Here is a 42290-nt window from a genome sequence, read left to right as displayed (position 1 = left end):
GCAGGGAAGCCATTTGAACCCGCTCAATCGGGGCACCCTGTGTGGTCGGGGCAGCGCTGGTTTTTGTTGCGGGAGGCACAAGCCTTGTCGAGGCCGTATCCGCTTTCCGTACAGGCTTACTTGCGGGCTTACTGCTCGAGACAGCTTCGGGAGAGGCTGCTTCGCTATTGATGACAGGCGCCAAAGGGCGGGCATTTGGGGCGGCGGCTACAGGCTGAGCTGCAAATCCGACTGCCAAGAAAAGCGCACCAGCCCATAAAGGTCCTACGACGCTTAGATCAATAATTTTGTTGTTAAAACAATGCGTAACTACTCGTTTATTCAGTGCCGAATCCCGGACCATTTTGTGTCCCACCATATTGGTCTGCAGTAGTTTCTGCAAACATTCTTATCGCGCCGGTTGATCCGACTGCGGGTTGCACTCTACAAGAGAGGTTTGAAATCAACGCTTGGAAATTAGATCGAATTTTATCGATCTTGCATTTTCTTTCAGGCGTTGCGTCAAAGCGCGGACAGGTGGCCGAGTGGTTTAAGGCAGCGGTCTTGAAAACCGCCGTAGGTGGAAGCCTACCGTGGGTTCGAATCCCACCCTGTCCGCCAGTTTGATTTGCAGAATCTGATTCAATAAGTATTGGGCTTCACGCCATGGCCTGCGTTGCATCCGTGGAATGCACCTTCGGAAAGCAGTGCTGAAGATCGACGATGCGTGGAAATAGCTAGGGCATTTGGAACGGTTAAAGGCAGCACTTAGCTTGCGTTGAAGTCATCCCACAATTCCTCCAGAACGGACTCGGCCTAAGCCATTGTCTAGGCAGAGCCTGTGACAAAGGCTGTCCCAAGCGGAAAGAAACAAACCAAAGACCTGCGCAAACAAAACTGGTGCATGTTGTTTAGATTGCACCTCATGATTTCCAAGTTGGCCTCGAAAAATCCGCTTTGAAGCAATCCCGAAGCCGCCCTAATCGGCAAACCTTGGCGCAAAGCAGCCAGACATCGCCTGCAAACAATGTCCTTTTTCCACACACTTCGCTAGCGATATGACAGTCTAAAGCCAGTCGAGTTTCGGGCGCAGTTTTTTTGGCAAGGGCTGATACTCATCTGGGCCTTATGCAGGCTTGGATTAAGCATTCTGAGGTCGAGGAAAGTCGAGGTTTGGGGAAGTTAGCATTCAAGCGTTATGAACGCAGAATGGGACCCTGTAATCGTGTTTAGTTTTGATACCTTGCACGTCCCAACTAATCCAAAGCTCAGGAGATGAAGCCCACAAGAAATGAAGGTGCAGGGAAACCATTCTTTGGTCAGATGGCGATCGGTTTCAAGCAAACCATATACTGGCCCAGAACCTCGTTCTATGCACCGCCCATTCTGGCATATATTTCTACATAGTTATATTTTGTCACAGCAATGAAGTATTTCAGCTCATTCGCCGTGAGCCAAACCCTCGCCTCAAATCGCCTTGGTGGCTCAGTGACAACTACATTAAAGACCGTAGCTGCATCAATCGCTACCAACCGATTAATTGCCTCCATCGCCTCATTTTTAAACTCCGGGAAGTTGAACTCCATACTGATAAGTGGGATCTTGCGCGACAGACCTTTGACAACTTCTGCCTCAAATCCTTCAACATCTATTTTGATGAATTCAGGGAGGCCGTACGCAAGGATAAGTGCATCGAGCGTCGTTGTTGGCACTAAAACTCTCTCATAAATTTCCTTTTTGGTGCGTGCCCCAACGTCTGTGAGGCTGTTTGCCCATTTCTCAGACAAGGTGTTGTATGGGTTGGCGTCTCCGAAGCTGATCAATTCAGCATGCCCTACCGAGTTACTCACCGCATTTTGGACAAGTGTGACCTTTGGGGTAAACTTAAATCGTTCAAAAAGATGCGCTGCAGCGCTGGGATTAGGCTCTATGCAAACAACCTTAGTCGCATGTGGCAGAAATAGGTGAGCTTTATCACCTAAATTGGCTCCGATGTCGAAGACAATACCCTTTGGACTTGTCCCGAGAAGCTCAGCATAGAATTTCTTTTGTACTTCCTTGCGCTCTGCAGATTCTGGCAAAAATATCTTTGTATAAATAGAATATAGTTTCGAATCGTTTAGACGTGATCTATTGAAAAATCGATTCAATAAAGGCCGCAAAATGCTCTTCGCAGATTTCAACATAGATTTCTTGCCTTTATTATGTTCTTTTTGCAGGTAGGAGCCATTACCGCTTCTGAAATGCTGAAAGTTAACCAAAGCGATACCTAAACAGACCAAGCATAACTAACTAAGAATCGCAAGTAACCATTTGTTTTAACGCTAACTATTGCAGATCTTTGCCAGTGCTGACTCGGACAGCCGAGGCAAATGGGGTCCACGCCCAAGCACGAGTTGACTTAGGTTTATAAAGTAACTTTGCTCCTGTGTCATAGCCTCGTTGACCGTAATTTGTTTTTGGTAATGGAAACATTCTCAGGTCTACTCCGCCGCTTCGCCTCCCCCCCTTGACCCCCTCCCCACAACACCGGATACATTCGGGCAACAAAAGCGGGCATTCAAAAGGCTCGGGTCGAGATAATTCAGGGGGGTGAGATGCACTATAAGGAACTCAAACAGGCTTGGGCAGAACTAACCTCTCCGGGCCAGCCCTTCGAGATTGAAGAGATTGAGGTTCGTGGCAGCCTGATCCGGAGCTATAAGTACGCCCCGCCCAATATCCGCGCCGTCTGGCTCTCCACCATCGCCTTTAGTGACCGGGAATATCTTATCTATCAGGATGAGCGCATCACCTATGGCCAAGCCCATGAGCGGGTGAATGCGATTGCGGCGTGGTTGTGGGCTCAAGGCGTGCGGCGCGGTGATCGTGTGGCTGTCGCGATGCGCAATTATCCTGAATGGATGCTGCTCTATTGGGCGTGTGTTTCGATTGGGGTGGCTTGCGTCGGTATGAATGCCTGGTGGATCACCGATGAGTTGGAATATGGCTTGAAGGATTCTGGGCCCAAGGTGTTGTTTTGCGATTCAGAGCGTCTCGCCCGGGTTATGGAACGCCCGCAAATGGCCGAGGGTATTGCTTTGGTGGGGGTGCGCTGTGCCACTCTGCCGCAAGGGGTGATCGCCTATGAGGCGGTGCAGGAAGGTGGCGGGGCGATGCCAGATGTGGCGATTGATCCAGATGATGATGCCTGCATCTTTTATACTTCGGGCACCACGGGCTTTCCAAAGGGCGCGCAGCTGACCCATCGGGGATGCGTTGCCAATCTGATGAATATGAGTTTTTCGGGCCAAGTCCAAGGCCTTGCTACCCTGCGCGCCAATGGCATAGACCCCGCCAGCGTGCCGCCACCAAACCCGCCCGTGGGCCTGATCACCACGCCCCTCTTCCACGTGACGGCCAATAATTGTGCGGCCTATGTTGCCACAGCCAGCGGCGGGAAAATGGTGCTGATGTATAAATGGGATGCCGGCGAAGCACTGCGGCTGATTGAAACCGAAAAAGTCACGGCCATGAGTGGTGTGCCCACTATGGCGCGCGAGGTAATCACCCACCCTGATTTTGCCAAGACAGATACGTCGAGCCTGTTGACCTTGGGCGGCGGCGGCGCGCAGGTACAGCCTGACCTTGTTGCCAAGATTGACGCCTCTGTCCCGACCGCCAGACCCAATACGGGCTATGGCATGACCGAGACGTGCGGCATCATCACAGCAGTCAGCGCTGACTTCTTTGTCGACAAACCCGCAAGTTGCGGCCCTGCCATGCCGACCTTTGAGGCCCGCTGTGTCGACGATAGCGGCAATTTCTTGCCTATTGGCGAGATGGGCGAATTGTGGGTGAAAGGTGCCCCGGTTATCAAAGGCTATCTCAACCGCCCTGATTCCACCCAAGAAAGCATCACCGATGGCTGGCTGCACACGGGTGATGTGGCGCGCATCGATGAAGATGGCTTTATTTTCCTCGTCGACCGCAAGAAGGACATGGTGTTGCGCGGTGGTGAAAACGTCTATTGCGTCGAGGTTGAAGCCGTGGCCTATCGCCATCCGGCCGTGGCCGAATGCTGTGTGTTTGGTGTGCCCGATGAGCGCTTGGGCGAAGAAGTGGGCGCGGCTATTCTGGTGCGCCCCGACATGGCTCTAACGGCACAAGAGTTCCGCGACCATTGTGTGGCGCTGATGGCCAAGCACAAAGTGCCCCGCTATGTCTGGTTCCTCAGCGAAGCCATCCCGCGCAATGCCTCGGGCAAATTCCTCAAGCGTGCGCTGAAGGAAAGCTTGAAGGTGGAGGATGCGCATTAGGGGGTGAGGGCAATATTGCCCCAAGGCCCTGCCCGGCCTAGGTTGGGACTATGATTTCCTTTGGCACGCTCAGCATCAGCCTTCTGCTCTTGGCGGGCCAAAGTGTGGTATTGGCGGGATTATTGTGGGCCGCACCAAATAATCGTGCAGCTAATCGTTTTCTGGGCTTGCTGATCTTTGCGATCGCTCTCATGGTTACGCCCTATATTATTGGGTTTGCAGGCTTTTATGACACCTATCCCTGGCTAAGCTTTGCGCCATTTTCAACAAGCCTCTCGTTTGGCCCGTTATTATATCTGCATGCTTACGCGCTGATCTATGGTCGCCCGCCAGATAAGTGGGGCCTGCATCTGGTGCCCTATGGCATTCAGTTTTTAAGCCAAGCTTTGGTGTTTCCGTTGCCATTGGCGATGAAAAACGCTTGGGATAGTTTTGCCCATGCCTCGCTCATCGATCCAATTTTGACGCTTGTGAGCCTGATCTCCATCAGCCTTTATGGTGTGGCGATTTGGCGGCTCTATCGGTCCTATCGGCACCGCCTTGCCCAGACCCGTGCCGATGATGCCCAATTTGATCCCACGTGGATACGCAATGCCTTGCTTGGTGTCTTGGGCTTAGCTCTGGTTTGGTTCGGCTTCTTCACGGCCGATCAAGTCGATCCGACCCGCAATTATTTTGATGATTATTGGATGTATATGGGCGTGGCGGCGTTGGGCGTTTATCTGGGGATTGCCGGTTGGCGTAATGCTGGCGTGCGCTATCCCATCCTTGATACGGCAACAGACCCCGCGGTCGATCAAGACAGTGGACCTTCCGCCAGCCCCGAGCGGGATTGGCAGGCGATGGGGCGGCAATTTGCCGAAGTGGTGGAGGCAGAAGCCTTCTGGCGCGACCCGGATCTGACCTTGACCTCGCTTGCCCGCAGGCTTGGCACCAATACGACCTATGTGTCGCGGGCTTTGAATGAGGGATTGGGCAAAAGTTTCAGCGCCTTTATCAATGCGCGGCGCGTCACCGCCGCTCAAGCCTTGATGGTGGAGGACGTGCAACAGTCCGATCTCATGGCCATTGCCTTCGAAGCAGGCTTTAACTCCAAGGCCAGTTTCAATCGTGCATTTTCCGAATTTGCCGGCATGAGTCCCTCGGCTTGGCGGCGCAGCCAAGGTCTCAAATCATAGATTCCAACAGGGGATTTAGCTTTTGAGGCGCGCAAGCGGGGCTGGTTCGGCACACAGAATGCCTCCTCCACCTAGCCTCACCCACTTCAGGAATTTGTTCATGCGCGCTCTCACCCCCATCGCCCTTATTGGCCTCCTCGCCCTTTCACCCTTTAGCGTCATGGCCGCCGCGGGGGCTCTAGAGGCAGGCCCTGAGATATCCATCGCGCCCAAGGCTGCGTGGCCTGTGCGCATCTTAAGCGCTGCTGAGGCACAAGCCGATGTGGCGCTGATGCGCCGGTCGCTGGAGACCATCCATCCTGGCCTTTATCGCCGCACCAGCAAAGCGCAGATGGATCGCGCTTTTGCGGCTCTAAACCAACGTGTGCAGCGCCCGATTGAGACGACAGAACTCTATCGCCTGATCTCCTTGGTTCTGGCAGACATTCGATGCAATCACACCAAGGCCGAACAACCCGCCGAATTAGAAGCATGGCGGCACGCTAACCCAAGCCATCTGCCGTTTCGATTTCAAATCGTGGCAGGAAAAATGATTGTGGTCGGAATCGATCCTGCCCAACAGGGCCTGTCGGTCAGGGCAGAGGTCACCCATATCAATGGCCGTAAGGTTTCGGAGCTGATAGCAACCCTTGGTGCCTATGTGCCGATAGATGGGCAAGCAAGCTGGAGCCGGGCCACCGGCCTTGCCGATGATTCAGACCTCATGGGCTCGGACTTTGATCACTTCTACCCTTTTGTCTTTGGATTGCCGACCCAATTTGTTCTTCGCTTTAAATCCGATGGCCAAGCGACAACCCAAACCACCATTCAAAAGCCGCTCTCATTCAAAGCCTGGCAAAGCCTGAAGTGGCCGGGCCCGGCTTTCAGGTCCAATTTCAGTGAAACGACCACGTGGCGCATGCTGGACCCAGAAACGGCTCTTTTGAAGGCTGCAACCTTTGTGAATTATCGTAAGCCTGTTGATGCGACGGCCTTTTACGATCAGATCTTTGCCGAAATCAAAGAAAGTGGGGCCAAGCATCTGATTATCGACCTGCGGGAGAATGGCGGCGGGTCGAGTGATGCGACCTATGGGCTGGCCGATTTTTTGGCCCAGAAACCCTATGTTTGGAACAAGGCGATCTCCTATAAAGCCCTGCGCTATGGCGATTTGCCGAACTTTATCGACACGTGGGGCGACCGCGAGGCAATCTTTAATGCGCCCCTCGATCAGTTTGCCAAGACTGCCCATGGCTATGAAGAAATCCCGGCCAATGCGCCTGAGGAATTATTGCCCCGCACCCCTGCCGCCAATGCCTTTGGCGGAAGGGTGACGCTTCTTACCAGCCCAGAGAATGGCTCAGGCTCAACCATGCTGATCGCGAAATTGCGCGATTTGGGTCGTGTCAGTCTTGTGGGGGGCAAATCAGGCGGCAGTGGGGATGGGCCAACTGCGGGGCGGATCTTCACGGTCAAACTGCCCAATAGTGGCATTAAAATACGCGTTCCCAACGCCTTCAATCAAATGCAGGTTCAAAGCTTTGAGCCGAAAGGCGGGGTCACGCCGGACCTTTTGGTGGAACCCCGGATTGAAGATGTTCGCTTAGGTCGAGACCGCGTGCTAGACGCCGCACGCGCCGCGCCCGAACCAGAGCCAAAGACAGAGGCCACCCAAGCCCTACCTGCCCTCCTCTCTCGCCTCACAGGCACGTGGCGCGGAACTCTGGAATATCGCGATTATCAAACCGAAGGTCGGGTAACTTTGCCGACTTTGATGCAAGCCACACGCGCGCCCGATGGCGCTAGCCTCAACGTGCGCTTCACCTATGACGATGGACCCGGCAAGACTGTCTATGGCGGCTTTAAACTTGCCTTGGATACCAAGGAGGCAATTGCCAGCAAGACCGAAGACGATGGCCACCCAGACTACTTTCGTGTCATCGGCGATCTGACGGCAACAGGGCCTGAGCCAAGGATTTTGGTCTTATGGGGTCGGGGCACTGAAAATGGGCAGGCTGTAGATGTGCGTGAAACCCTGAAAGTTTCAGCCAACACCTATGACTTGCTGCGCGAAACCCGCCCAAAGGGCCAAGGCGTGTTTCAGTTCCGCCATGCCTATCATTTCACCCGCGAGGAGAAGCGCTAAGTTTTAACGCTTCTTTTTGGCCTTAGGAGCCGATTTTGGGGCAGGCTTGGGCTTGGGAGGTGGCGGTGGATCTGTGCGGATCGCCGTCACCACAATGGGCACCACGGGGGCCTTGCCCGGAAATGGGCCACCCGTGGGCGCACGCTCAACCTTTGCCATCGCCTCTACAACCTCCCAACCCGCCGTAACCCGTCCAAAGACGGCATAGCCAGTTGTATTGGGCGGCGCGTTGGGGTCAGCATTGAGAGAGGGATTATCTGCCAAGTCAAAATAAAAACTCGAATGGCCCGAATTGGTTGCATCACCGCGCGCGAGCGCCACAGCACCTTTGAAATGCTTATTGGTGGCGGTTTCCAGCTCGATCGGACTAAGCGGGGGATAGCGGCCCTTAAACTGTGCGTCCAAATCGCCAATTTGAATGATAAAGCCCGGCTCAATCCGGAAGAAGGACGCGCCAATATAATGATTGGTTTGAAACATTTTCAGCATATGGGCGCTGGTCTTGGGGGCACCGACCGGGTCCAAAGTGATCTCAATCTCACCCATTGTGGTGGTTAGGAAGACTTTCGGTGCGGGTATTGGTACGGGTGCCGGGACAGGTGCAGGGGGTGTGGGCGCGGCCGTTTGGGCAAGGGCAGAGCCTGCAAACAAGAGCACAACAAAGCTTGCGAACAAGGTACGGCGTAACATCAATGACCTCCCTCTCTGAAGACCACAAACACCCTAGCTAGAAGTCTCGCCAAAAAGCTCCCGCCCGATCAGCCAGCGGCGAATTTCGCTGGTTCCCGCCCCGATTTCATAAAGCTTGGCATCGCGTAGGAGACGACCTGTCGGATAATCATTGATATAGCCATTGCCGCCCAAGCATTGGATCGCCTCCAAAGCCATCCAAGTCGCTTTCTCGGCCGCATAGAGGATCGCGCCTGCTGCATCCTTGCGCGTGGTAAGGCCACGGTCACAGGCTTTTGCGACGGCATAGACATAGGCACGCGTGGTCGAGAGCGTGACATACATGTCGGCGATCTTGCCCTGCATCAGTTGGAACTCACCTATGGCTTGGCCAAACTGCTTGCGCTCATGAATATAAGGCAAAACCACATCCAGGCAGGCTTGCATGATGCCAATCGGACCAGAGGCCAGAACGGCGCGCTCATAATCAAGGCCCGACATCAGAACCTGCGCGCCCTTGTTCAGCGGGCCCATCAGATTTTCCTCGGGCACTTCGCAATCCTCAAACACCAATTCGCCTGTGGGCGAGCCGCGCATGCCCAGCTTGTCGAGGCTTTGGGCAACTGAGAAACCTTTGAAATCTTTTTCGATCAGAAAGGCTGAGATGCCCCGCGAGGCGGCTTCTGGTTCGGTCTTGGCATATACAATCAAGGTGTCTGCATGTTTGGCGTTGGTGATCCAGAATTTGCCGCCATTGAGCACATAGCGATCGCCCTTTTTATCCGCCCGCAGCCGCATAGAGACAACATCCGAGCCTGAGCCACTTTCCGACATGGCAAGGGAACCCACATGCTCACCCGAGATCAATTTCGGCAGATAGCGCGCTTTTTGCTCTGCTGTGCCCCAACGGCGCAATTGGTTGACGCAGAGATTGGAATGCGCGCCATAGGACAGGCCGACAGATGCAGAGGCACGGCTGATTTCTTCCATCGCCACCACATGCTCAAGATAGCCAAGGCCAGAGCCGCCATCTTCTTCATCAACCGTGATGCCCAACAGGCCAAGGTCACCGAGTTTGGGCCAAAGATCGCGCGGGAATTCATCGGTGCGATCAATCTCGGCCGCACGCGGGGCAATCTCTGCTGCTGCAAAGCGTTCGACGGTTTCACGGATGGCATCGGCGGTTTCGCCGAGGTCGAAATCGAGGCTGGGATAGGAATTTCTAAGCATGGCCTACCATGCGCGAGCCCGCCTGCGAGTGCAAGCAAAAGGGTAAGCGATCAGGGCAGTAACGCGGTCTCGTCGCCACTCTCTTGGCCGCGTGCCAAAGAAACGGCCGAGGTCACCACCGCAACAAAGCCAAAGCAGGCAGTCAGAATCGCAATGAGTGCTTGAAGCGTGATGGTCTTGGCCTCTGGGTCCGGTGTCAGAGCCCCCAAAAGATGCGCAAACCAAAGACCTCCTGCCATCAAGACAGCGCCAACGCCCAAGATCACCCAGGTTAGAGCGCGCGTCGGCTTTGCTGGTTCAAGACTCTGAGGTGCCGGAATCGTCACCCCACCTGGAACAGAAGCTTCTGATGCCAACTCTAATTCTGGGGCAAACGGGGCCAAATTTAGCCCGCCGTCATTGGCGGGCACAGGCTGGCTTTGATCCGATTGATTGGCTGCGAGCGCTTCTTCCTTCGGAAACGGTACCAAAAGCGGATCATTCACCACGGCCGCTAATTCTTCATTTGGCGCGTCCTGTTTTGCTTCGTGAGGCGGTTCACTTGGAGTAGCGGTTTCTGGCTCAACCAAAGTCAGACGTGGCTCAGTCTTTGCTTCAGGGCCGAAGTCCAAAACGGGGGAGGCCTTCACCGTCTCTGCCGCACGTTCTGCAACGGATTGTACGGGAAAAGGCTCGCCCTTAGGCGGGGCGGTAAGGATACTTTCAGATGGCTCGGTCGCAATCGTCGCGCCATCGGCCTCAACGCCCAAGGCAATCGCTCGTGGGTCAGAGGCATGGGACAAAAGCGCAGCGGTATAATCAATTTCAGGGCTTAAGACCGAACTTGGCGCGGCTGGCCGCGGACCTAAGGGCTCAAGAAAAAGGGCTGCTTCAGCAGCTCTCCGGCGTACCAGAGCATCAATGACCAGAACACGCCCATTCACCCGCGCGCGCCGCCACGCATGCATCGCAAGGGCTGCCGCAATCGGCTGGCCTTGGTTCAAATAGCGCAGCACATCGCTGGTGGCGAAATTGGAAACACCAATATTGAAAGCAAACGACACCAACGCGTCAAACTGGTTCTGATTGAGTGGCGTCAAGGCCGATTGGCGAACCATGTCTTCGACGGGGCGAAGATCCCAGCGCAACAGGTCTTCTGCCTCCGCACGAGAAACCGAAAGACCCTCACGCGCAGTGGCGACATGGCCAAAACCCAGCGTCCACCGCCCATCGGGGGTTTTAGCCGCACGTGCACGGAAGCCTTCAAAACTGGCTATCAGGTCCAATGCAGCGCGAGACGCAGTGAGTCTGGACATTTTTCGTTCCAAAAAGAGACGGATTCCGCCCGATGAGGCTGTTCGTGCAGGATTGATGCCGCTTTTGTCCACAAAGGCTGCTCGACAAGTCTGAGGCAATCCTGCACGTTCGACCCAGCCAGACGACATCAAACAAGCAAGGATCAGACCATGATTGCCAAGAAAATCAGCCTTTTTCAGCGCTTCTTTGGAATTTCAGCTCTGGCCTTGACCGCTTGCTCTGGATCCGCGCTGGCTCAAACTGCCGCGGTTGCTCCGCCGAAACCGTGGAGCGCAATGACGAGTTCTGAACTGATCGCCGCCGCACCCCAAGATGCATGGGAGCGCTTAGATCAAAGCCGTTTGCTGTACCTCTATTTTGAACCTAGCCAAGGCGGTGCTCAGCCCCCTGCCCGCGTGATTATCCTTTTGGCACCTGACTTTGCACCCAATCACGTCCAGGCCCTCGACGACTTATTGGCCAAGGGGTTTTTTAACGGGCGCGAGATCGTGCGCAGCCAAGACAATTACGTCGTGCAATGGGGCGATGGTGCGGCTGCAACCACGCTTGGCTTTGCGGGCGGGCGCATGGCGGCTGAGTTTGACCGTGCCTATGGGCCTGAATTTACGCCTTATGAATTGAAGGATGGCGATGTTTATGCGCCAACGGTTGGCTTTTGGCGCAATTGGCCTGTGGCGTGGGACCCAATGGCTAAGCGTTATTGGCTGCCCCATTGTTATGGCATGGTAGGGGCAGGTCGGGATGAGGGCGCTGATTCGGGTGGTCCAGCCGAGCTTTATGCCGTCAACGGCCACAGCCCCCGCGCACTTGACCGCAACGTCACGCTTTTGGGACGCGTGGTTGAAGGCATGGAGCAGTTCGCGACCTTGCCGCGTGGCACAGAGGCGATGGGCTTTTACGCTTCGGGCCAAACCAAGCCCAAAATCATCAAGGCCGAACTTGGAGCACGATTGCCCGCAGCCGAACAAGTCACTCTTGAGGCCTTACGTAGCGATCACGCGATTTACGCCGAAGTCCTTGAGAGCCGCCGAAACCGCCGCGATAGTTGGACGAAGTTTAAGGCCGGCAAGCTTGAGCTCTGCAATGCGCCATTGCCCGTGCGCCTCAGCCCTAAAGAATAATCAAGGTTGCAAGGCCCAAAAAGGCAACAAAGCCTACCATATCGGTCACAAAGGTCACCAAGACGCCTGAGGAAACGGCAGGGTCTTGCCCCATGCGCTTCAAGGTCAGCGGGATCAAAATGCCCGCGAGGCCCGCGACCGACAAATTGAGAAGGATTGCCAAGGCAATGGTGATGGCGAGCAACACGCTCTTGAACCAGATAAGTGCCACGGTCGAAAGAAGAACCGCAAAGAACGCACCATTGACCAAGCCGGTAATCACCTCGCGCAAAATGATCCGGCCTGAATTGCCTGGCGTCAGCTCGCGCGCGGCCAAAGCACGCACTGCAACCGCAACGGTTTGCGTCCCGGCATTACCCCCCATAGAAGCCACCATTGGCATCAGGATGGCTAGGGCCACAATTTTTTCAATCGAGGCTTCAAACCGGCCAATCAACATGGAAGCAAACAGGGCCGTTGCCAAATTAATCACCAACCAAGGTAAGCGCGACTTAACCGAAGACCACACCGAGTCCGCGGTGGAGGCATCGCGCACACCGGCCAGCGCCAACAAATCCTCTTCGTTTTCGTCCTGAATAACCCGCACAATATCGTCGACCGTGATCATGCCGGTCAGGCGTCCACTACGATCAACCACGGGCGCAGAAATCAGATGGTACTTCTGGAAAGCGTGCGCCACAACTTCTTGATCGGTCTCAGGATCAACAATGATCTCAGGCGTTTCCATCAGGTCTTGCAGCAACATGGTGCGCTTAGCCCGCATCAGCTTCGAAACGGGAATCGCGCCAATTGGCTGCATGGCAGGGCTAACGACATAGATATCAAAGAAGAGATCGGGCAGCTCCTCGCCCGTCTTGCGCATGAAGTCGATGGTTTGGCCAACGTCCCAATGTTGGGGTGCGGCCACAAACTCCCGCTGCATCAAGCGGCCAGCGGTTTCTTCTTCAAATGAGAGAGCGCCTTCCACAGCCACGCGGACATCATCAGAGGCGGCGGCCAGAACTTCGGCCCGATCCTCATCATCCAGCTCTGCGACAATGGCGGCAGCATCATCGGTGTCGAGATCATCAAGCTTTTGGGCAAGCTTGCTGGCTGGGATGAATTCCAGCGCGAATTCGCGCAATTCATCTTCCAATTCCGCGTAGACCTCTGCGTCGAGGTCTTCGCCAATCAGGGTGAAAATCGTACGCGCCGTTTCTTTTGGCGCGTTTTGCAGAAGTTCTGCGACGTCTGCCGGGTGCATTGGCAACAATAGACGGCGCAGCAACGGCCCGTCGTGGTCACCGGCAGCGCCGATCACTTTGATGGTAATCAGGCGGTCTAGCCCATGCTCTGCTTTAGTAGGGTCGACCCCCAGGGCTTGTAGATCGTCCATGACTGTCGCCTTCCGTCATGTCGTAAGCCCCTAAGTCTGTTTGCCTGTATCTTCGTGCTGGTAGCAGATACAGGCGCAAAAGCCATCTTTCCGTTGGTGTGCCCAAGAGGACTCGAACCTCCACGGGTCTCCCCACTAGCACCTCAAGCTAGCGCGTCTACCAGTTCCGCCATGAGCACGTTCCGGAAAGAGCGGCGCTTTTAGTAGAACACGCCGCCAATGTGAAGCCCTTCTGCCTGCATCTTGCCAGTTCCAAACAGTGAAGTCCTGTTATGGGCCTGCCATATAGTCATAAACATCGGCTTCGCCGGTGATTTCAACCGAAATCTTATCGTCATCCAACTGGATGTCGCCGCGGGCCACAGGGTGGTTATTGACCAAGACCCACACGGGATCATTGGGCGAGGCCGTGAGCGGAATAACCGCGCCACGACCCATCCGCAGAAGCTGATGCATGGGCAAGGAAGATCGTCCGACCAAGACCGAAATTTCGACCATGACCTTTTCAATCTGCGAGGGTGGGTGTTCACTATCGTCTGTCACGTGACTAGATAGAGCCTATGAGTGTTGGAACTTGGTTAACGCGCTTAAAGATACTGCAAATTCTGGAGAAAATCGCGTGATTGAATGGGCTGTATCGGAAAAACCCGTCGATTATGAGGCTGCAGTGGCCTTTATGGAGGCGCGCGCGGCTGAAATTGCCGCAGGAACAGCGAATCAATTGGTTTGGTTGTTAGAACACCCTCCCCTTTATAGCGCTGGTACCAGTGCTAAACCGTCTGACCTTTTGCCCGGTGCAAGCTTTCCTGTGTTCAAGAGTGGGCGTGGCGGGCAATATACCTATCACGGCCCCGGCCAACGCATTGCCTATCTCATGCTCGATTTGCGCCACCATAAGCGCGATGTGCGTGCCTTTGTGCAATCGGTGGAAAATTGGGTGATTGATGCGCTGGCCCAATTTGCCATTAAGGGGGAATTGCGCTGTGGACGCGTTGGCGTTTGGGTCGATCGCACCCATCCAGGCTTTGCCCGGCAGGAGGACAAGATCGCCGCTGTCGGCTTACGCGTCAAGAAATGGGTGAGCTTTCATGGCATCAGCCTGAATGTAGAGCCTGACCTTTCCCACTTTAGCGGCATTATCCCTTGCGGAATCCAAGAAGAAGGGCTGGGGGTAACCTCCTTGGTCGATCTGGGTTATCCGGTGACCTATGGGGAGGTCGATGAAGCCTTGCGCCAAACCTTCATTGCCCGTTTTGGCCCTGTTGCCACTGTAAACGCCCCGCTCTAAGGCGATCCTGAAAATCGCCTAAGTAAAGGCCATTGACGCACAGCCCATGGCTGATAAGGCCGTGTCCATGAACTTTTCTGCTACAAGACCGCTCCTCGTTTCTCTTGCTTTACTGAGCTTTTTCACCGTTCCAGCAAATGCGCAGAGCCCCACCAAGGACTATCGCGATTGGAGTGTCACCTGCAGCAATCTGAAAACGTGCACTGCCGTCTCCATCTCGGGCCTAAACGAAATGGATTTGTCTAAGCCACCGCGCGGGGTTTCTGACAAAACTGAAACCGGCTGGCTGTGGGTAGAAATCGAGGCGGGACCAAACGCCAAGCCAAAGATTCTCTATTCTGGGGAATATTTGGCCGACCAGCCAACTGCAAAGGACGGGACTTTGCGCATCCTTGGCCAAAACGGACGGGCTTTGGCCAATGGAACCTTTGTCTTGACCTCCCATGAGTCTGGGGCAAGCCAAGTGCAGAGCGCCGATATAGCCCGGTTCATCAGTGTGGCGAGGGCAGCTCAATCGGTCGTCTATTTCCCCGGCACCAGCCGCGCGGTTCAATCCTTTGCCAGCCTATCTGGCTTTGTCGCCGCCCTTCGCGCGATTGAAGCCCAGCAGGGTCGCACCGGCACCACCGGGGCTTGGATCGATGGGGGCAAACAGGCGCGTGACCGTATCCCCCCTGCCCCAACCACACCCCGCGTCAGTGCGATGGCTTTTGCCAAGATAACAAGCCGCACCACGGCCCCAAAACTGGTGATGGACCGACGTAAAGCCGAATGTGACGATAGCGATCGGCTTGATTATGGTGGGCAAGGTATTGAGAGTTTCAACCTTGGCAAAGGTCGCATCCTGTGGGCCGTGCCCTGTGGTGCGGGGGCTTACAATATGTGGTCGAAATTCTATCTTCAGACCCATTCAAACCGTCTGGAACCGTATCCATTTTCCAGCCCAGACGCTGCCACAGACGAGCAAGACGCCCATAGCTTGGTCAATGTAAGTGTAGAGCCTGAAACAGGCCAAATCAGCGCCTTCTCGAAGGGCCGAGGTGTTGGCGACTGTGGGTCAGCGCAAACCTATGTTTGGGATGGCACTGAGTTTGTGCTGACCAGCTGGATTGAGATGACTGCCTGTAGCGGCCTAACACCAGATTTCTGGCCCGTCCGGGTCAAAAAAGACGTTATCCCACCACCCGCCAAAGCAAAGCGTTAGACGCGCTGAGGCCTTTAAAGCCCCAGCTTTGTCTTAATCACCTCATTGATAACAGCGGGGCTGGCTTTGCCACCCGTGGCCTTCATCAATTGGCCAACCCACCAGCCAAGTGCCTTGGGCTTGTTGCGAGCTTCTTCAACCTTATCGGGATTGGCAGCGATGAGGGCATCGACTGTCTGTTCGATCAGGCCAGTGTCGGTTTCTTGCTTAAGGCCCTCGCGCTCAACAATAACCAAAGGCGCGTCGCCGGTTTCAATCATGCGCGGAAACACGTCTTTAGCAATCTTGCCATTGATGGTGCCATTGCTAATCAGATCGACCAATTCGCCCAAACGCTCTGCCGAAACAGGGGTTTCGGCCAAAGTCTTATCATGCTTGTTGAGCCAGCCGAACAATTCAACCGTCATCCAGCTATTGACCAATTTAGCATCGCGCCCCTTGGCAGCCGTCTCAAAAAAGTCTGCTGCATCTTTGTCCGATACCAGCACGGCTGCATCATAGGCTGATAGGCCATACTCGGTTTTAAAGCGTTGCTTCTTGGCGTCTGGCAATTCCGGCAGGCTCGCCTTAATCGCATCGACCCACGCTTGATCCAGCACCAAAGGCAATAAATCTGGGTCTGGGAAATAGCGATAATCATGCGCATCTTCCTTTGAGCGCATGGAGCGGGTCTTGCCCGTCTTGACGTCAAACAAGCGCGTTTCTTGCGTGATCGTGCCGCCATCTTCGAGAATCTCAATCTGGCGACGCGCTTCATAATCCACGGCGAGAGCGACATAGCGGGTGGAATTCACATTCTTGATCTCACACCGCGTGCCAAAGGGCGTGCCAGGCTTGCGAACCGACACATTGACGTCTGCCCGCATGGAGCCTTCATCCATATTGCCGTCACACGTGCCCAAATAGCGCACCAAAGCCCGCAGCGCTTTGAAATAATTGGCCGCCTCTTCGCTCGAACGGATATCAGGCTTAGAGACGATTTCCATCAAGGCACAGCCCGAGCGGTTCAAATCCACATAAGTTGCGCGCGGGTCGAGATCATGGATCGATTTGCCGGCATCTTGCTCCAAATGGATACGCTCAATGCGAATGGGCACCGTCTCACCATTATCGCAATCGACATTCAACGTGCCCTCGCCCACAATAGGGTGGGCAAACTGGCTGATTTGATAGCCTTGTGGCAGGTCGGGATAGAAATAATTCTTCCGGTCAAACCGGCTCCACAAATTGATCTTGGCCCCAAGGCCAAGACCCGTCCGCACCGCTTGTTCCACACAATAGCGGTTCAGAACCGGCAACATGCCCGGCATCCCTGCATCAACAAGGCTTACATGGGCATTAGGTGCACCGCCATAGGCCGCACTTGCCCCCGAAAACAGCTTGGACTGCGCACTCACCTGCGCGTGAACTTCAAGGCCCACAATGATTTCCCAATCCCCCGTGGCCCCAGCCACAAGTTGGTCGGGACGGGCGGAGCGGATATCAAGATCATTAGCGAGTGTGGTCATAACGCCTTCATAACGGGGCAGAGCGGTTTGGCAAAGAACGCAAAACACTAAGAACTGGCGACCCAAGCAGGGCTCGAACCTGCGACCGTCCGCTTAGAAGGCGGATGCTCTATCCAGCTGAGCTATTGGGCCTAGTGAGACCAAGGTTCCCGGCGGTAAAAAGTGAAGTTATCGGCATAAGCACGCGGGATACGCTTTGGTTCCTGCCGATCAATCACTTGAAACGCCAAATTATGCTTTTGCGCATAGGCGATTGCCTCATCGCGCGTATCGAAGGTCAGGCGCACCTGGCCTTGGGTGTCGGTTGACGAGGTCCAGCCCATCAATGGATCTGGCGCGCGCACCGCATTCGACTCAAACTCCAGCATCCACACATTGCTCTTGGCCCGGCCCGACTGCATGGCGGTTTTGGCTGGACGGTAGATTTTTGCAAATGTCATGAAGGCCTCGAAACTAGATGTCTCATCATGAGCGCGTTCGGTAGAAATGGTAAAGCGGGCAATGCATGAAACCGGCACGTCCCGCTTGTCAAAATCGACCAAAATGGTCGGGGAGACAGGATTCGAACCTGCGACCCTCTGGTCCCAAACCAGATGCGCTACCAAACTGCGCTACTCCCCGAGAGGCGCGCGTATAGCGCGACCAAGCCGATCAGGGCAAGCGCCCTGAACAGAAATTACTGAAGTCTCATTTTTTTGCGCGCGCTGGCGCGAAAATGCGGTGGGTTACGCGCTGACCCGCTGCAAGCCCCAGACGCCGCGCTTCGCCGCCACCAATCTCCAAAACGGCCAAAACGGGGCCGTCAGACGGGATCAGGGCGCGCGATAGAGGCTGTGCATTAGATGCGATATTGGCAATCCGCCCATCGGCACGAATGAAAATGAGGTCTAAGGAAACCAGCGTATTTTCCATCCAGAAAGTGGCTGGTTCTGGCGTCTTAAAATCAAACAACATCCCCGTGCCACGGGGCACTTCGGTTCGCCACATCATCCCGATTTCGCGCGAGCGCGGCGTATCTGCGATTTCAACATTAAAGCTGCGAACGCCAGCAGGTGTGGCAATCGACAGTTTTTCAACTTTCAAACCGCGCTGCGGCCCCGCGATCGAGGCAGGTTGCGCGATGGAAAGCGAAGGAATGGCAACAAAAGCCAACAGGGCGAAAAGGATGAAGCGCACGACTTTAGACATGCCCTTCCCTATCACGATGTGGTGACTGCCGCCAAGATGGCGTCTGGGGGCGCTGGCATCAGTTTGGCCCAAGGGGGGGGGGAAGGCTTAAGCGCGCACGACAGCCGTGGCTACCGCCCCTTTTGCACTGCGCTCAACCCGCGCGCGCAGGATTTCGCCACCATCGACCATATCGATACCGCCGCGCCGCAGCGTTGCAACATGAAGAAAGATATCTTCCGACTCCAGACCGTCACTGGTCAAACCAGCAAACCCATAGCCTTTAGAGCGGTTGAACCACTTAACCGTCACCGGGACAAATTGATCCACATCTTCTGGCGGTGGCCGAAAGACAGGCCTTAGACTTAAAATGCCAACGACTTGAAGGCCGCGTTCGCCCTCCGCCGTCAAAACCGTAATCTCGTCGCCCTCTTTTGGGATGGCGGTCGAATGCTTTCTCAAGACGCTAATATGCAATAGGGCATCGACCTCGTGGGCATTTTCGCCTTGGCCAGTTTGAATTTGCACAAAGCCAAAGCCTTTGACTGGATCAAACCATTTTACAATGCCTTCGGCCAAAGTGCCCAAAGGTTCCTTACCCATAGCGAGGACTGTTTCTAATAATTGGTGTGTCACAACTCTTGATCCCTTCGCTCAAATTGGTACAGCGCGAGGCTAACTACGCGGGATTGCTCGACAGAGCTCAAAGAGAGCCCCCCGCACCCGAGCCCAGACGTTACCATAGGGTAAGTAAACACAGGGTTTACGACTGCGCAAGATGTTTATGAAGGGACGATGGCGCGTGCTTGCTTACACAAAGGCTTGACCCACAGCCCAAACAAGAGCCCATATCAGCGCGCTTCAATTTGCACCGAAATTCAAGGAATCTCGCCGAATGGCTGCTAATGCCGCTCCAAAATCCAGTTTGTTTGATGACCTCGAGCCAGCAGGCGTGTCTGCCGCCACGGCGGGCTATTCCGCAAAGGATATTGAGGTACTCGAAGGCCTAGAGCCTGTGCGCAAGCGGCCTGGCATGTATATTGGCGGCACCGATGCGCGCGCCATGCACCACTTGTTTGCCGAAGTCCTCGACAATTCGATGGACGAAGCCGTGGCCGGCCATGCAACCCGGATTGAAGTAACTTTGGAGGCCGATGGCGCTTTGGCTGTTTCCGATAATGGCCGCGGCATTCCCATCGACCCCCACCCCAAATATGTCGACAAATCTGCCCTTGAAGTGGTCATGACCGTCTTGCATGCGGGTGGCAAATTCTCAGACAAGGCGTATCAAACCTCAGGCGGCTTGCATGGCGTGGGCGTTTCAGTGGTCAATGCTTTGTCCGATCGCCTCGAAGTTGAAGTTGCGCGCGACAAACGGCTTTATCGCATGGCGTTTTCGCGCGGCATCCCGCAGGGGCCGATTGAGCATTTAGGCCCGGTCCATAATCGCCGGGGCACGGTTGTCCGCTTCCACCCCGATCCCGAAATCTTCGGCGAAGGTGCAAGCCTCGATCCCGCGCGCTTGTTCCGGATGGCGCGCTCAAAAGCCTATTTGTTCCGCGGCGTTGAAATCCGCTGGAAATGCGCACCTGAACGCATTCGTCCTGGCGACACCACGCCGCAAGAAGAAGTCTTGTGCTTTCCCAATGGTCTGGCCGATTATCTTCAAAGCAGCATTGGTGAGGCCCCGACTGTTACGTCCACCATGTTTGCCGGGCGCACGGCCCAATCTGGTGGCCATGGCGCGGTTGAATGGGCGTTGACCTGGGGAGTGCGCGGCTTTGGCGACCGCGACGGCTTTTTATTGTCCTATTGTAACACCATCCCAACGCCCGAAGGCGGCACGCATGAACAAGGCCTCAGGACAGTCATCTCCAAGGGCTTACGCAATTATGGGGAATTGGTGGGCGACAAGAAGGCCGCCCAAATTACTTCCGAAGACGTGTTTGGAACAGCTGCAGCCCTCATCAGCGTCTTCGTGCGCGAACCTGAATTTGTTGGCCAAACCAAAGACCGGCTGGCCACAGCAGAAGCGGCCCGCATCGTTGAAAACGCTATTCGCGATCCATTTGACCAATGGCTGGGTGCAAGCCCGCGTGAAGCCCGCGCGCTTTTGGATTGGGCGATTGCCCAAGCCGACGACCGCCTGAAACGACGGAAAGAAAAAGAAGTCCAACGCCAAAGCGCCACGCGCAAATTGCGCTTACCAGGCAAACTTGCCGATTGTGCGCGCCAAGATGCGGTTGGCACCGAAATCTTCATTGTCGAAGGCGATTCGGCCGGTGGCAGTGCCAAGCAAGCGCGTGACCGCAATACCCAGGCTATCCTGCCCCTGCGCGGCAAAATCCTAAACGTCGCCAGTGCTGGCGGGGATAAATTAGCTGGCAATCAGGAATTGTCAGATTTGGCGCTCGCCTTAGGGGTCGCACCGGGCAGCAAATTCCGTTTGCAAGATTTGCGTTATGAGCGCGTCATTATCATGACCGATGCCGACGTCGACGGAGCCCATATCGCAGCCCTTCTTGCGACATATTTCTTCCGCGCCATGCCGCAATTGGTTCATGCGGGGCGCTTATTTGTGGCGCTGCCGCCGCTTTACCGTCTGACCCACGGCGGCAAGACAGTCTATGCCAAGAATGACGCGCATAAGGATGAGCTGTTAAAGACTGCCTTCAATCCCCGCGCCAAAGTGGAAATCGGCCGCTTCAAAGGCTTGGGCGAAATGATGCCAGCGCAATTAAAAGTCACGACCATGAACCCTGCCACCCGCACATTGGCGCGCTTGGTGATCCCTGAGGGCGATTTGCCCAGCGTCGGGGAATTGGTTGAGACATTGATGGGGCGCAAGCCAGAGCTGCGGTTCAAATGGCTGCAGGAAAATGCACGCTATGCCGAAAGCCTAGACGTCTAAGACCATGCTCGCGCTTAAGCCCAATTGTGAATGTTGTGACCGCGATTTGGCGGCAGACAGTGCCCATGCCTTTATCTGCACGTTTGAATGCACCTATTGCGAGGATTGCGCGACTGGCAGGCTCTCGGGCATTTGCCCGGCATGCCAAGGCAATCTGGTGCCGCGCCCAATCCGGCCTGCCGCAGCCTTAGCCCGCTTTCCGGGACAGATAGAGCGCGCGCCCCTTAAGGCCGCCTGCCAAGCAAAACAGATTTAGCCCTCTTGCCCTAGCGCCTGTTCCGCGCCACACACCTCCAAAGAATGAGGGAGAAACGGCATGAGCCAAGAATTTGATATCATCGTCTTTGGTGCATCTGGCTTTACCGGCCGATTGGTGGCTGAATATCTGGCAGCAACCTATCCAACAGGTGTGCGCTGGGCCATGGGTGGCCGTAGCCTCGAGAAATTGGCCCATGTTCGCGATGAGATTGGGGCCCCTAAAGATACGCCCTTGGTTGTATGTGATAGCGATGATGCAGCCTCGCTGAAGGCGATGGTCACCTCCACAAAGGTCGTCCTCACCACTGTTGGTCCCTATCAGCTCTATGGCAATGGCTTGGTCGCCGCCTGTGCTGAGCATGGCACGGATTATGTTGATCTGTGTGGCGAACCGGCTTGGATGCGCAAGATGATCGATGCCCATGAGGCGGCAGCAAAAGCTTCTGGGGCACGAATTGTGTTCTCCTGCGGTTTTGATTCTATCCCCTTCGATCTTGGTGTCCAAATGGCTCAAGAAGCGATGATCGCCAAAACCGGCGGCCCCGCCCCGAAGGTCAAGGGTCGGGTCCGCAAGATGAAGGGCACTTTTTCCGGAGGAACCGCAGCCAGTCTCAAAGCCACAATGGCAGCGGCTATGAGCGAGCCGGGTGTTTTGGACCTGTTGCGCAATCCGTTCGCCCTGACCCCCGGCTTTGAAGGCCCAACCCAGCCCCACGGCATGAAACCCTATTTGGACGAAGAAATGGGCACTTGGGTAGCCCCCTTTGTGATGGCCCCGATCAATACCCGCAATGTGCACCGCACCAATGCCCTGCTCGGCCACAAATATGGCGCTGGCCTTGTTTATGAGGAAATGATGGTGACGGGCCCCGGTGAGAAGGGTCAAGCCATGGCGAATGCCATCGCGGGCGACAAAAGTCTCGGCGGTGAAGGTGGGCCTAAGCCCGGCGAAGGCCCTTCGAAAGAAGAGCGCGAGTCAGGCTTTTATGATGTCTTGTTCATTGCCCAATCAGAAGGCGCAGAAGTTCAGGTTGTGGTTACAGGTGACCGCGATCCAGGCTATGGCTCAACCTCGAAGATGATTGCAGAATCGGCTTTGTGCCTGATCCATGAAGCCAAGGATGCGGCTGGCGGGATTTGGACCCCCGGTGCCGTCATGGGCCCTGCCCTACGTGCCCGCCTCGTGAAAAGCGCTGGCCTCACCTTCGATGTGGTGGCAGGCTAAAGCCCAAATGACCTCAGACGCTGCGGCGCGCCTTCAGGGCCGCCAGCAGCGTCCCGTCGTCCAAATGGTCTAATTCCCCGCCCACAGGCACACCATGGGCGAGCTTGGTGGTAGCAACCCCGCTATCGGCCAAAACATCTGCCAGATAATGGGCCGTGGTTTGACCCTCAACCGTGGCTGCGAGCGCCAAGACAACCTCTGTAATGCCGCCCTCTTGGATGCGCGACATCAGGCTTGCGATGCGCAAATCCTCAGGTCGGACCCCGTCTAGGGCCGACAAAACACCCCCCAAAACATGATAGCGGCCCTGATAGGCACCAGACCGCTCTAAGGCCCAAAGATCGCTGACCTCGACCACGACGCATAAAGTCGTTTGATCGCGCGCTGGGTCCGTGCACACCGAACACGGATCTTGCGTATCCAGATTACCACAAATCTGGCAGGCCTTTACCTTCTCAGCCGCGTCAGCCAAGGCCTGGCCCAAGGGCTGCATCAAACCATCCCGCTTCTTTAACAGATGCAGCGCAGCGCGACGCGCCGACCGAGGCCCGAGACCTGGCAGTTTGGCCAAGAGCGAGACAAGCCGCTCAATTTCTGGACTGGCTGTGGCGCGTTTGGTTCGCGTGTTGCGATCAACCATAATCAGAAGGGCATCTTGAAGCCGGGGGGCAGTGGCAGGCCGCCCATCAAGTCCTTTTCCATGGCCGCGCGGCTGGCTTCGACCTTTTTGCGCGCGTCTTCAAAGGCGGCCTTGATCAAATCTTCCAGAATTTCGACATCCTCGGGCACGCACAGGCTGGGATCGATGGAGATGGACAAGAGCTTGCCTTCCCCATTGCTGGTGACTTTTACCATGCCAGCACCCGCGCTGCCTTCGGCTTCAATCTTTTCCATTTTCTTATGCGCATCAGCCACTTTGGACTGCATCTGCTGCATGGTCTTCATCAATCCACCAAGGTCTTTCATCACACTCGTCCTATAGAAAGGGATGGGGGATCATCCCATAGTTTGGTCTAATCGCCAACGCGGCGGCGGTTAAAGTCTACCGACAGTACATTGCTGGCTTCAGTGTCTGCATCCTCTTCCCCGTCCTCAGGGACTGCCTCGAGGGCAACCTCTGGAACCGGGGCTGCGCGCACATCCACAACACGTGCGCCGGGAAAGGCTTTCAGGGCGGCAAGCACTTCGGGGGCTTGCTTGGCCGCTTCAATGCGCTCTAGCTCCAACCGCTTATTGCGCTCAGAAATACTCTCCTGCCCGCCAGACCCTGCCTCTACGATCCAATCCTCATCCGTCAGCGCAGACAAGGCTTCAACGGCGCGCTTTTGTAGGTCTGCTGGCGCATTGGGCAGAAGCTCAATCACCAAGCGGCCTGGCTCGACGCTTATGGGTCGCACAAAGCGCTCAAGCTCTGTCACCAGCACAATTTCGCGCGCATCCTCAAGTGCTTCCAGCAAACCCTCAAAACTCAAGCTTGGCTGGATTGACGGTGCGCCCTGTGACTGGTTGGCTTGAGGGACCGATATGGTCGGAGATGCGGCAAAGGCCATTGGGCCGCCATTAGACCCATTTGGCGCTGCCGGGGCAGCAGAGGCACCATTTGCCATGGGTTGGCTGATCAACAGGCGGGCTAAATCTTCTGGCGGCGGCAATTGTTGGGCGGCACAGGCCCGCAAGAGGCACATTTCAGCCGCTTGAACAGGATCAGGAGCGCGCGCGGATTCTTCAAAGCCGCGCAGGATCAATTGCCACAGCCGCCCGAGGGCGGCAGGGGTTGTACTCGCCGCAAAGGCCTTCATCTGGCTGATATGGTCACTTGCACCGGCAGGATGCCAATCAGCCCCCAACACGTCCCCGCGGGAGATTTCGTGGGTCAAGTCCATCAAGTCGCGCAGGACAAGGCCCGGGTCTGCCCCTAAATCATATTGCTCCCGAAAGGCTTGCAACGCTGTCTTGGCATCGCCCTTAAGGATGGCACCAAGCAAATCCATCGTCCGCGTACGGTCAGCCAGACCCAACATGTCGCGAATTTCGGTGCCCGTTACCCCATTGCCCTGATCTTGCACGATGGCTTGATCTAAAAGCGACAAGCCGTCACGCGCAGACCCTTCAGCCGCGCGCGCGATCAATTCCAGCCCATCACGGGCGATGTGCGTGCCTTCGCGCTTGGCAATTTTCTCAAGATAATCAGCCAAAACCACTGGCTCAATCCGGCGTAAATCAAAGCGCTGGCAGCGCGACAGGATGGTGACGGGCACGGAACGAATTTCAGTGGTCGCAAAGATGAACTTCACATGCGGGGGCGGTTCCTCCAATGTCTTCAACAACGCGTTAAAGGCGCTCTTAGACAGCATGTGCACTTCGTCGATAATATAGACCTTATAGCGCGCGGCGATGGGGCCATAGCGCACCCCGTCGAGCAATTCGCGCATATCGCCAACGCCGGTGCGCGAGGCTGCGTCCAACTCAAACACGTCAGGATGGTTGCCCCGCGTAATGGCCTCACATTGACTGCCCGGCGGATCAAGTTGAATGGACGGACGATCCATCGCCGCGGTTTGGTAATTAAGGGCGCGGGCAATCAAACGGGCGGTTGTGGTTTTGCCAACTCCACGCACCCCAGTCAGCATGAAAGCATGAGCAATGCGGTTAGAGGCAAAGGCATTGGTCAAGGTGCGAACCATCGCCTCTTGCCCAATCAGATCTTCAAAACGTTGTGGCCGATATTTGCGCGCCAATACCAAATAGGGCTGGCTGGCTTGTGCAGGCGCGGGTTGAGCGGCCTCTGCAGGCTCACCGAACATCGACAAGGTTAGATCATCCGGCTCTTCCGCGGCTTGGTCGTACCCAGCAAATCTTCCTGACTGTGGAAGATTACCTTCACCGCCAAGATCCGTTTCGTGCATGTCGGGGTTCCAAACTGTGGGTGCGCACAGATACAAGGGTGGAGACCGAACGGCGACCCATAGCGAAACTCGTTGCGGCTGCTTCCTTCCGGACCTGACCGAATTGGCGAGGACTATGTCCACCGCCGATCTCCGCCTCCCATATCGCAAGTCAGGCCGCGAGTTTCAAGCGCTAATGGCGGCAATCCTGTGGATGTCGCAGGTGTCTGTTCGCAACAAATCGTGCTTGACCAAGATGGGCGGGCCAGTTCAGGTGCAAACTATGGCCCAGTCTTCTCATTTCATCCCCTTCACCGCCTTCCCCCTCGATCGCGCCAGCGCGCTGCGCCGCGATGTTGAAAAGACGGAAAGCCTTCTAAACCATCCAGACACCGATCTTATCCTGATCCAGGATGGAAAGCCTATTTTAAGCCTTGATAGCCAAACCAAAGGTGCGCGCAAATTGTTGCGCTTGGCCTGCGCCAGCCGGTCCGCCTTTCTACCCAAATCAAGCCCTGAACCCGTTTTAATGGGGCAAGACCCAGATGGGCGGGCAACCTTTGCAACGGCGCTGCCGGCGCGGTTTGATCTGGATGACAGCCCACTGCAGGGTTTAGGCGAAGCAGAAGATTTGCGCATGGCCGCAGGAATAATGGACATGTCGGACCTTGCGATTGCGGGCACTGCTAAGGCTATTCTGGACTGGCACAGCCGTCATGGCTTTTGTGCCAATTGCGGTGAAGCCACCCATATGGCCGAAGCGGGTTGGAAGCGGGCGTGTCCGGCTTGCAAAACCGAACATTTTCCGCGCACAGACCCAGTTGCGATCATGCTCGCGGTTAAGGGTGATCAATGCTTATTAGGCCGGGGCATCGGGTTTCGTTCTGGCTATATCTCCGCCCTTGCGGGCTTTATCGAGCCTGGAGAGACGATCGAGGAAGGCTGCGCCCGCGAGCTGTTTGAAGAAGCTGGGGTGAAGATGACGAAAGCGCGGATCGTGGCCAACCAACCGTGGCCCTTCCCGTCTCAATTGATGATCGGCCTGATTGCCGAAGTTGAAAGTTTCGAGCTCAACATCGACACCCACGAAATCTCCCAAGCCCTTTGGTATAGCCGAGACGAGGCGCGTCAATTATTGTCAGAAGGCGGCTGTACGCGTGATGGCGTCACATTGCGCGCGCCACCCCCAGTCGCCATCGCCCACCATCTCATCCGCTTGTGGGTAGAGGAAGGCTGACCGTACGCCAGAGCAGAGGGCCAAGCTGCCCGTTAGGGCTGCGGGCCGGCAGCTTGCGGGGTGGCGGCAGGTGCTGTTGGCGTCACAGGCAAAACGCCTTCAGAAGCTTCTGCAGCCGTCGTCGTCGACCCAGCGGCCTCGCCCCCTGCCCCCTCAGCCCCGCCATTGGTGCCGTTCATTTTCAACAAGCTCGCAGGATCAATCGGCTCAGTCTGACCTTGTGGTACATTTGGACCTGGGGCCTCTGTTCCATCTGGATAAACCCAGCGCGACGCCCCCTCATCAATGCTGATCGCGGCTTTGGGCGCAAAACCCTGACTGCCATCATTGAGACGCAAGACGTACCAAGCAACGCCAGAATTGGTTTGCCCAATCACGCGAACCACCTCACCGGGCTGTAGGGCGCGCACAATCCGCGAATTCGGCAATGGGGTTGCCTGTACATTGGCAATCTGGATCGCGCGACCAACAGCACCCACGGTGGCATTATCGGCACCAATGCCGTCATTGCCGCCTGCATCATCGTCAGCGGTTGTGAAGCGCTGGAGAATAAAGACCGTATTGTTGCCATCCAAGGGAATGCGTAACCAAAGCTCTCCCTCAGCCTCGACCGAGCCGTCGGAGACAAGGCGCGTGCCGCCGTCGACGGTGCCGACAATCTTGCCAGACATGGAGGGGGTTTCGCGCAGGTTTAACAGGGCGGAAGTGACAATATTGCGCACCCCACCACTGATCTTGTTGGAACCGCTATTGGGCTGAATTTCCCGGAACAAAGCTTTGGGGGCAAAACCTCTCGCCCCATCGACTGCGGTCAGCGAGAGCCATTCGACACCAGACTTCACCCCAACACTTTGAGCTGAGACAATGGTGCCCTCTTTCAGCACAATGGCGACAGGCGCACTCAAGGCAGGTTCTCGGCGAACCTCGGTCCGCCCCAAAGCACTGTAGGATCGCGGCCCTTCGATGTTCGGCAGCTCGGCCTGCTGGTTAGCAAACAGGGTCTTAAACCCGAAAAAGGCCCCCGCTATGACCAAGGCAGCCACAACAATGGCTGCCAAGATCAAGAAGATACGGCTTGCACCCCGTGCCCCGCGCGGTCGCATGTTTTGAGCTGACTGGCTATCCTCAGAAAACATACACTTGGCTTTCACTTCAACAGATTGGGACAGATTTGGACAAAGGGCGGACACACCCCTTTGGCTCGTGCTTTATCAGGACTTGGCAGCGCATAACAGGGGGTGGACCCGCAAGAGCAACAGCTTGAATCCTACTGATTGGGAACCAAAGACCGCCCCGACAACCAACCTTGATTGCCTTTGGGGGACGTCACTTGATACCACGGCATGCCCGCAACAATGCGCACATCTTCAACCGACATTAAAGTGTCGGTCGGAAGAACTTCTAAGACAGGATCGCCCGTCGCGCCAGGTCTTGCCCGCAAACTGGCGGTGGGTGTATCTACCCGCATCAATGTCCCCACACTAACAGCCATGGGGCCAGAAGGCGTTTCGGGTTCGGCCTTAGATACTGCTGGAGCCGTCGCGTCAGGTGTTGTGCTTGCCATGGCAGCGGCTGCATCTGCTGTTGCCGCGGCATTTGCCGGACCTTGAGAGGCCCGAACCGCAGAATTACCCGAAATCCAGCCCGTGCGGCCATTGGTGAGTTGAACCTGCAGCCAAGGCAATCCGTTCGACATATGTTGGGCGACAACCATAACCAGCACGCCACTGCCCACTTGGCCCAATTGCGAACTTTCAAAAGCGGGGCTTTGATGAATTGAGGCTGGTGGGCCGACAATCTGATAAGTCATCGGCTGAATCAAAGCGTCTGCACCGATTTGGACTGGGGCAACCGGCAAAATCGAGCTGTTGATTGTATTGCCAGCCAAAGGATCAAGGCTTGAGTAATCGGCTTCGCCCTCGCCCAAAGGCACCAGCATATCTTCGCGAATAAATCCTGAGCGCGAGCGATCAGTAGGAAGCGTAATCCGCAACCAGTTTAAGCCGCCGACTTGGATCTGCCCCGTAACATCAAGAATGGTATCAGGGGCCAACAACATAATCACGGCGCTGGCAGGGTCTGGTGAGACACGCGCTTCGGTTGCCACACTCACACGGCGCATTTCGGGCGGCGAAATCTGCGCAATATCCAGACCCTCGGTCAAGGCCGAAAGCCCTGATGGATCAACAGCTGCATTGGGATCTTGAGCCGGGCCAAACAGCCGCCAACCGATAAAACCCACCAGAACGACTAAAGCTGCAATTGCGACCCAGCGCGTAAACTGCATGATGCTAAAGCCCGAATAGGTTTCAAGCTCGCCTTCGTTTTCACGCTCAGGTCTTGAATAAGATCGCGCCTGAAAGCGTGGCTCTGCCTGCGGCGTTGGCGGAGGCTCCTGTGGCTCAGCTGTGTCAGCCACTGGCGCTAGGGGACTGCCACAGCGCGAACAAACGCTATTGGGTCCTGCATAAGGCAGGTCTAATTGATGGCGGGCAAACTCACATGCGCTCGGTTCATTCGAACACCGACCTTTCCGCACAATCACTCTCCTCGCCTCGCTCGTTTCACTTAGCCTAACTAACCATTGCGGCTTGGCCAAGCGCCTTGCTGCGCTTGGGGCGGTTTATTTCTCGTGGTCTAGGTTCTCAATAGGGCAAACAAAAAGTCCCGGCCATGCGACCGGGACTTTCTAAGCTTGAATGGATCGCGCGTTAGCCTTGATGCGCCAGAACCGCCAATAAGAGCAGAGCCACAATATTGGTGATTTTGATCATGGGGTTTACCGCAGGACCAGAGGTATCCTTGTATGGATCGCCAACCGTGTCGCCAGTGACAGACGCTTTGTGGGCGTCTGACCCCTTCATGTGCTTGACGCCATCACGGTCCACAAAGCCATCTTCAAACGACTTCTTGGCATTGTCCCAAGCGCCGCCGCCCGATGTCATGGAAATGGCGACGAACAGACCCGTCACAATCACGCCCAAGAGCATGGCACCAACTGCCGCCAAAGCCTGCGCTTTACCGGCAATCATGTTGATGGCGAAGAACAAAACGATCGGCGACAAAACTGGCAGCAAGCTTGGTACGATCATTTCGCGGATCGCAGCTTTGGTCAGAATGTCGACGGCCCGACCATAGTCTGGTTTGCCCGTGCCTTCCATAATGCCAGGAATTTCACGGAACTGGCGACGTACCTCTTGCACCACGGCTTCAGCTGCTCGGCCCACGGCCGTCATCGACCAGCCACCGAACAGATATGGCAGAAGACCACCAATCAACAGACCAACAACCACATAGGGGTTTGAGAGGTCGAAGCTGACGTTTACGCCAGCAAAATACGGATATTCAGCCGCATTGCTGGAGAAATATTTCAAGTCTTCTGTATAGGCCGCAAACAACACCAGTGCCCCTAGGCCCGCTGAACCAATGGCATAGCCCTTGGTCACGGCTTTGGTGGTGTTACCAACAGCATCCAATGCGTCAGTGGTTTTGCGAACTTCGGGTGGCAAATTGGCCATTTCGGCAATACCACCGGCATTATCCGTCACCGGGCCAAACGCATCGAGAGCCACGATGATACCGGCAACCGACAACATCGTCGTGGTGGCAATGGCGATGCCGAACAAGCCTGCCAAATTGAAGGTGGCTAAGATACCGCCCACAATGATCAAAGCTGGCAAAGCCGTTGCTTCCATCGACACGGCCAAGCCTTGGATGACGTTGGTGCCGTGGCCAGAAACCGAAGCCTGAGCCACAGATTTCACCGGACGATAGTCCGTGCCCGTGTAATATTCGGTGACCCACACAATCGCTGCGGTGACAACCAAACCAATCACGCCAGAGAAGAACAGGTTCATGGCAGTAATCGTTACGCCACCGCTGGTCGTATAGGTCTGGGTCACCGTGGCTTGAACCACTGCATAAAGACCTGCAACCGAGAGAACCCCCGCCGCGATCAGGCCCTTATACAAAGCATTCATGATGTTGTTGTCTTTGCCCAAGCGGACAAAATAGGTGCCAATGATCGAGGTTACGATCGCCATGGCCCCAATCGCCAAAGGCAGAGACATCATGACAGCGGCACCGGCTTCCTTGAAGAAGATCGACGCCAAGACCATGGTCGCAACCAAAGTCACGGCATAGGTTTCAAACAAGTCTGCAGCCATACCTGCACAATCGCCGACATTGTCGCCGACATTGTCTGCGATGGTTGCTGGGTTACGTGGGTCATCTTCTGGAATGCCAGCTTCCACCTTGCCGACCATGTCGCCGCCAACGTCTGCACCCTTGGTGAAGATACCGCCACCGAGACGGGCAAAGATGGAAATCAAGGAAGCCCCAAAGCCCAAAGCAACCAATGGGTCGATGACTTCGCGGCTGGTTGGCTCTAGCCCAAGGACTTGGGTCAGAATGTAATAATAGCCTGCAACGCCGATCAAGGCCAAACCAGCCACCAGCATGCCTGTAACAGCACCGGCACGGAAGGCCATGGAAAGACCCGCTGCCAAGCTATTTCGCGACGCCTCGGTCGTACGAACATTGGCGCGAACCGATACGAGCATCCCGACATAGCCTGCAAGGCCAGACAGAACAGCACCCAACACAAAGCCAAGTGATGTCTCGATTGTGAATAGGAACGTGAGAAGAACCGCAATCACCACGCCAACAATGGCGATCGTTGTATATTGACGGTTGAGATAGGCATTTGCCCCCTCTTGAATCGCCGCAGCAATTTCTTGCATACGGGCGCTACCTGGGCTTGCTTTCAGAACTTGTTGAACGGTGATGAAGCCGTAGATCAACGCAAGGACCCCGGCCCCAATGGCCGCGACCACACTCATGACGCTAACGTCCATGTTGTACCTCTTTCGTTTCCAGATTCACCCGTGGTGGCAGTTCGTCTCCCACTCTCCGGATGATCCCCCTTTATTGGTCCTTCTTCTTTAGGGGGCGATTGCGCAGCTTGCAATGTGCCGCGTCGGTTTCGCGAAATCCTTGTCAGTAAACCGCAAAACCGCCTGTACATTAACCATTCGTCGACTTTCCTATGGCACACAAAAGCCATGTCTGATCCAACACGCCGATCTGCCCTTGTTTTGAGTGCGGCTGCTGCCAGTGCTGCGGTTGCGATCCCGTTGCTTGCCGCCGAAAGTGCGAATGCCGCCGAAGGCAAGGCCGAAGAGGCGGGCGAGCCGCTGGTGGCAGAATTAATCAATGTCGTTCTGCCAATCGCGCGCAATGGCGCGTTGGTGAACTATCTATTTGTAACCCTAAAGATCCGCATGTCTGATCTCAACGCTGCGACTTTTGTGCGGGAACAACATTTCCTGGTTCGCGATGGAATCACGCGTGCAACGGGTCGTAATCCCATCCCTGAAGGCAAAGGGCCCAATACGTTTGATCAGGCCGCCATTGTTCGGATTGTGACCCAAGTCGTAACGTCCTTGAAACCGGGCTTACGCGTAACCCGCGTCTCGCTTGAACAAGTTGCCTTTATGCGTCGCTAAACTGCCACCCGCGGCGGTTGGGCAAAACAATGGCTTGCTCGCGATAGGTCAGCGCTACGCCCTGCCCCTCGCAGCATCGACCGATTTGGGTGAGTTGGACGCCAATGGCCTGAAAATGGGCTGTAAGGGCTGAGGCGTGCTCTGGTGCCGCGCAGAACAAGGTTTGATAATCATCTCCACCAGTTGCGAGCGCCAACAGGCTCTCAACAGGATCGTTTGACCGTGTAAGCCATGCTGTTGCCTCGTCTGAAAGCGGCAAATGATCGAGTTCTAGGGCCAAAGACACATGGGAGGTCAGCGCTACATGACCGGCATCTGCCAACAAGCCGTCAGAAACATCGATGCTGGCTTTGGCGTAGGTTGCGACCAGATTTGCTGTCGCTAAAGGCGGTGGTTTAGGCGCAAGGGCCAGTTGGACAGCTTGCGTCAACTGGCTTGCTTCCATGTGGCCCAACCGAACTTGCAGGCCTAGAAAGGCGTCGCCCAAGGTCCCTGTCAGAAAAACCTCGTCTCCGGGCTGGGCACCCATTCGCAAAACAGGCCTTGCATTTAGGGCCAACGGGGTACCGATCAAAGTGAGGCTGGCAACTAGGGGACCTTCCGTGGAGCTTGTGTCCCCACCCAAAAGCGGACAATTGCCACAGAGGGCGGCCAAATCATCGCCCAAACCTCTGGCAAAGTCCGCCACCTGCGCCTGCGGTCGCCCCTGTGGCCAAGCCAAAGCCAGAAAGGCGCCGATGGGTTTGCAGCCCTTGGCGATCAGATCGGACAAATTCCGCCGCACCAACCGCTTGGCCACCCAATCAAGGCTATCGGACGATAGAAAATGTGTGCCTTCAATGACCTGGTCGCAGGTCACCACCAGCCCATGGGGCGAAACCGGCAATTGCGCCACATCATCCTTAAGATCAAAGGCACCCACAGCGCCGCGCGCCAGAGGGGCCCAAAGCTGAGCGATCAGGTCAAATTCTGACGGTGCCTGTGCCACCCCGTTTACCCAAGGCTCACGAAGTCAGCTGGCGCAAGTCATTGGCGTTGAGCTCCCGGGCCAAGCGATCCAACAAGCCATTGGTAAAGCCACCTTCCGGGCCGTCAAAGAAGGCATTAACAATGCCAACATATTCATCAATAACGACAGCTACCGGCACATCGCCGCGGCGTAACAATTCGAAAGTGGCCGCCCGCACGGCCGCCCGCACGATCGAATCAATCCGCTCTAGCCTCCAGCCCTTAGCCAAGCGCGTTTTGATCGACGCATCGATTAAGGCTTGTTCTGCCACGACGCCTTCAACCAGCGCGCGAAAGAAATCGGCGTCGGCAGTCTCAAGTGGCCCGGTCTCGCTATCTTCGCCCAAACGATGATCGAGATATTCGCGCACGGTCGATTTCACGCCACCGCCGGACATTTCCATTTGATAGAGCGCTTGAACCGCAGCTAAACGCGCGCCACGGCGGGCGTCAGTCAGTGTCGATGGCTTGGTGCGGGTCATACGCCGCCCATGTTCAAACGCCGCTTGACCGACAGCATGGTGAGGCAAGCGACAACAGCATCCCTACCCTTATTCTTCTGGTCACGCTTGGCGCGAACAAGTGCTTGAGCTTCATTTTCGACCGTCAAGATACCATAGCCAATCGGCAGGCCCTCGACCGAAAGTTCCATCAAAGCCCGGGCGCTTTCCCCGCACACATAGTCATAGTGAGAGGTCTCGCCGCGAATAACGCACCCCAGCGCCACATAGCCATCATAATGACGACCAGCCGGGCGATGCGTTGCCCGATCCGCATGCGCAATCACCGCTGGAATTTCAAAGGCTCCGGGAACTTTGATGACATCATAGGTCCCATTGGCAGCCTTGATGGCTTCAGCAGCGCCCGCGACCAATTCTTCGGCGATATGGGCATAGAAATCGCCAACAACGAACAAGAGATGGGGTGGATCGAAAGAAAGGGTCATAGCCTAGTCCAAGGTTGAAGCGAATGAAGTGGCCGTCAGGTCGTACGAGATAAGATGCGTTCCACGTAACGTGCAACTTGATCTGCTTCAAGATTAACACGTGTTCCTACCTTTAGGCGACCCAATGTTGTCACTTGCCAGGTATGAGGGATGATGTTTACCCCAAAGGTCACATCATCAACTTCATTGATGGTCAAAGAAACCCCATCAACGGCGATTGAACCCTTGGGTGAGACATATTTAGCCAATGCTTCTGGCACCTTGATTGAGACGCGGTGACTCTCATTTTCTGGTGTCACGGCAACAACTTCGCCAATCCCGTCGACATGGCCTGATACCATATGGCCACCCAATTCATCGCCAAGCTTAAGAGCCCGTTCAAGATTGAGCTGTGTGCCGACTTGCCATTCCTTGGCGCAGGTCACATCCATGGTCTCTTGGCTGACTTGCACCCGCCAGCGGGCGCCAGATGCAAGGGCCTCAAACGAAATCAGGGTCAGGCAGACCCCTTGGTGGCTGACAGAAGCGCCCAAGGCAAGGCTTGCAGCATCATAGCCGCTGTCGACGGTGAAGACCGCATCTGTCCCGGGCTTGTGATCCCTCGCGACAATCGTACCAATATCGGTGATAATCCCTGTAAACATGCCTATGCCTTCTCAGTTGGGCTTAAGTCGAAGCGGTCGAGCACATCGCGACCAAATTTTTGTTGCTCTATTGGATGCAGCTCTAAAGCCTGCGACAAGGCCTCAACCTCTAGGCTTTCAAAGACGGGCCGTCCATCACCGCCCAAAAGTATAGGTGCGCGAAACCAAGCTATTTGATCGACCAACCCAGCACGGACAAATGCAGTGGCAAGAATGGGTCCTGTTTCCACCATCACAGTTTTGACGTTGTAGGTTTCGCGCAACATATGCAGCACCGCCTCAAGGTCGAGGCCCGTCTTGCCCGCTCGGTTTTTGCTGATTTGATGATGATAAACCCCTGGCTTACCCTCCAAAGGCCGGTCGGGAAGCGAGGTTGAAGTACACCAAATCAGGGTTGCTTGATCGCTTGTTGTGACAAGCTTGCTGTCCAGCGGCAAGTGCGCGGCAGAATCAAGGACCACCCGTAAGGGCTGTTGGGGCGCGGGTGGATCCAGCCGTGCTGTAAGCTCGGGGTCATCGGCCAAAACAGTGCCAATGCCTGTCAACACTGCATCATGGCGCGCGCGCATACGATGAACTTCAGTCCGCGATTCTGGTCCTGTGATCCACTGGCTTTGCCCCGTCACCGTCGCAATACGGGCATCCAGACTGGTCGCCAATTTCAATGTGATCTTCGGGCGATCCATCGCCGGCTTAATCGTCACGCACACTGCCCCGACGCTTTAAGCTTTCCTTCAACGCACCAAGCTCATCATCGACAAAGCGGTTGAAATCTTCGGCCTCGCGGAAATCCCGATACACTGAAGCGTAACGGACGAAAGCAACGGGGTCTGTTTCTCCCAAAGCATCCAAAACAAATTGACCGACCGTGCTGGTTGAAATCTCGGTCTCACCCGACGTTTCCAGACGACGAACAATGCCTGAAATCAGATGTTCAATCCGTTCTTCTGGGACTTCGCGCTTGCGCAACGCAATGGCCACCGAACGGTGCAGCTTGTCGCGGTCGAACAATTCGCGCGTTCCATCGCGCTTAATGACTTTCAGCTCGCGCAATTGCACCCGCTCAAACGTCGTAAAGCGCCCGCCACATGCCGGGCATTGCCGCCGCCGTCGGATCGAAACGCCATCCTCAGCCGGACGCGAATCCTTCACCTGCGTGTCAGCAAATCCGCAGAAGGGGCAACGCATGGATTATCCTTTCGAAAGCACGCTCAGTGAGGCCACCCCTCACCTCGCCGCCACCTCAATAGATTGGGAAACGGGCGCACATCGCTTCAACTTCGCGCCGCACGCGGGTTTCCACTTCCGGATTGCCATCGGGCGTACCGGCAAGCGCATCTAAGACTTCCACGATCTTATTGCCAATCCAAGTGAATTCTTCGGTGCCGAAGCCGCGTGTGGTGCCTGCTGGCGAACCCAAACGAACGCCTGAAGTGGTCGCAGGTGGCTTGGGATCAAAAGGCACGCCATTCTTGTTGCAGGTAAAGCCTGCGCGCTCCAAAGCGGCTTCACTGGCCTTGCCGGTCAAATCCTTCGGCCGCAGATCGACCAAAACGACATGTGTATCTGTGCCACCAGAGACCAGATCAAAGCCCCCCGCCTTTACCGCTGCGGCCATGGCCTGTGCATTGGCAACGACTTGGCGGGCATAGGCTTGGAACTCAGGCGTTAATGCCTCACCAAATGCCACCGCCTTTGCCGCGATAACATGCATCAGTGGACCACCCTGCAAGCCCGGGAAAACAGCGGAATTGAACTTCTTGCCCAAGGCTTCATCATTGGACAAAATCATGCCGCCCCGTGGCCCACGAAGGGTCTTGTGGGTTGTCGTTGTCACAACATGGGCGTGGTCCAGAGGGTTGGGATGGGCTTTGCCGGCAACCAGACCGGCAAAATGCGCCATATCCACCATGAAATAAGCCCCGACAGAATCAGCAATGGCCCGGAAGCGCGCAAAGTCGATCTGGCGTGGATAAGCCGATCCACCCGCAATAATCACCTTTGGCTGATGCTCCTTGGCCAAAGCCTCAACAGCATCATAGTCAATCAAATGGGTATCGGGACGAACGCCATAAGAAATCGCGTTAAACCACTTGCCAGATTGGTTTGCGGGCGAGCCATGTGTGAGGTGGCCCCCACTTGCCAAGTCAAGGCCAAGGAACGTATCGCCTGGCTTCAAGAGCGCCATAAAGACAGCTTGGTTGGCCTGAGCCCCAGAGTGGGGTTGTACGTTAGCATAGCTGCAATCAAACAAAGCCTTCGCCCGTTCGAGTGCGAGATTTTCTGCAACATCTACAAATTCACAACCACCATAATAGCGCCGGCCCGGATAGCCTTCGGCATATTTATTGGTCAAAACCGAACCCTGGGCTTCCAAGACGGCGCGGGATACAATGTTTTCCGAGGCGATAAGCTCAATCTGCGACTGCTGTCGGTGCAATTCCTCAGCAATCGCTGCCGCAAGGGCAGAATCTTTAGACCCCAGCGAAGCCGTAAAAGAATCTTTGCTTACAGTATTTTGGCTTTCTGCGAGGGATGTCATGGTAGCTATGTCTCCGTTTGGTCCGTCATACATGAACCTAGGCGCTTCATGCAACAGGACAAGGCTCTTCAATTACTACAAGGTAAATCCACGAAATCTCCACATTTCTAAGGTTAATCACAATGAAAATTCTTGTTTTCGATATATTCATAAAAAATCTATCTTTCTCTTCGAATTTTTTCTGCGCAAAATCAAATATCTAGAATTTCTGGTCAACACAAATAGGCCTGAATTCAAGCTTAGAAAATGGTCGCAAAATCTTTTATTGAATAAGTGCACCTTAATCCATGATCAATTCAGATGTATCAGTCACTCCATAACAACCTAAGCGAGGACTGTAGAAAGATGCGCAATCAAAAAGAGCACGCAAACTCGGATATCTTAGAAATGACGACTGAAATTGTCTCCTCCTATGTAAATGCCAATGAGATTAAAGCTGAAAATCTTAGCGAACTCATTCGCAGCATCCACAAAAGTTTGGTTACATTATCGAATGACGATTTTGAGAAGCCAACCGAAAAGCCCAAGGCAGCTGTAAGCTTGGGTAAGTCTATTACCGATGATTATATTGTTTGCCTTGAAGATGGAAAAAAGCTGAAAATGCTCAAGCGTTACTTGCGCTCGAAGTATAATTTGTCGCCCGAGGAATATCGCCGCCGCTGGAATCTGCCAGCTGACTACCCAATGGTCGCGCCAAATTATGCGAAACGTCGCAGCGAATTTGCCCGCCAGATCGGTTTAGGCCGTGGGGTTCGTGGCCGATAGGATTGCGATTTAGACGGCATAGCCCTTCGTCAAAATGCCATTTTTGCATCGGGGGCTTCGATCTCAAGTATAGATGCCCCCTTTAGGCAGAATGGCGGATGTGCTCTGCGCTACATCCGCCGATTTTTCTGAGTGATTACTTTGTTTTTGTTCGTCGACTTTAATGACCAAATGGCCCTGGGCCACAAGACATTGGCCAAGCTTGCGTAAGGCTAGTCGATGCTGATCAAATTGAGCGGCACTTGCAGGCGTCGTCACAGCAACTTCTAGACCCGTCAGGGCATCAATGGCGCGCACCTGCGCATAAGGCCCGCGAAATTGCCGTTCAATATAGATTTCTCGCGTGGCCAGTTCCCTAAGCAGGGGATCTGGCTGCGCATCCTCTGCCATGATTAGGCGACTTGGCTACTTGCCTTGGTGTGCCACACATCAAGGACTGACTGAACCAAGGCTTCACATAAGCCATCATCGTGCAAGGGGCTTGGAGTAAAGCGCAACCGCTCTGTCCCGCGCGATACGGTCGGGAAGTTGATCGGCTGCACATAAACGCCATGGTCTTGCAGCAGCCGGTCTGAAATGGCCTTACATTGCACAGCATCCCCAACCAGCAGAGGCACGATATGGGTGGTGGAGCTTTCCATGACTGGCAGGCCCGCTTCAAGGAACAAGCGCTTGAGCAGATTGGCTTGACGCTGGTGACGTGCCCGCAAATCAGCACCCTCTGCACTCTTCAAGATGCGCACACTTTCTAGCGCGCCCGCGGCCAAAACCGGTGCCAAAGAGGTTGTGAAGATAAAGCCAGGGGCAAAGGAGCGAATGGCATCCACCATGGCATGGCTACCTGCGATATAGCCGCCCATCAGGCCAAAGGCTTTGCCAAGGGTGCCTTCAATCACGTCGATCCGATCTAAGGCCCCGTCCCGCTCGGCAATCCCTGCGCCGCGTGCCCCATAAAGGCCCACGGCATGGACTTCGTCGAGATAGGTCATGGCATTATAGCGCTCAGCCAGATCGCAAATCGCATGGATCGGCGAGACGTCCCCGTCCATGGAATAGACGCTTTCAAACGCAATCAGCTTAGGCGCATCGATCGGTGCACGCGCCAGCAAAGCTTCCAGATGGGCGACATCATTGTGCCGGAATACCCGCTTCTCGCACCCAGAACGGCGAATGCCCTCAATCATGGAGGCGTGGTTTTTCTCATCTGAGAAAATGATACAGCCTGGCAAAATCCGCGACATGGTTGCCAAAGTCGCGTCATTGGCGACATAGCCAGATGTGAATAGAAGGGCTGCTTCCTTCTGATGCAAATCGGCTAATTCATGTTCCAAATCGACGTGGAAGCTGGTTGTGCCAGAAATATTACGTGTGCCGCCAGAGCCCGCCCCAACATCCTCAATAGCACGGGTCATGGCTTCTAACACGCGCGGGTGTTGGCCCTGCCCCAAATAATCGTTGGAACACCAGATTACGATGTCTTGCTCCCCCGCTTCCGTGCGTCGGCGGGCACGGGGAAACTGGCCTTGGATGCGTTTCACATCGGCAAATACCCGATAACGCCCTTCATTGCGGACTTCCGTGACGGCCTTTTTGAAGGCGCTTTCATAATCCATAGCAAGTTGGGCCCAGCGGCCCCCTCTTGGTGAGCGTTATTCCGATCAGTCTTGGAAGGATAAGTAGACGAAATCGATCACAAAGCCATAGGCAATATGTCGCAGCAAACAGATGCTAGCGTCAAAACAGCACAAAAAAGCCGCTATCGAAGCCTCGATAGCGGCAATTTGATTGAGACTTGGCTTGCCCGATTACAGGCGGAAGCGAATTTGGTCGGCCCAGAAGCGCTCCAAACGGGTCAATGTCTTGTTTGACGAGACCAGATCTGGGCTTTCCACGCCACCAACGGGGCTCAAAGTGGCTGCATGGCGTTGGAACATGGTGTCCAACTGCTTGCGCAAATCGCTGCCAGCCTGCGTCAGACGCAAACGGATTTGACGCTTGTCATGCAAGGACTTGCCGCTTTCGACATAGCCCAGCTCGTGTAGCTTCTTCAAATTATAAGAAACGTTCGAACCAAGGTAGAAGCCACGCGACTTCAGTTCACCGGCCGACCATTCGGCATCCCCGATGTTGAAGATCAAAAGCGCTTGAACGGGGGTCAAATCATCATGACCCGCCCGATCCAAATCGTCCTTCACCACGTCTAGCAATTGACGATGGAGACGCTCAACCAAAGAGAGCGCACGACGATATTCGCTTAAGCTCGATTCCTCGACCAGTTCGCCGACAGAATTTTGTTGTGTTTGACCCGCCATAATTTTTTCTCCCGCCGTATTCTTCGACGTTTCGAGATAACTTAAGGCAAAGTCTCTAATATCTTGTTAAAATGAACTTTACTGGTTCCTAAGCATATCAATTACGCCGGAAAAATCACGGCCTGGCGAATATTTAAGAATATATTCACTATAAATCTCTTCTGATTTTAAGGCTAAGGCGGCAGTCATACCCACATGATGGGTTGCCTCTAATGCCAGCCTTAAATCCTTCAACATCAGCGCACCGGCAAATCCGTTGGTAAAATCTCGGTTGGAAGGGGCGCTTGGCACCAATCCTGGCACCGGCGCATAGCTTGTCATCGACCAGCTCTGACCCGAGGATTGGGAGGCAATGTCAAAGAAAGCTTTTGCGTCTAATCCAAGCTTTTCAGCCAACACAAATGCCTCACACGTGCCGATCATCGAGATGGCCAACAACATATTGTTGCAGATTTTTGCCGCCTGACCTGCCCCAGATTGGCCCGCGTGGACCACCGCTTTGCCCATAGCTTGCAATACGGGTTTTGCCTTCTCAAATTCGACTTCTGATCCACCGACCATGAAGGTCAATGTGCCCGCAGCAGCGGCTGCAACGCCGCCCGAAACAGGCGCATCACACATTAAAAATCCATCCGCGCGAGCCGCTTCACCCACGGCGCGCGCATCTTCCACGGAGATGGTCGAGCAATCAATAAGGGCAGCATCCGGACGCGCATGGGCCAGAACGCCTTCACCCTGTTGATAGACCTCCAGTACATGCGCGCCAGTTGGCAACATCGTCACCACGAAGTCCGCGCCTGAAACGGCTTGGCTGACTGAGGGTGCGGCGACACATCCTGCTGCCACGGCTGCTTCAATGGCGGCAGGTACCAGATCAAAAGCGCGCACCCGGTGCCCCGCCTTGGCCAGATTAGCGGCCATGCCAGAGCCCATAGCCCCCAAACCGATAAAGGCGATATCTACCATGTGATGGGCTCCCATTCTGTGCCCTCGCCCGGTGCCAGGGGGGCGAAGATTGCATCAAGCAAAGCATCATCCACCTCAGCAAGGGTTGCCGGATGCCATTTTGGTGCTTGATCCTTGTCGATAATGACCGCGCGCACCCCTTCGAGGAAATCCTGTCGGCGCACAACGCGCGCACCAATCCGATATTCCATCGCCATATGGGCCGCAAAGTCTGTGGCGGCTCGCCCCTCGCGCAACTGCCGGAAGGCAACTTTTAGGGTCTGTGGCGACTTTTGCGCCAAGACGCGGGCCTGTTCGTGTGCCCATTCGCTTTCGTCGCTAGATAGGGCTGCCATGATCGCCTCAACACTCTCGCGGTTAAAGCAGCGATTGATGATCGCGAGGGTTTCGGGGGTTAAATGTTGCAGCCTCCCCGCCCCTTCATCCAAGGCCGCAAGCCCGGATTTAAGCGCCAAGAGTGGCGTATGGGTCGACATGGCCCCTGCCACCTGTGCCTTGGCAGCATCGAGAAGCTCACTGGGTACAAAATGGGTCACAATCCCCGCAGCCACACAATCGGCGGCTTTTAGGCGCGTGCCGGTCAGGGCCAGCCACATGCCAATCTCGCCTGCCAAACGCGGCAGGAACCAACCACCCCCAACGTCTG

Annotated in this window: 40 protein-coding genes, 4 tRNA genes, 1 other RNA gene and 1 pseudogene; 13 read left to right on the top strand and 33 right to left on the bottom strand. The window is 55.3% G+C overall.

Features of this window, described 5'->3' with window-relative positions; translation table 11 throughout:
- A pseudogene (locus IOB61_RS12190) lies at window positions 1–238 on the bottom strand (hypothetical protein); the annotation flags it as partial.
- A 272-nt stretch (window positions 239–510) separates the two neighbouring features.
- Between IOB61_RS12190 and IOB61_RS12185 the strand changes: the two are divergent.
- Window positions 511–600, top strand: a tRNA-Ser gene (locus tag IOB61_RS12185).
- Between the two features lie 749 nt (window positions 601–1349).
- On the opposite strand, the gene IOB61_RS12180 is transcribed toward IOB61_RS12185, so the two are convergent.
- Window positions 1350–2240 (bottom strand): FkbM family methyltransferase, encoded by an 891-nt coding sequence (locus tag IOB61_RS12180; RefSeq protein WP_290817015.1) that lies wholly within the window; start codon window positions 2238–2240, stop codon window positions 1350–1352.
- A 336-nt stretch (window positions 2241–2576) separates the two neighbouring features.
- On the opposite strand from IOB61_RS12180, the gene IOB61_RS12175 reads away from it, so the two are divergent.
- The 3 genes from IOB61_RS12175 to IOB61_RS12165 all read left to right on the top strand — a co-directional run bounded on the left by IOB61_RS12175 (window position 2577) and on the right by IOB61_RS12165 (window position 7580).
- Window positions 2577–4277 (top strand): class I adenylate-forming enzyme family protein, encoded by a 1701-nt coding sequence (locus IOB61_RS12175; RefSeq protein WP_290817013.1) that lies wholly within the window; start codon window positions 2577–2579, stop codon window positions 4275–4277.
- Window positions 4278–4327: 50 nt separating this feature from the next.
- Entirely contained in the window at window positions 4328–5455 is a 1128-nt protein-coding gene (locus IOB61_RS12170; RefSeq protein WP_290817011.1) for an AraC family transcriptional regulator, read from the top strand.
- Window positions 5456–5555: 100 nt separating this feature from the next.
- A complete protein-coding gene (locus tag IOB61_RS12165) occupies window positions 5556–7580 on the top strand; it encodes a S41 family peptidase (protein ID WP_290817009.1) in 2025 nt (674 codons plus the stop codon).
- Between the two features lie 3 nt (window positions 7581–7583).
- On the opposite strand, the gene IOB61_RS12160 is transcribed toward IOB61_RS12165, so the two are convergent.
- From IOB61_RS12160 to IOB61_RS12150, 3 genes are read right to left on the bottom strand one after another with little or no spacing between them, the layout of a single operon-like run.
- Window positions 7584–8270, bottom strand: a complete 687-nt coding sequence (locus IOB61_RS12160) for a peptidylprolyl isomerase (RefSeq protein ID WP_290817007.1) — start codon at window positions 8268–8270, stop codon at window positions 7584–7586.
- A gap of 33 nt (window positions 8271–8303) precedes the next feature.
- Window positions 8304–9479, bottom strand: coding sequence for an isovaleryl-CoA dehydrogenase (locus IOB61_RS12155; protein WP_290817004.1), 1176 nt, complete (start codon window positions 9477–9479; stop codon window positions 8304–8306).
- A gap of 50 nt (window positions 9480–9529) precedes the next feature.
- Complete coding sequence (locus IOB61_RS12150; protein ID WP_290817002.1) at window positions 9530–10774, bottom strand: glycoside hydrolase family protein; 1245 nt, start codon at window positions 10772–10774, stop codon at window positions 9530–9532.
- A gap of 150 nt (window positions 10775–10924) precedes the next feature.
- Between IOB61_RS12150 and IOB61_RS12145 the strand changes: the two genes are divergently transcribed.
- Complete coding sequence (locus IOB61_RS12145; RefSeq protein ID WP_290817000.1) at window positions 10925–11896, top strand: peptidylprolyl isomerase; 972 nt, start codon at window positions 10925–10927, stop codon at window positions 11894–11896.
- Here IOB61_RS12145 and mgtE read toward each other — a convergent pair.
- The 3 genes from mgtE to IOB61_RS12130 all read right to left on the bottom strand — a co-directional run bounded on the left by mgtE (window position 11886) and on the right by IOB61_RS12130 (window position 13814).
- A complete protein-coding gene (gene mgtE / locus IOB61_RS12140) occupies window positions 11886–13271 on the bottom strand; it encodes a magnesium transporter (protein ID WP_290816998.1) in 1386 nt (461 codons plus the stop codon). The two genes, IOB61_RS12145 and mgtE, sit on opposite strands and share 11 nt — an antisense overlap.
- A gap of 94 nt (window positions 13272–13365) precedes the next feature.
- Window positions 13366–13450: transfer RNA gene (locus IOB61_RS12135), tRNA-Leu, on the bottom strand.
- Between the two features lie 91 nt (window positions 13451–13541).
- Window positions 13542–13814, bottom strand: coding sequence for a FliM/FliN family flagellar motor switch protein (locus tag IOB61_RS12130; RefSeq protein ID WP_269798756.1), 273 nt, complete (start codon window positions 13812–13814; stop codon window positions 13542–13544).
- A 31-nt stretch (window positions 13815–13845) separates the two neighbouring features.
- Here IOB61_RS12130 and lipB point away from each other — a divergent pair, with 31 nt between their 5' ends.
- Window positions 13846–14559: a lipoyl(octanoyl) transferase LipB gene (gene lipB, locus IOB61_RS12125; protein ID WP_290816995.1), complete on the top strand. Its 714-nt coding sequence runs from the start codon at window positions 13846–13848 to the stop codon at window positions 14557–14559.
- A 67-nt stretch (window positions 14560–14626) separates the two neighbouring features.
- Entirely contained in the window at window positions 14627–15763 is a 1137-nt protein-coding gene (locus IOB61_RS12120) for a DUF1176 domain-containing protein (protein WP_290816992.1), read from the top strand.
- A 14-nt stretch (window positions 15764–15777) separates the two neighbouring features.
- Here IOB61_RS12120 and gatB read toward each other — a convergent pair whose 3' ends face one another.
- The 6 genes from gatB to IOB61_RS12090 form a co-directional block, all read right to left on the bottom strand.
- The gene (gene gatB / locus IOB61_RS12115) at window positions 15778–17271 is read right to left on the bottom strand and encodes an Asp-tRNA(Asn)/Glu-tRNA(Gln) amidotransferase subunit GatB (RefSeq protein ID WP_290816989.1); all 1494 of its coding nucleotides are present in this window, start codon (window positions 17269–17271) and stop codon (window positions 15778–15780) included.
- A 55-nt stretch (window positions 17272–17326) separates the two neighbouring features.
- Window positions 17327–17403: transfer RNA gene (locus tag IOB61_RS12110), tRNA-Arg, on the bottom strand.
- The gene (locus IOB61_RS12105; RefSeq protein WP_290816986.1) at window positions 17403–17711 is read right to left on the bottom strand and encodes an ETC complex I subunit; all 309 of its coding nucleotides are present in this window, start codon (window positions 17709–17711) and stop codon (window positions 17403–17405) included. The genes IOB61_RS12110 and IOB61_RS12105 overlap by 1 nt, the downstream gene beginning before the upstream one ends.
- Before the next feature lie 104 nt (window positions 17712–17815).
- Window positions 17816–17892, bottom strand: a tRNA-Pro gene (locus IOB61_RS12100).
- A 66-nt stretch (window positions 17893–17958) separates the two neighbouring features.
- Window positions 17959–18459, bottom strand: coding sequence for a DUF192 domain-containing protein (locus tag IOB61_RS12095; RefSeq protein WP_290816983.1), 501 nt, complete (start codon window positions 18457–18459; stop codon window positions 17959–17961).
- Between the two features lie 87 nt (window positions 18460–18546).
- Entirely contained in the window at window positions 18547–19074 is a 528-nt protein-coding gene (locus IOB61_RS12090) for a cold-shock protein (RefSeq protein ID WP_290816980.1), read from the bottom strand.
- 259 nt (window positions 19075–19333) lie between these two features.
- Here IOB61_RS12090 and parE point away from each other — a divergent pair, with 259 nt between their 5' ends.
- Genes parE through IOB61_RS12075 form a run of 3 tightly spaced genes read left to right on the top strand, consistent with a single transcriptional unit; the run spans window position 19334 to window position 22832 of the window.
- Window positions 19334–21349, top strand: coding sequence for a DNA topoisomerase IV subunit B (gene parE / locus IOB61_RS12085; RefSeq protein WP_367272850.1), 2016 nt, complete (start codon window positions 19334–19336; stop codon window positions 21347–21349).
- Window positions 21350–21353: 4 nt separating this feature from the next.
- Window positions 21354–21605 carry a DUF1272 domain-containing protein gene (locus IOB61_RS12080; RefSeq protein WP_290816977.1) on the top strand — a complete coding sequence of 84 codons (252 nt, stop codon included), beginning with the start codon at window positions 21354–21356 and terminating at the stop codon, window positions 21603–21605.
- 60 nt (window positions 21606–21665) lie between these two features.
- Window positions 21666–22832, top strand: coding sequence for a trans-acting enoyl reductase family protein (locus IOB61_RS12075; RefSeq protein ID WP_290816974.1), 1167 nt, complete (start codon window positions 21666–21668; stop codon window positions 22830–22832).
- Window positions 22833–22845: 13 nt separating this feature from the next.
- On the opposite strand, the gene recR is transcribed toward IOB61_RS12075, so the two are convergent.
- From recR to ffs, 4 genes are all read right to left on the bottom strand, one after another.
- Entirely contained in the window at window positions 22846–23472 is a 627-nt protein-coding gene (gene recR / locus IOB61_RS12070) for a recombination mediator RecR (RefSeq protein WP_290816972.1), read from the bottom strand.
- Between the two features lie 2 nt (window positions 23473–23474).
- Complete coding sequence (locus IOB61_RS12065; protein WP_290816970.1) at window positions 23475–23798, bottom strand: YbaB/EbfC family nucleoid-associated protein; 324 nt, start codon at window positions 23796–23798, stop codon at window positions 23475–23477.
- Window positions 23799–23845: 47 nt separating this feature from the next.
- Entirely contained in the window at window positions 23846–25738 is a 1893-nt protein-coding gene (locus IOB61_RS12060; protein WP_290816967.1) for a DNA polymerase III subunit gamma/tau, read from the bottom strand.
- 36 nt (window positions 25739–25774) lie between these two features.
- Window positions 25775–25873: signal recognition particle sRNA small type (ffs, locus tag IOB61_RS12055), an RNA gene on the bottom strand.
- A gap of 127 nt (window positions 25874–26000) precedes the next feature.
- Here ffs and nudC point away from each other — a divergent pair.
- The gene (nudC, locus tag IOB61_RS12050) at window positions 26001–26954 is read left to right on the top strand and encodes an NAD(+) diphosphatase (RefSeq protein ID WP_290816964.1); all 954 of its coding nucleotides are present in this window, start codon (window positions 26001–26003) and stop codon (window positions 26952–26954) included.
- Between the two features lie 32 nt (window positions 26955–26986).
- Here the strand turns inward: nudC and IOB61_RS12045 are convergent, their stop codons facing one another.
- The 3 genes from IOB61_RS12045 to IOB61_RS12035 all read right to left on the bottom strand — a co-directional run bounded on the left by IOB61_RS12045 (window position 26987) and on the right by IOB61_RS12035 (window position 31795).
- Window positions 26987–28090, bottom strand: coding sequence for an SH3 domain-containing protein (locus tag IOB61_RS12045; protein ID WP_290816960.1), 1104 nt, complete (start codon window positions 28088–28090; stop codon window positions 26987–26989).
- Between the two features lie 131 nt (window positions 28091–28221).
- Window positions 28222–29373, bottom strand: coding sequence for an SH3 domain-containing protein (locus tag IOB61_RS12040; protein ID WP_290816957.1), 1152 nt, complete (start codon window positions 29371–29373; stop codon window positions 28222–28224).
- 292 nt (window positions 29374–29665) lie between these two features.
- Window positions 29666–31795, bottom strand: coding sequence for a sodium-translocating pyrophosphatase (locus IOB61_RS12035; RefSeq protein WP_290817018.1), 2130 nt, complete (start codon window positions 31793–31795; stop codon window positions 29666–29668).
- Between the two features lie 222 nt (window positions 31796–32017).
- Between IOB61_RS12035 and IOB61_RS12030 the strand changes: the two genes are divergently transcribed.
- Window positions 32018–32461: a hypothetical protein gene (locus IOB61_RS12030; RefSeq protein ID WP_290816955.1), complete on the top strand. Its 444-nt coding sequence runs from the start codon at window positions 32018–32020 to the stop codon at window positions 32459–32461.
- Here the strand turns inward: IOB61_RS12030 and thiL are convergent.
- From thiL to glyA, 7 genes are read right to left on the bottom strand one after another with little or no spacing between them, the layout of a single operon-like run.
- Window positions 32448–33449, bottom strand: a complete 1002-nt coding sequence (thiL, locus tag IOB61_RS12025; RefSeq protein ID WP_290816953.1) for a thiamine-phosphate kinase — start codon at window positions 33447–33449, stop codon at window positions 32448–32450. The two genes, IOB61_RS12030 and thiL, sit on opposite strands and share 14 nt — an antisense overlap.
- Window positions 33450–33465: 16 nt before the next feature.
- The gene (nusB, locus tag IOB61_RS12020) at window positions 33466–33951 is read right to left on the bottom strand and encodes a transcription antitermination factor NusB (RefSeq protein WP_290816951.1); all 486 of its coding nucleotides are present in this window, start codon (window positions 33949–33951) and stop codon (window positions 33466–33468) included.
- A complete protein-coding gene (gene ribH, locus IOB61_RS12015) occupies window positions 33948–34415 on the bottom strand; it encodes a 6,7-dimethyl-8-ribityllumazine synthase (protein WP_290816948.1) in 468 nt (155 codons plus the stop codon). The genes nusB and ribH overlap by 4 nt, the downstream gene beginning before the upstream one ends.
- Before the next feature lie 35 nt (window positions 34416–34450).
- A complete protein-coding gene (locus IOB61_RS12010; RefSeq protein ID WP_290816946.1) occupies window positions 34451–35059 on the bottom strand; it encodes a riboflavin synthase in 609 nt (202 codons plus the stop codon).
- A 2-nt stretch (window positions 35060–35061) separates the two neighbouring features.
- Window positions 35062–35763 carry a RibD family protein gene (locus IOB61_RS12005; protein WP_290816944.1) on the bottom strand — a complete coding sequence of 234 codons (702 nt, stop codon included), beginning with the start codon at window positions 35761–35763 and terminating at the stop codon, window positions 35062–35064.
- On the bottom strand, window positions 35753–36247 hold the full coding sequence (nrdR, locus tag IOB61_RS12000; protein ID WP_290816942.1) for a transcriptional regulator NrdR: 495 nt from the start codon (window positions 36245–36247) through the stop codon (window positions 35753–35755). The genes IOB61_RS12005 and nrdR overlap by 11 nt, the downstream gene beginning before the upstream one ends.
- Before the next feature lie 55 nt (window positions 36248–36302).
- Window positions 36303–37601, bottom strand: a complete 1299-nt coding sequence (gene glyA, locus IOB61_RS11995; protein WP_290816939.1) for a serine hydroxymethyltransferase — start codon at window positions 37599–37601, stop codon at window positions 36303–36305.
- A gap of 345 nt (window positions 37602–37946) precedes the next feature.
- Between glyA and IOB61_RS11990 the strand changes: the two genes are divergently transcribed.
- Window positions 37947–38366 (top strand): MucR family transcriptional regulator, encoded by a 420-nt coding sequence (locus IOB61_RS11990; protein ID WP_290816936.1) that lies wholly within the window; start codon window positions 37947–37949, stop codon window positions 38364–38366.
- Window positions 38367–38429: 63 nt separating this feature from the next.
- Here IOB61_RS11990 and IOB61_RS11985 read toward each other — a convergent pair whose 3' ends face one another.
- From IOB61_RS11985 to IOB61_RS11965, 5 genes are all read right to left on the bottom strand, one after another.
- Window positions 38430–38756, bottom strand: coding sequence for a hypothetical protein (locus tag IOB61_RS11985; RefSeq protein WP_290816933.1), 327 nt, complete (start codon window positions 38754–38756; stop codon window positions 38430–38432).
- Window positions 38757–38758: 2 nt separating this feature from the next.
- On the bottom strand, window positions 38759–39979 hold the full coding sequence (gene hemA / locus IOB61_RS11980; RefSeq protein WP_290816930.1) for a 5-aminolevulinate synthase: 1221 nt from the start codon (window positions 39977–39979) through the stop codon (window positions 38759–38761).
- A gap of 192 nt (window positions 39980–40171) precedes the next feature.
- On the bottom strand, window positions 40172–40678 hold the full coding sequence (locus tag IOB61_RS11975) for a MarR family winged helix-turn-helix transcriptional regulator (protein WP_085339670.1): 507 nt from the start codon (window positions 40676–40678) through the stop codon (window positions 40172–40174).
- Window positions 40679–40756: 78 nt separating this feature from the next.
- Window positions 40757–41644, bottom strand: a complete 888-nt coding sequence (gene mmsB / locus IOB61_RS11970) for a 3-hydroxyisobutyrate dehydrogenase (protein WP_290816927.1) — start codon at window positions 41642–41644, stop codon at window positions 40757–40759.
- Window positions 41638–42290 (bottom strand): enoyl-CoA hydratase/isomerase family protein (locus IOB61_RS11965; RefSeq protein WP_290816924.1); only part of this gene is annotated, 653 nt, incomplete at its 5' end. The genes IOB61_RS11965 and mmsB, both read right to left, overlap by 7 nt.

It is taken from the genome of Aquidulcibacter sp. (genome assembly GCF_020253525.1).
Lineage (GTDB): Bacteria > Pseudomonadota > Alphaproteobacteria > Caulobacterales > Aquidulcibacteraceae > Aquidulcibacter.
This window is presented reverse-complemented; position numbering and strand designations above follow the sequence as displayed.

Excerpts from the sequence above, each read along its gene's own strand:
- IOB61_RS12160 (WP_290817007.1), bottom strand. The coding sequence starts at position 8,270 with ATGTTACGCCGTACCTTGTTCGCAAGCTTTGTTGTGCTCTTGTTTGCA.
- IOB61_RS12045 (WP_290816960.1), bottom strand. The coding sequence starts at position 28,090 with ATGTTTTCTGAGGATAGCCAGTCAGCTCAAAACATGCGACCGCGCGGG.
- nrdR (WP_290816942.1), bottom strand. The coding sequence starts at position 36,247 with ATGCGTTGCCCCTTCTGCGGATTTGCTGACACGCAGGTGAAGGATTCG.
- IOB61_RS12175 (WP_290817013.1), top strand. The coding sequence starts at position 2,577 with ATGCACTATAAGGAACTCAAACAGGCTTGGGCAGAACTAACCTCTCCG.
- IOB61_RS12065 (WP_290816970.1), bottom strand. The coding sequence starts at position 23,798 with ATGAAAGACCTTGGTGGATTGATGAAGACCATGCAGCAGATGCAGTCC.
- glyA (WP_290816939.1), bottom strand. The coding sequence starts at position 37,601 with ATGACATCCCTCGCAGAAAGCCAAAATACTGTAAGCAAAGATTCTTTT.
- IOB61_RS12170 (WP_290817011.1), top strand. The coding sequence starts at position 4,328 with ATGATTTCCTTTGGCACGCTCAGCATCAGCCTTCTGCTCTTGGCGGGC.
- IOB61_RS12105 (WP_290816986.1), bottom strand. The coding sequence starts at position 17,711 with ATGACATTTGCAAAAATCTACCGTCCAGCCAAAACCGCCATGCAGTCG.
- nudC (WP_290816964.1), top strand. The coding sequence starts at position 26,001 with ATGGCCCAGTCTTCTCATTTCATCCCCTTCACCGCCTTCCCCCTCGAT.
- ribH (WP_290816948.1), bottom strand. The coding sequence starts at position 34,415 with ATGACCCTTTCTTTCGATCCACCCCATCTCTTGTTCGTTGTTGGCGAT.
- mmsB (WP_290816927.1), bottom strand. The coding sequence starts at position 41,644 with ATGGTAGATATCGCCTTTATCGGTTTGGGGGCTATGGGCTCTGGCATG.
- mgtE (WP_290816998.1), bottom strand. The coding sequence starts at position 13,271 with ATGGACGATCTACAAGCCCTGGGGGTCGACCCTACTAAAGCAGAGCAT.
- gatB (WP_290816989.1), bottom strand. The coding sequence starts at position 17,271 with ATGACCACACTCGCTAATGATCTTGATATCCGCTCCGCCCGTCCCGAC.
- IOB61_RS12145 (WP_290817000.1), top strand. The coding sequence starts at position 10,925 with ATGATTGCCAAGAAAATCAGCCTTTTTCAGCGCTTCTTTGGAATTTCA.
- recR (WP_290816972.1), bottom strand. The coding sequence starts at position 23,472 with ATGGTTGATCGCAACACGCGAACCAAACGCGCCACAGCCAGTCCAGAA.
- IOB61_RS11990 (WP_290816936.1), top strand. The coding sequence starts at position 37,947 with ATGCGCAATCAAAAAGAGCACGCAAACTCGGATATCTTAGAAATGACG.
- IOB61_RS12155 (WP_290817004.1), bottom strand. The coding sequence starts at position 9,479 with ATGCTTAGAAATTCCTATCCCAGCCTCGATTTCGACCTCGGCGAAACC.
- IOB61_RS12030 (WP_290816955.1), top strand. The coding sequence starts at position 32,018 with ATGTCTGATCCAACACGCCGATCTGCCCTTGTTTTGAGTGCGGCTGCT.
- IOB61_RS12035 (WP_290817018.1), bottom strand. The coding sequence starts at position 31,795 with ATGAGTGTGGTCGCGGCCATTGGGGCCGGGGTCCTTGCGTTGATCTAC.
- IOB61_RS12095 (WP_290816983.1), bottom strand. The coding sequence starts at position 18,459 with ATGTCTAAAGTCGTGCGCTTCATCCTTTTCGCCCTGTTGGCTTTTGTT.
- IOB61_RS12120 (WP_290816992.1), top strand. The coding sequence starts at position 14,627 with ATGAACTTTTCTGCTACAAGACCGCTCCTCGTTTCTCTTGCTTTACTG.
- IOB61_RS12010 (WP_290816946.1), bottom strand. The coding sequence starts at position 35,059 with ATGTTTACAGGGATTATCACCGATATTGGTACGATTGTCGCGAGGGAT.
- IOB61_RS11985 (WP_290816933.1), bottom strand. The coding sequence starts at position 38,756 with ATGGCAGAGGATGCGCAGCCAGATCCCCTGCTTAGGGAACTGGCCACG.
- IOB61_RS11975 (WP_085339670.1), bottom strand. The coding sequence starts at position 40,678 with ATGGCGGGTCAAACACAACAAAATTCTGTCGGCGAACTGGTCGAGGAA.
- IOB61_RS12165 (WP_290817009.1), top strand. The coding sequence starts at position 5,556 with ATGCGCGCTCTCACCCCCATCGCCCTTATTGGCCTCCTCGCCCTTTCA.
- IOB61_RS12080 (WP_290816977.1), top strand. The coding sequence starts at position 21,354 with ATGCTCGCGCTTAAGCCCAATTGTGAATGTTGTGACCGCGATTTGGCG.
- hemA (WP_290816930.1), bottom strand. The coding sequence starts at position 39,979 with ATGGATTATGAAAGCGCCTTCAAAAAGGCCGTCACGGAAGTCCGCAAT.
- IOB61_RS12060 (WP_290816967.1), bottom strand. The coding sequence starts at position 25,738 with ATGCACGAAACGGATCTTGGCGGTGAAGGTAATCTTCCACAGTCAGGA.
- IOB61_RS12150 (WP_290817002.1), bottom strand. The coding sequence starts at position 10,774 with ATGTCCAGACTCACTGCGTCTCGCGCTGCATTGGACCTGATAGCCAGT.
- nusB (WP_290816951.1), bottom strand. The coding sequence starts at position 33,951 with ATGACCCGCACCAAGCCATCGACACTGACTGACGCCCGCCGTGGCGCG.
- IOB61_RS12075 (WP_290816974.1), top strand. The coding sequence starts at position 21,666 with ATGAGCCAAGAATTTGATATCATCGTCTTTGGTGCATCTGGCTTTACC.
- parE (WP_367272850.1), top strand. The coding sequence starts at position 19,334 with ATGGCTGCTAATGCCGCTCCAAAATCCAGTTTGTTTGATGACCTCGAG.